39 protein-coding genes and 1 pseudogene are annotated in these 43,855 nt (G+C 40.6%); 27 read left to right on the top strand and 13 right to left on the bottom strand.

The features are described 5' to 3' along the window. Positions 1 to 203: 203 nt before the first annotated feature. The 5 genes and pseudogenes from LLW17_RS17785 (at position 204) to LLW17_RS17765 (ending at position 7,729) form a co-directional block, all read left to right on the top strand. Positions 204 to 1,145, top strand: coding sequence for a DUF3858 domain-containing protein (locus LLW17_RS17785; protein WP_228231640.1), 942 nt, complete (start codon positions 204 to 206; stop codon positions 1,143 to 1,145). Positions 1,146 to 1,171: 26 nt separating this feature from the next. Continuing rightward, a pseudogene (locus LLW17_RS17780) lies at positions 1,172 to 1,411 on the top strand (methylmalonyl-CoA mutase); the annotation flags it as partial. Between the two features lie 120 nt (positions 1,412 to 1,531). After that, positions 1,532 to 3,787 (top strand): TlpA family protein disulfide reductase, encoded by a 2,256-nt coding sequence (locus LLW17_RS17775; protein ID WP_228231639.1) that lies wholly within the window; start codon positions 1,532 to 1,534, stop codon positions 3,785 to 3,787. Between the two features lie 85 nt (positions 3,788 to 3,872). Next, on the top strand, positions 3,873 to 4,754 hold the full coding sequence (locus LLW17_RS17770) for an SDR family oxidoreductase (protein WP_228231638.1): 882 nt from the start codon (positions 3,873 to 3,875) through the stop codon (positions 4,752 to 4,754). A 134-nt stretch (positions 4,755 to 4,888) separates the two neighbouring features. Next, the gene (locus LLW17_RS17765) at positions 4,889 to 7,729 is read left to right on the top strand and encodes a M16 family metallopeptidase (protein WP_228231637.1); all 2,841 of its coding nucleotides are present in this window, start codon (positions 4,889 to 4,891) and stop codon (positions 7,727 to 7,729) included. A 71-nt stretch (positions 7,730 to 7,800) separates the two neighbouring features. On the opposite strand, the gene LLW17_RS17760 is transcribed toward LLW17_RS17765, so the two are convergent. Together LLW17_RS17760 and LLW17_RS17755 are read right to left on the bottom strand one after the other, a co-directional pair. Further along, entirely contained in the window at positions 7,801 to 8,973 is a 1,173-nt protein-coding gene (locus tag LLW17_RS17760; RefSeq protein ID WP_228231636.1) for a hypothetical protein, read from the bottom strand. Position 8,974: 1 nt separating this feature from the next. Next, positions 8,975 to 9,787, bottom strand: a complete 813-nt coding sequence (locus LLW17_RS17755; RefSeq protein ID WP_228231635.1) for a hypothetical protein — start codon at positions 9,785 to 9,787, stop codon at positions 8,975 to 8,977. 544 nt (positions 9,788 to 10,331) lie between these two features. Here LLW17_RS17755 and LLW17_RS17750 point away from each other — a divergent pair. The 9 genes from LLW17_RS17750 (at position 10,332) to LLW17_RS17710 (ending at position 17,529) form a co-directional block, all read left to right on the top strand. Further along, positions 10,332 to 11,099, top strand: coding sequence for a ParA family protein (locus LLW17_RS17750; protein WP_228231634.1), 768 nt, complete (start codon positions 10,332 to 10,334; stop codon positions 11,097 to 11,099). Positions 11,100 to 11,101: 2 nt separating this feature from the next. Then, complete coding sequence (locus LLW17_RS17745; RefSeq protein WP_228231633.1) at positions 11,102 to 12,007, top strand: ParB/RepB/Spo0J family partition protein; 906 nt, start codon at positions 11,102 to 11,104, stop codon at positions 12,005 to 12,007. After that, entirely contained in the window at positions 12,000 to 12,596 is a 597-nt protein-coding gene (locus LLW17_RS17740) for a DUF5683 domain-containing protein (protein WP_228231632.1), read from the top strand. Before LLW17_RS17745 ends, LLW17_RS17740 begins: the two co-directional genes overlap by 8 nt. Positions 12,597 to 12,598: 2 nt before the next feature. Further along, positions 12,599 to 13,294, top strand: a complete 696-nt coding sequence (gene dapB / locus LLW17_RS17735; protein ID WP_228231631.1) for a 4-hydroxy-tetrahydrodipicolinate reductase — start codon at positions 12,599 to 12,601, stop codon at positions 13,292 to 13,294. A gap of 111 nt (positions 13,295 to 13,405) precedes the next feature. Continuing rightward, positions 13,406 to 14,980 carry a signal peptidase I gene (lepB, locus tag LLW17_RS17730; RefSeq protein WP_228231630.1) on the top strand — a complete coding sequence of 525 codons (1,575 nt, stop codon included), beginning with the start codon at positions 13,406 to 13,408 and terminating at the stop codon, positions 14,978 to 14,980. A 130-nt stretch (positions 14,981 to 15,110) separates the two neighbouring features. Further along, positions 15,111 to 15,563, top strand: a complete 453-nt coding sequence (locus tag LLW17_RS17725) for an FKBP-type peptidyl-prolyl cis-trans isomerase (RefSeq protein WP_228231629.1) — start codon at positions 15,111 to 15,113, stop codon at positions 15,561 to 15,563. Positions 15,564 to 15,716: 153 nt separating this feature from the next. Further along, positions 15,717 to 16,556: an OmpA/MotB family protein gene (locus LLW17_RS17720; RefSeq protein ID WP_228231628.1), complete on the top strand. Its 840-nt coding sequence runs from the start codon at positions 15,717 to 15,719 to the stop codon at positions 16,554 to 16,556. 148 nt (positions 16,557 to 16,704) lie between these two features. Next, positions 16,705 to 17,142, top strand: coding sequence for a hypothetical protein (locus LLW17_RS17715; protein WP_228231627.1), 438 nt, complete (start codon positions 16,705 to 16,707; stop codon positions 17,140 to 17,142). A 12-nt stretch (positions 17,143 to 17,154) separates the two neighbouring features. After that, the gene (locus LLW17_RS17710; protein ID WP_228231626.1) at positions 17,155 to 17,529 is read left to right on the top strand and encodes a hypothetical protein; all 375 of its coding nucleotides are present in this window, start codon (positions 17,155 to 17,157) and stop codon (positions 17,527 to 17,529) included. A gap of 58 nt (positions 17,530 to 17,587) precedes the next feature. On the opposite strand, the gene LLW17_RS17705 is transcribed toward LLW17_RS17710, so the two are convergent. Next, entirely contained in the window at positions 17,588 to 18,331 is a 744-nt protein-coding gene (locus tag LLW17_RS17705; RefSeq protein ID WP_228231625.1) for an SDR family oxidoreductase, read from the bottom strand. Positions 18,332 to 18,437: 106 nt separating this feature from the next. Continuing rightward, positions 18,438 to 19,034, bottom strand: coding sequence for a Crp/Fnr family transcriptional regulator (locus tag LLW17_RS17700; RefSeq protein WP_228231624.1), 597 nt, complete (start codon positions 19,032 to 19,034; stop codon positions 18,438 to 18,440). Positions 19,035 to 19,163: 129 nt separating this feature from the next. Between LLW17_RS17700 and LLW17_RS17695 the strand changes: the two genes are divergently transcribed. The 3 genes from LLW17_RS17695 to LLW17_RS17685 all read left to right on the top strand — a co-directional run bounded on the left by LLW17_RS17695 (position 19,164) and on the right by LLW17_RS17685 (position 24,880). Next, positions 19,164 to 20,963 (top strand): SLC13 family permease, encoded by a 1,800-nt coding sequence (locus LLW17_RS17695; protein ID WP_228231623.1) that lies wholly within the window; start codon positions 19,164 to 19,166, stop codon positions 20,961 to 20,963. Positions 20,964 to 21,374: 411 nt separating this feature from the next. Further along, entirely contained in the window at positions 21,375 to 23,888 is a 2,514-nt protein-coding gene (locus LLW17_RS17690) for a transglycosylase domain-containing protein (protein ID WP_228231622.1), read from the top strand. A gap of 125 nt (positions 23,889 to 24,013) precedes the next feature. Then, positions 24,014 to 24,880 carry a sigma-70 family RNA polymerase sigma factor gene (locus tag LLW17_RS17685; RefSeq protein WP_073097290.1) on the top strand — a complete coding sequence of 289 codons (867 nt, stop codon included), beginning with the start codon at positions 24,014 to 24,016 and terminating at the stop codon, positions 24,878 to 24,880. Between the two features lie 69 nt (positions 24,881 to 24,949). On the opposite strand, the gene LLW17_RS17680 is transcribed toward LLW17_RS17685, so the two are convergent. The 5 genes from LLW17_RS17680 to LLW17_RS17660 form a co-directional block, all read right to left on the bottom strand. Continuing rightward, positions 24,950 to 25,534, bottom strand: a complete 585-nt coding sequence (locus LLW17_RS17680; RefSeq protein ID WP_228231621.1) for a type 1 periplasmic binding fold superfamily protein — start codon at positions 25,532 to 25,534, stop codon at positions 24,950 to 24,952. Between the two features lie 10 nt (positions 25,535 to 25,544). Continuing rightward, on the bottom strand, positions 25,545 to 27,953 hold the full coding sequence (locus tag LLW17_RS17675; protein ID WP_228231620.1) for a TonB-dependent receptor: 2,409 nt from the start codon (positions 27,951 to 27,953) through the stop codon (positions 25,545 to 25,547). A gap of 108 nt (positions 27,954 to 28,061) precedes the next feature. After that, on the bottom strand, positions 28,062 to 28,382 hold the full coding sequence (locus LLW17_RS17670; RefSeq protein ID WP_228231619.1) for a hypothetical protein: 321 nt from the start codon (positions 28,380 to 28,382) through the stop codon (positions 28,062 to 28,064). Between the two features lie 9 nt (positions 28,383 to 28,391). Then, positions 28,392 to 28,997 (bottom strand): DUF2490 domain-containing protein, encoded by a 606-nt coding sequence (locus LLW17_RS17665; RefSeq protein WP_228231618.1) that lies wholly within the window; start codon positions 28,995 to 28,997, stop codon positions 28,392 to 28,394. Between the two features lie 92 nt (positions 28,998 to 29,089). Next, complete coding sequence (locus LLW17_RS17660; RefSeq protein ID WP_228231617.1) at positions 29,090 to 30,610, bottom strand: DEAD/DEAH box helicase; 1,521 nt, start codon at positions 30,608 to 30,610, stop codon at positions 29,090 to 29,092. Between the two features lie 264 nt (positions 30,611 to 30,874). On the opposite strand from LLW17_RS17660, the gene LLW17_RS17655 reads away from it, so the two are divergent. Next, positions 30,875 to 31,255, top strand: coding sequence for a hypothetical protein (locus LLW17_RS17655; protein WP_228231616.1), 381 nt, complete (start codon positions 30,875 to 30,877; stop codon positions 31,253 to 31,255). A 148-nt stretch (positions 31,256 to 31,403) separates the two neighbouring features. On the opposite strand, the gene LLW17_RS17650 is transcribed toward LLW17_RS17655, so the two are convergent. Next, positions 31,404 to 32,123 carry an SDR family oxidoreductase gene (locus tag LLW17_RS17650; RefSeq protein WP_228231615.1) on the bottom strand — a complete coding sequence of 240 codons (720 nt, stop codon included), beginning with the start codon at positions 32,121 to 32,123 and terminating at the stop codon, positions 31,404 to 31,406. A 140-nt stretch (positions 32,124 to 32,263) separates the two neighbouring features. Between LLW17_RS17650 and LLW17_RS17645 the strand changes: the two genes are divergently transcribed. From LLW17_RS17645 to LLW17_RS17625, 5 genes are all read left to right on the top strand, one after another. After that, entirely contained in the window at positions 32,264 to 32,881 is a 618-nt protein-coding gene (locus LLW17_RS17645; protein WP_228231641.1) for a YqaA family protein, read from the top strand. A gap of 1 nt (position 32,882) precedes the next feature. Then, entirely contained in the window at positions 32,883 to 33,164 is a 282-nt protein-coding gene (locus LLW17_RS17640) for a DUF3817 domain-containing protein (protein ID WP_228231614.1), read from the top strand. Between the two features lie 83 nt (positions 33,165 to 33,247). Then, positions 33,248 to 33,856: a M15 family metallopeptidase gene (locus LLW17_RS17635; protein ID WP_228231613.1), complete on the top strand. Its 609-nt coding sequence runs from the start codon at positions 33,248 to 33,250 to the stop codon at positions 33,854 to 33,856. A gap of 204 nt (positions 33,857 to 34,060) precedes the next feature. Beyond that, on the top strand, positions 34,061 to 34,795 hold the full coding sequence (locus tag LLW17_RS17630) for a ferritin-like domain-containing protein (protein WP_228231612.1): 735 nt from the start codon (positions 34,061 to 34,063) through the stop codon (positions 34,793 to 34,795). 25 nt (positions 34,796 to 34,820) lie between these two features. Further along, positions 34,821 to 35,663 (top strand): ferritin-like domain-containing protein, encoded by an 843-nt coding sequence (locus LLW17_RS17625; RefSeq protein WP_228231611.1) that lies wholly within the window; start codon positions 34,821 to 34,823, stop codon positions 35,661 to 35,663. A gap of 71 nt (positions 35,664 to 35,734) precedes the next feature. Here LLW17_RS17625 and yajC read toward each other — a convergent pair whose 3' ends face one another. From yajC to nusB, 3 genes are all read right to left on the bottom strand, one after another. Then, positions 35,735 to 36,031, bottom strand: a complete 297-nt coding sequence (gene yajC / locus LLW17_RS17620; protein WP_228231610.1) for a preprotein translocase subunit YajC — start codon at positions 36,029 to 36,031, stop codon at positions 35,735 to 35,737. Between the two features lie 9 nt (positions 36,032 to 36,040). Continuing rightward, positions 36,041 to 36,505: a DUF1573 domain-containing protein gene (locus LLW17_RS17615; protein WP_228231609.1), complete on the bottom strand. Its 465-nt coding sequence runs from the start codon at positions 36,503 to 36,505 to the stop codon at positions 36,041 to 36,043. Between the two features lie 167 nt (positions 36,506 to 36,672). Continuing rightward, positions 36,673 to 37,620 carry a transcription antitermination factor NusB gene (gene nusB, locus LLW17_RS17610; protein ID WP_228231608.1) on the bottom strand — a complete coding sequence of 316 codons (948 nt, stop codon included), beginning with the start codon at positions 37,618 to 37,620 and terminating at the stop codon, positions 36,673 to 36,675. A gap of 366 nt (positions 37,621 to 37,986) precedes the next feature. Here nusB and LLW17_RS17605 point away from each other — a divergent pair, with 366 nt between their 5' ends. The 4 genes from LLW17_RS17605 (at position 37,987) to LLW17_RS17590 (ending at position 43,560) form a co-directional block, all read left to right on the top strand. After that, positions 37,987 to 39,744 (top strand): ABC transporter ATP-binding protein, encoded by a 1,758-nt coding sequence (locus LLW17_RS17605; RefSeq protein ID WP_228231607.1) that lies wholly within the window; start codon positions 37,987 to 37,989, stop codon positions 39,742 to 39,744. A gap of 67 nt (positions 39,745 to 39,811) precedes the next feature. Further along, positions 39,812 to 40,183, top strand: coding sequence for a PUR family DNA/RNA-binding protein (locus tag LLW17_RS17600; protein WP_228231606.1), 372 nt, complete (start codon positions 39,812 to 39,814; stop codon positions 40,181 to 40,183). Positions 40,184 to 40,358: 175 nt separating this feature from the next. After that, complete coding sequence (locus tag LLW17_RS17595; RefSeq protein ID WP_228231605.1) at positions 40,359 to 42,878, top strand: M14 family metallopeptidase; 2,520 nt, start codon at positions 40,359 to 40,361, stop codon at positions 42,876 to 42,878. Between the two features lie 217 nt (positions 42,879 to 43,095). Next, the gene (locus tag LLW17_RS17590) at positions 43,096 to 43,560 is read left to right on the top strand and encodes a hypothetical protein (RefSeq protein WP_228231604.1); all 465 of its coding nucleotides are present in this window, start codon (positions 43,096 to 43,098) and stop codon (positions 43,558 to 43,560) included. Positions 43,561 to 43,855: the final 295 nt, after the last annotated feature.

Genomic DNA, 43,855 nt, shown 5'->3' with positions numbered 1-43,855 from the left:
ATCTATACCAACAATTAAAAACGTATTTTAGTTATTACAATACAAAAAGAAGGCATCAGGGAATAGAAAACGAAATACCGCTGGTAAAGTATTTAAACAAACAACAAAAAGCAGCTTAGTCAATATAGCCGGAACTTAATTTAAGCTGAAAACTGCCCTACAAATGGGGGGATGCTCATATTGAACAAAATGTGAATGTAGTTTTGAAAATCAATCTGCCAAATCCCCTTTTTCTGGAATATTTTGGCCCCTATACATCGGTTAACGAAATTTCTCCTTTTTTAGAGGGAACTGATATCTACACCCTATCTGCATCTAAAAATAACTTAGACCGTATTGAAAAAAGTAAATTACCTACGAGCAGCTATCTTGATAATGAATCACGTAAAGAGATTACATTTTCGTTAGAGAACAACCTTTCGGAAGCTACAGTAAACATAAAATCCAGACATAAAGGTCATCAGAAAAATGATCAGTTTTACGGGAAATTAATCTATACCGATTATGTTTATGAAGACTACGAAAAGTACCAAACAGAATCGTTTATAGAGCTTTTAAGCAAAAAAACAAGGGCAGAGTATGAGCCAAAAATCGAAGCACTCAAAACTCAGCTTGAAGAAAAACGCTTAGAAGGATTACAAAAGTTAACCGAGAGCGAGTTTGGTATAGATAAAATAGAAGACTACGTCTTTGAAATACAGGAAACTGGCCGGTATGGTTTTGACTCCTACTTCTCGTATGAAGAGTCTTTTAAGGTAAAAGATGCTTTTGTTAAAAAAGCAGGTCCTAACCATATTGTAGAACTCGGAAAGCTGATAACCGATCAGATAGATCTCACGGAAAAAGACCGTGAACGCACAGAAAATATTTATATGACCTATCCCAGAAGTTATTTCTACAAAATAACTTTTAAAATTCCAGCCGGTTATGAAGTTGCAGGTCTTGAAAAATTCAATATAAATGTAGATAATACAACCGGCACATTTGTAAGTGAGGCAGTACTGAAAGGCGACGAAATAGAACTTTCCGTTAACAAAAACTACAAACACAATTACGAGCCCAATTCTAATTGGCCTTTAATGGTAGAATTTTTAGATGCTGCTAATCAATTTACTAACGAAAAAATGCTTTTAAAAAAGCTCTAGCCCGCTAAACGCTTCGCAGAAAACATTACATCCTGGGCGTTTCCTCCCTCGCGGCAGGTCATAAAACCTTAGTCCCGCAGGTGATTGAAGAACTTAAAAAACTGGATCGCGAAGATATTATGGTAATCGTGGGTGGCGTGATTCCGCGTAAGGATTATCAGTTTCTGTTTGACGCAGGTGCCGTGTCGGTTTTTGGTCCGGGATCGAAAATCAGTGAGGCGACCATTTCGATTATGGAGATTTTATTGAAGACTTTTGAAGAGTAACATCAATTTCAGCTGTAACAAATGTTTCTTTAAACGTTACATTTAAACCTATATACCTGTACCATAGTCTGGTAAGCCTCATTTTTTAACTAAGTTTATTGTTCTGTAAATTCATCAATCATGAAAATCAACAATTACAACTTAGCATTCTTACTGGTTTTTAGCCTTGCAAGTTTTTGCAATGCACAGAAGACCACACAAGTAATTGATAATCCTTCTTATGAAGTTACAACGAGCGGAATCACGCATGTAAGCCGAATAGAAAGGACTCCTGAAGAAACCCGAGTCACCATTCATTCTAAATTTATTCCCGGTTGGTGGGTCAACTTTACCAAAGACACGTATCTGAGGGATGTAGCTACCGATAAAAAGTACAGGATCAAAGAAGTGATAGGTGCTCAATTTGATGAAAAACTCTGGACACCAGAGTCTGGCGAACAATTCACAGAACTCATTTTTGAACCGCTTCCACTTTCCACTCAAAAAATCGATTATGTGGATGCTTCCAAGACTATTTTTGGAATTTCTCTTATACAAACAGATTCCCAAACTCGTAAAGAAGTACCATCAGAGGTGATGACCTGGCTGAAGCAAGAGGTAGCAAAATCTGACCCGGCATTAGAAAGTTTTGATTCTGATAGCTTTTTCAGTCGAAAAATGGGGCGTGTTGTAGGTTATATCAAAGGTTATGATCCCAGACTGGGTTTTGAAACCGGTATGATTTACATCGGTAACGAGCTTACCCGGGAAGAATATCCCACTGTAATAGAAATCGCTCCTGATGGACGATTTGAAGCCGAAATACCTTTGGTACATCCCACAGAGACCTTTTTTGTAATTTATAAGAAAAATTTTACCATTTATCTGGAACCCGGCACTACCCTGGGGCTTATAATAGATTGGGAAGAGTTTTTACTCGCAGATCGTTATCGTGACCGTCGTTACGAATTGGAAAACGTGGAATACTATGGTCCACTAGCTCAGATAAATGAAGAGTTAAGTCAATTTGATATAAACAAGGCGAAGTACAACAATAGAAAGGAATATGAAGAATATTTAAAAATGACAACTACCATTGAGCCGTTGGTATTCAAGGATTCATTAATAGCAACTTACGAAAATAATAGGGATAGATTGAACCAGTATATACTGGAAAAAAATATTTCGCCCAAGGCACAGGAACTCCTTCAGGCTGATGTTAAAATGATTACAAGTACAAATTTGCTAGATTTTGTAAGCGATAGGGCTTCTGAAAAAAGAAAAGACTCAACTCTTTTAGTTTCAAATACCGAAATTCCAGACTCGTTTTATGAAGATATGCAAGATTTATTGCTGGTTAATGATCCCGCCGCTTTAGCAACGAATCAATTTAAAATTTTAATAAACCGCCTGGAATATGCAGATCCGCTTCAGGAAGTAGACCGTAATTCTTCAAGGGCCAAATATCGTCAATCTGAAAAAACCTTGCAGGAGTACTTTGACGAAGAAGGAATTCTTTTGGAAAATAAATTTAAGGAACTTTTAAAACCACTGTCTGAAGATGAAGCTTCAAAACTAGACTCTTTAGAACGCAGACAGCTATCTGATGAGTTTAATGAAAAATACTTTGTGGAGTTACAGAATTTTAGTAAAAAATACACAGAGCCCCTCCCAAAAGATAAAGCACCAATTGAACTGGAAAAATGGAAGCAAAAAGACAGCCTGCTTGTGAATTTTTTTGGTGTTGAAAAGGGTCTGGCAAGTGATATTATTAAAGTACGAAGTTTAAAATTTCAGTTTGATTTCTGGGGAAAAGAAACTTCAGAGCTGGTCTGGACGAACCTTAAAAAAGACATAGATAACCCATTTTTAAAAGCTGAAGGACAGCGTATGTATGACCAGATCTATCCTCAAGTGTCCGATAACGAAGAGCTGGTTGATGGAGATCTACCTGCATCCGAAGTCTTTAAAGAAAATACCCTAGTACTTCCCGAAGGTAAGGGTACCACGGCCTTTCGTAAGATTACAGACAAATTTAAAGGGAAAATCCTGTTTGTTGATTTTTGGGCTACTTCTTGCGGCCCCTGCGTGGCAACCATTAAACATATGAAAGAAACCCGTAAAAAGTATAAAGACAATCCTGTTTTTGAATTTGTCTTTATCACCGATGAATCCCAGTCCCCCCAGAAAACCTATGATAAATTTATCGCTGAACAGGAGCTGGAACATGTGTATCGGGTAGATCAGAGCACCTATCACCGTTTCAGGGATATATTCAGTTTTAATGGAATTCCTCAATACATTGTTTTAGACAAAGTTGGCAATGTGGTTGATGCTGATTTTAAAATGTATGCGTTTGATTTTGAGTTACCAAAAATCCTAAAGAAGTACCAGTAGTTTAGAAAAAATAGGATTTGGTGATTGAATCGTTTGCTGAAAAATGTACATTTAAAAAAAGCAATACGAATTACACGAAACTCTTATGAATTACACCGATAAAATGCTGCGCGACGATGCGCTTAAAGGAAAAACTATTGTAGTCACCGGTGGTGGCAGTGGTCTGGGAAAATCAATGACCAAATACTTTCTGGAACTCGGAGCCAACGTGGCAATTACCTCCAGAGATCTCGATAAACTTAAAAAAACCGCTCAGGAACTTGAGGATGAGACCGGAGGCACCTGCTTTGCCGTGCAATGCGATGTACGCCACTACGATCAGGTTGAAGCGATGCGGGATGCGGTTGTAGAACGTTTTGGTAGTGTTGACGTGCTTCTAAATAATGCCGCAGGTAATTTCATTTCGCCTACCGAGCGACTCTCAGCCAATGCTTTTGATGTAATAATTGATATTGTATTAAAGGGAAGTAAAAACTGTACGCTGGCATTTGGTAAACACTGGATTGACAAGGGCGAAAAAAACAAAACCATTCTCAACATCGTGACTACCTACGCGTGGACGGGTTCAGCCTATGTAGTACCCAGCGCGACCGCAAAAGCCGGTGTACTGGCGATGACGCGCTCCCTTGCAGTAGAATGGGCGAAGTACGGCATACGCTCTAATGCGATTGCACCCGGCCCCTTCCCTACCAAAGGCGCCTGGGAACGACTGCTTCCGGGAGATCTGGCGGAAAAATTTGATCTGTCTAAAAAAGTACCGCTGCGTCGCGTAGGCGATCATCAGGAACTGGCCAATCTGGCAGCTTATCTCGTTTCTGACTTTTCAGCTTATCTCAATGGCGAAGTTGTGACCATAGACGGTGGCGAGTGGCTTGAAGGTGCGGGACAATTCAACCTCCTCAAAGACATCCCTGAAGAATTATGGGATCAGCTGGAAGCTATGGTTAAGGCTAAGCGCAAGGGCTAAATCTTTTCGAAGAAAAATTTCTTTGAAATTAAAGTCCCTTTTTATGGCTTTTAAAAAACTAAATTATTAGTTTTAAATATCCCTATATACTGCCTGTTCAGGCAACTACTTACACTAACATTAAATACGTATTAATGAAAAAGCACAATTTTTGGATTTTTGGCCTCTGTCTGTTTCTTCTGGGAACGGTACAAGCTCAAAATGTGGAGAGCAAAGCCAATTCGGCAAACATTCCGCAAGGTCAGATCCCAACAGATCCCAATGTAAAAATAGGAAAGCTCGATAACGGCCTCACCTATTACATTCGCAACAACGGCAAGCCCGAAGACAAAGTAGAACTACGTCTGGTTGTCAATGCAGGTTCCATTCTCGAAAATGATAATCAGCAGGGTCTGGCGCATTTTATGGAGCATATGAACTTTAACGGTACAACCAATTTTCAGAAAAATGAACTGGTAGATTACCTGCAAAGCATCGGTGTTAAATTTGGTGCTGACCTTAACGCCTACACCAGTTTTGACGAAACGGTATACATCTTACCCATCCCCAGTGATGATCCTGAAAAGTTGGAAAAAGGATTTCAAATTCTGGAAGATTGGGCGCACAACACGACCCTTACTGAAGAAGCCATTGACGGCGAACGCGGCGTGGTACTTGAAGAATACCGTCTGGGCTTAGGACCTGACAAGCGTATGCTTCAGGAGTATTTACCTAAAATGCTTTACGGTTCAAAATATGCCGAGCGTTTACCCATTGGTAAAAAAGAGGTTTTAGAAAACTTTGATTATGAAACCATTCGGAAGTTTTACAATGACTGGTACCGCCCCGATTTAATGGCGGTAGTCGCTGTGGGAGATCTCGATGTAGCCACTCTGGAGCAAAAAATTAAGGATCATTTCGGTAAAATTGAACCTAAGAAAAATGCTCCTAAACGTGAGGAATTTGACCTTCCCAACCACGAAGAGACGTTTGTTACCGTAGCTACCGACCCGGAAGCCCCTTTCAGCCGCGTTCAGGTGATGTACAAAGACACCTTTAAAAGTCCGGCCACAAAAACAACTCAGGATTATAAAGATTTAATAGTTCGCAGTCTGTTTTCAACCATGTTAAACAACAGACTTAATGAATTGCGTAATGAAGCCAATCCGCCCTTTATCTTTGGATACAGCTACTACGGTGGTACTTATGCCCGTGACAAAAACGCCTATCAATCTATGGCAAACACCAGTGAAACCGGTCAGCTTGACGGATTAAAGGCCCTTCTCGTAGAAAATGAGCGTGTAAAGCGTTTTGGCTTTCAGGAAGGTGAACTGGAGCGTGCTAAAAAAGAACTTTTGGCACGTATGGAAAAAACCTATAAAGACCGCGATAAGATTGAAAGCGGCCGTATTGTAGGCGAATATGTAAACAATTTTCTGGAGGAAGAGCCTATTCCCGGTATCGAATGGGAATATGATTTCTACCAAAAAGTGTTGCCAACGATTGATCTTAAAGATGTAAATGGTCTTATTCAGAATTTTATTCATCCTGACAACCGCGTAATCATACTTACAGGACCCGAAAAAGAGGGCTTAGAACCTGTACAGGAAGCTGAAGTTCTGGCTTTATTGGAAGAAGTTGAAAATTCAGAATTAATTGCTTACGTAGACGAGGCCGTGCGTAGCGAACTCCTTGAAGCCAAGCCTGAAGCCGGAGAAATTGTTTCTGAAGACGTAAATGCTGATCTGGATTTTAAAAGCTTTACCCTGAGCAATGGGGCTAAAATCACTTACAAAATCACCGATTTTAAAAATGATGAAATCCTTTTCAGCGCATATAGCTATGGCGGAACCAGTCTGTATTCCGATGAGGATTATCTGGCAACAGCTTTTGCTAATAGTGGTTTGACCCAGGCCGGAATTGGCGGTCTTTCACTCAATGATATGAATAAACTGATGAGTGGGAAAATTGTACAGGTATCTCCTTTTATCTCCTCTACTACCGAAGGTTTCAGAGGTCAGGCTGCGCCAAAGGATTTGGAAACCCTTTTTCAGGAAGTCTATCTGTATTTTACCGATCTAAATAAAGATGAGGAAGCCTACAACTCGTTTATCACCAAGCAAAAAAGCTTCTTAGGTAACCTGATGGCTAATCCTAATTTCTACTATCAAAACGAAATTGGAAAAATTCGTAACGAGGGCAATCCCAGATACAATGGCTTCCCAACTCCTGAAAAACTCGATGAAGCAGATTACGATTTGGCGTATGCCAAATATCAGGAGCGTTTTGCAGACGCAGGGGATTTCAATTTCTATTTTGTAGGCAATATTGATGAGGCTCAACTTAAAGAGTTTGCAAAAATGTACATCGGTAGCCTACCGGGTAAAAACAGTAATGAAACTTTTGAGGTATCTGATTTCAGACCGAAAGATGAGCAGCAAAAAGTGGTAGTTAACAAAGGTACAGACCCTAAGAGCCAGGTGCAGATTGTTTGGGTTGAAGAAACTACTTACGATGCAGACGAAGCTCTTGAACTGGATGCTTTAGGCGAAGTGCTAACTATTAAGCTTATCGAGCAGTTGCGTGAAGAAATAGGCGGTGTTTATGGTGTAGGTGCAAACGGCGGTATACGTAAATACCCTTACGGAAATGCAACATTCAGCATCAGTTTCCCCTGCGGACCTGATAATGTTGAAAAACTTACAGAAGCTGCACTTGCTGAAGTAGAAAAACTTAAAGAAAACGGTCCTACTGCAGAAGATCTTGCAAAAGTTAAAGAAACTTATCTTCAGGAACGTAAAGACGAGATGCAGAAAAACAGCTTCTGGCTTGCGGCCTTACAGGATAGCGATGAGGAAGATAAAGACATCGCCATGATGATGAGTTTTGAAGAACGTGTACAGGCGCTTACTGCAGAAGAACTTCAGGAAGTTGCAAACAAATATCTGGATGATAACTATTTTATGGGTGTATTAATGCCTGAAGAAACCGAGTAAACCGGTTGCTATCATTTAAAAGACTCCCTTTTATACTAAGGTATTTAAGGGAGTCTTTTTATGCCAAAATTTTACTTGATAATAGCAGACTGCTGTTGCTTTTTCGTTTTAAAAACAGAATCAAAAATGCGCTTGAGCATTTGAAAGCTTACGATGTAAAATAAAATTACGGGGAAATAACTAAAGTCAAAAGCCACCGGTTCTAACTGAATTAAATGCTTTAACACATCGAGCAAATACTCCGGAAAATGAAGCAGGGCATGCCGGTTACGCAAAAGCTGGAGCGTGATAAAATAAAGAATAAGCGCATTGTTAAACACCGAATACAGCAATAAAAAGGTTGCCTTAGGTCGCTTATCCTTTGTAAAATATGCCAATGGTGATTTTAAAAAGTCTCTCAAGGATTCATTTGCTTTTGACAGCAGATTGGGCGTATTGCTTAAATCAGACAAAAGCCAGTACCCGTCAGATCTAATAAATGGAATGAGCTGTATCAAACTGTACAAAGACAGCATAAAAACGATTTGATTAAATAAAACAACATCAGGATAAAATTGATGCAGTAAAAAGAAAAACAGCAAACACCACAACTGCATATAGACTCCGGCCAGATTACCAATTACCCGCTCAGATTTACCGGCCTGCCATAAGGCGGTGATATTTGAAAACAGTACCGGAAAAATCAAATACAGGCCTCCCCCTATCTCACCGTTTTTCCCGGTAAATTTTCTACAGGAAGCAATATGACCCAGTTCGTGAAGGATTATGGTTACCAGATACAAAGCCATTAAAGCAAATACTGAAAAACCCAGGCTTTGAAACGAAACTGTAAACAAACTGTATATCGCGAGTATTAGCAGCAGACTGAAGGTGATATAAAAAAAGCTTTGGTTAAATAAAGGCTGTAAAGGTCTCCCGAGCCGCGCTGCAAGAGCAGGTTTAAATATGACAAATTGCAGGTTAATAAACTTATGCTCTTTTTCTACCTCAGGTTCAAAACCCGCTATAAGACCCGTAAAACCGAGCCGGTTAATGATAAATTCCCAAAATTGACTTTCAGAAAACTGGTAACCATATCTGTTGTTAAAAGCATCGCAAGCTTGTGAAAGACTTTCCGATTCCTTTAGTAGTTCTAAAAGTTCTTTTGCAGGAGCCGAAATAATGTAATGCATTCCCCGGCTTTCTAAAACCCAGGAGTTCTTTTCGTAATGCGACAGGGAATAGCTTTCTTTTAAGACCGACATATTAGTTACTTACCTCGTCAATAATATTTTGGTTGTGTTTCAGCATTTGAAACATCGAATCAATCCATAAAACTAACTCGTCTAGCTGAAGTTCTCGGGCGAGTTCCTGAGCCTGTCTAAATTGAGCTTCTGCAAAGTCGTTGCACTCCCGGGCAATACCCGACATATAAAATACACGCTCTTCAAAGCGTTCCAGGTTGTTTGGGTTTTCAATTTGGTTTTCCTCAATGTAAATTCGAGTACGGCTGATGCAATAGGTCAATTGTCCTGAAATGGTATCGCGATTAAAATCTTCCATATCGTCAAGCATCTGCATACCGTAAAACAAAGGAGTAAGCAACTGCTCGAGCCGCTCCTGAGTTACCTGAGAATCAAAAAGCAAAATCAAGCCTCCGGAAGGTACAAATGCGGGTGCGTGTTTGGCCAAAGCATAAGATTTAAAGCTGTTTAGGTCGTGAACAAACGCATTTGCACTACGCTGTTTTTCAACAACCAAACCGGAATAATAGGTGCTCATGTATTTTTCCATCAAAGACCAAAACTCAGAACTCGATCCAAAAAGACCCGTTAGAATTTGTAGTGAGCGGGTGTTCCTAAGATTTGCTTTAACCAGTTTATAATCAGCAGGATTTGAAGAAGTCTCAAAGTCAAGCTCGCCATCTATTAGGGCATCTATGGTAAATGTATAATAGGTATAATAATCAACAGCATTCTTAAAATCGCTGAAGGTTTCAGTGTTCCTGATATCACATAAAGGGCTTATGAAATCAAGAAGGCGAGTAAAAAAATAGGTAGAGATTGTTTTTTGAGACATATATAAAAATGTAAAAAGTTCAAATTAAAAATTTAATTTGAACTTTTAGTTTTAAATGCACCTTACGGTGCCACCCAACCAGTATATATTCTAGGTTGGTGTACCGCCACATGGTGGAGGAGGTGGTGGTGGTGGTGCGCAAGGATCACAAGAACTGTGTGTTTTGGCACATCCATAGTCGTGTGTGTAGTAGAACGTAAACTCTTTACGCTCCTCCAACTTCTCAAAAGAGAAATCTTCCAGCTTTAGTTTGGTTTGGCTCATAATAATTAGTTTTTGATATGATTAACACTAATGAAAGTACAGGTTATAAAAACATCAAAAAAATAAAATCGATTAAACCCCTATATATCAGACGTGAGTGACAAGCTAAAAAGCCGTCTCTTATTATTCAAAACAATGCTTTGCGTTTGTAAACCAGTGAATATTAAATCCTTTCGATTCTTTAAAACGAGAAGTCGTTTGTCAACCTCTACTGTTAACAAAAAGCATTTTATATGCGGGTTATATATTGTATTTTCGCCTAATAATTCTCACAAAACCTATGGGTAAAATAATTGCAATTGCAAACCAAAAAGGGGGCGTTGGTAAAACAACCACTTCCGTAAACCTGGCAGCCTCACTGGGTGTTCTTGAAAAGAAAGTGCTCCTAATTGATGCTGATCCGCAGGCGAATGCCACTTCCGGCCTAGGTATTGACGTAGAATCTGTGGAGTTGGGCACATACCAGTTGCTCGAACACTCAAGCTCAGCTGAAGAAACGATTATAAAAACCGAATCTCCTAACCTGGATCTCATTCCGGCTCATATTGATCTGGTTGCTATTGAAATCGAATTGGTAGAAATGGAGCAGCGAGAGTATATGTTGCGTAAAGCCATTCGCCACTTAAAAGATCAATACGATTATATCTTGATCGACTGTGCCCCTTCTCTGGGTCTTTTAACGCTTAATGCGCTAACAGCCTCAGATTCTGTTATCATTCCTATACAATGTGAGTATTTTGCGCTGGAGGGTCTGGGTAAATTGCTCAACACCATTAAAAGCGTTCAGAAAATTCACAACAACAGCCTTGATATAGAGGGACTATTACTTACCATGTTTGATTCCCGACTGAGATTGTCTAATCAGGTAGTTGAAGAGGTTCAAAAGCATTTTGACGAAATGGTTTTTGAAACCATAATACAGCGTAACGTGCGTTTAAGTGAGGCGCCCAGTTATGGAGAAAGCATAATAAACTACGATGCGGGCAGCAAAGGTGCTGCAAATTACTTAAGTTTAGCCCAGGAGATAATTACAAAAAATGACGCGTAAGCATGGCTAAAGCAATGAAAAAACAAGCTCTGGGTCGTGGTCTTTCAGCCTTGTTGAAAGATCCTGACAACGACATCAAGTCGGCTGGAGATAAAGGAGCAGATAAGGTAGTAGGCAATATTGTCGAGTTAGAGCTTGATCAGATTGAAGTTAACCCGTTTCAACCCCGTAGCAGTTTTAACGAAGATGCTCTTAAGGAGCTGGCTTCCTCAATTCGTGAATTGGGAGTTATTCAGCCTATTACTGTGCGTAAAATTGAATTCGGTAAATACCAGCTGGTATCGGGAGAGCGTCGTTTTAGAGCTTCAAAACTGGTAGGCCTTGAGACCATCCCTGCTTACATACGCATTGCCAACGACCAGGAATCACTTGAGATGGCTCTGGTTGAAAACATTCAGCGGGAAGATCTCGATCCTATTGAAATCGCATTATCCTACGAGCGGCTTATTGAAGAAATAAACCTTACTCAGGAGCAAATGAGCGAGCGCGTAGGTAAAAACCGCTCAACAATTGCCAATTACCTGCGTCTTTTAAAGCTTGATCCCATCATTCAAACCGGGATGCGCGACGGATTTTTATCTATGGGACACGGCCGGGCGCTTATAAATATTGACAGTACATCAGACCAGCTTGATATCTACGAAAAGATCATTGAGAATGCCTTATCTGTGCGGGCCACAGAGGCTTTGGTAAAAAATTATAAAGAAGGTAAGGGCATTAAAACTGCACCAAAATCTAAAGCACCTAAAGTACCGGACTTTATCGAGGATGGTAAAAAAGAGTTTGCTTCCTATTTTGGGGCTAAAGTTGATGTAAAAGTTGCTGCTAAAGGCAATGGAAAACTCATTATACCGTTCTCTTCTGAAGAAGACTTTAAACGTCTTAAAAAATTAATCTCCGGTGCCTAAACTGTTTCCGCTTATCATAGGTCTTTTTCTGACCGGTACTTTTTATGCTCAGGTTTCTGACGGGCAGGAAGAAGCACCTACAGTCAAGGCGGAAGAAATAGACGAAACCTTTCAGGAATATGATGCCTTAAAACCCTCCCGGGCTGCTTTTTACGCAGCTGTACTTCCGGGACTGGGCCAGGCCTACAATGGTGATTACTGGAAAATACCTCTGGTTTACGGGGCTATTGGTACCGGTGTTGGTATCGCCATTTATAATCACGATTTATTTCAAACGTATCGAACGGCCTATAAAGACCGCATAGCCGGTCGTATTGATGAATTTACCGAAATTGATGAAGAAGGCAATATCAATCAGATTTTTACCGAAGATCAATTAATACGGGCTCAGGATTTTTACCGTAGAAACAAAGAGCTTTCCATCCTCATTACAGCAGGGATTTATGTTCTTCAAATTCTGGAAGCAAACGTTGATGCTCACCTGTCTCAATACGATATCGAAGATCGCTTGAGCTTTTCACCCTATATACAACGCGACGATATTGATTTTTCCAATACGTTTGGGATGCGTATTATATACACCTTTTAGTTATGAAAATTGCACTCTTAGGCTATGGCCGAATGGGAAAAACCATAGAAAAACTTGCGACAGACCGCGGTCATCAGATCGTGAAAACCATAGATCAGGACGATGATTATGACTTTAACGGCGCAGATGTTGCCATAGATTTTAGTATTCCTGATGCTGCCGTAAATAACATTTCGGCCTGCCTGGAAGCCGGGATTCCGGTTGTTTCGGGCACTACGGGCTGGCTCGATCATTATGATGAAATGGTTTCGCTTTGCGAAAACAAAAAAGGCGCATTTATTTATGCATCTAATTTTAGCGTGGGAGTCAACATCTTTTTTGAGCTAAATAAACAATTGGCGCAAATGATGAAAAACCTTCAGGAATATGACGTTTCAATGACCGAGGTTCATCACATACACAAACTGGATGCGCCCAGCGGTACCGCTATCACTCTGGCCGAAGGAATTCTCGATCATTCGGATAAAAAAGATTGGGTTTTAGACGAAAAAGAGACCGGTAAATTGACGATTACGGCTAAACGCGAGGGTGAAGTGCCCGGCACCCACATCATCAATTACCGAAGCGAAGTAGATGAGATCACAATAGAGCATAAGGCACACAGCCGCAATGGTTTTGCTTTGGGAGCCATAATCGCCGCCGAATGGCTAAAGGATAAAACCGGAGTTTACAGTATGAAAGATGTTTTGGGTTTATAAAACGCAGAGCTTTTTTCACTTTAATACAATGTAACAGAACAACTGTTTAATTGACTTACTCAAAAATGGCCGCTGCCATTTTTTATAGTCGACTTTTAAAAATAAAGACCTATGACACTAATGCAATGGTTTATTTTTTTCCTGCTGGTACAGGTTATTCACTTTTTGGGAACTTGGAAATTATATAAAAAAGCCGGCAGACAGGCCTGGGAAGCTCTCATACCCGTTTATAATGCGGTCATTTTAATGAAAATTATAGGTCGCCCCTGGTGGTGGACGATTCTTCTTTTTATTCCTATCGTAAACCTTATTATGTTTCCGGTTATATGGGTTGAAACGGCACGCAGTTTTGGTAAAAACACGACTACCGATACCCTTCTGGCCATAGTTACACTTGGTTTTTATTTATTCTACATCAACTACGCCGCAGACGTAAGTTATAAAGAAGCTCGCTCTTTAGTCCCTAAAAGTGCATCGGGAGAATGGATAAGCTCCATTCTTTTTGCGGTCGTAGCAGCAACTATTGTGCATACCTATGTTATGCAGCCCTTTACCATTCCTACGGGATCTTTAGAACGTACCCTGCTTATTGGAGATTTTTTGTTTGTGAGTAAATTCCACTACGGTGCCCGTACTCCAATGACTACGGTAAGTTTCCCAATGGTGCACGATACCATACCGGGATTGGGCATCAAATCCTATTTAGACAAACCCCAACTCCCCTATTTCAGATTACCTGGATTTCAGGATGTGGAGCGCAGTGATATTGTTGTTTTCAGCTGGCCGGTAGATACTGTAAACGCATTTTACGGCCTTGATGATGGCAAATACTATCATAAGCCCATAGATAAAAAGTCAAATTACGTCAAGCGTGCAGTAGGCTTGCCGGGTGACAGCCTTAAGGTTGTAGACGGTAAGGTGTTTGTAAATAATAAACCGCTCGGGTTACCAGACCGTGCTCAATTGCAATACGCATACACCGGTGTTTCAAAAAGCGGAGGTTTTAATGCATCAAACCTGTATAATGAATACAAAATAAAAAGTTTACAGTTTGTTCAGGGCAAGCAGTTTTTTATCTCAGAACTTTCTGAAGAAAACGCAGAACGCTTTAAAAATCATCCTAATGTTGAATCGCTGGAGCGTTATGTAACACCTCAGGGTGAAAAAGAAGCCTCTATCTTTCCCAAGGGATCTGCAAGTCTGGGTAACGTAGATCAGATCGCACCCGTTTATATTCCTAAAAAAGGTACGTCTACTGCAATTACCCCCGAAAATATTCCACTTTATAAGCGTCTTATTGAGGTTTATGAGGGTGAAGAAATGGGAGAGCCTCGGAAAATTACCGTAAGCGGCAATCAGGTAATGCTTGATGGCCAGCCTATTACCTCCTACACGTTTAAACAGGATTACTACTGGATGATGGGCGATAATCGCCACAATAGTGAGGACAGTCGTTTTTGGGGCTTTGTTCCTGAAAACCATATCGTAGGTAAGCCGGTATTTATCTGGTTTAGCTGGGATAGTAATGGCAAGGGAATTACGGAGAAAATTCGCTGGGAACGTCTGTTTACTACAGTAGGCGGCGATGGCAAACCGGTATCTTATTTCCTCTACTTTGTAATTGCGCTAATTGCTTACCTGGTTATTTCCAAAATTGTTAAAAACAAGCGCGCAGCGAAGTCCTAATAGTTCAAGAAATCGCATCTAAAAGCATCAATTCCTCAGGTTTTGATGCTTTTTGTTTTTAGACCCCTAAAAATTCAGATTTTAACACTTTTGCTTAGGTATTACACAGCCTGTTTTTTAGCTTGTTCCTATGGAAACACAGGAAAAAAACACAAAACGTAAAGTAAAAAATAACGATACCGTAAAGGTACACTACACCGGAAAGCTTACTAATGGTCAAATATTTGACAGTTCAGTAGACAAGCAACCCCTTGAATTTCAATTAGGACAGGGTATGATTATCCCGGGCTTTGAGCAGGGATTGATCGACATGACCGAAAAAGAGAAAAAAACGGTTACTATCCCTGAAGCTGAAGCCTATGGCGAAGTACGAAAAGAACTTTTTCAGGAAGTACCCAAAAGTGACCTGCCTTCAGAAATTGATCCTCAGGTAGGAATGGGCTTAATGGCTAAAAATCCCGACGGTACAGAACGTCAACTTCGTGTAGCCGAAGTGCGTAGCGAAAGTATCGTGATTGATGCCAATCACCCGCTGGCAGGTCAGGATCTGGTATTTGATCTGGAGCTTGTAGAAATAAAATAATTAGTTCAACATAAGCTGTTAACCAGCTTTAAATCAGGAATCCTGACATTTATCGAATGGCAGGATTTCTTTTTTTAACAGAAAAATAAGAACTTCAGGGCACTATTGGCCATTTTTCAAGGTTATAGAAACTTAACTATAATTTTTTGAAAAATGAAAACTTTAAACACCGTTGCGGCCCTGGGCGTAACCATACTTACCGTTTCTTGTGTATCTAAAAAGAAATACACCGAATTACAAAGCCAGTATGACAATACCCGGGTAACACTTACCAAAACTCAGGTTGAAAAGGAAGAGCTGGAAGCCAGGTACAACGCTATCGAAAATCGTGTAGCAGATTACAACACCAAAATCAACTCGCTTAGAGATGAGAATTATCAAAAATTAGACCTGGTTGAAAATCTGGCTGTAATGTCTGAAGCTTCAAAAGCCAAAATGCGTGAAACGCTTAAGAATGCAGACCAGCAGGAGTTAGCCCAAGCGCGTTCTTTAGAAGACTCTATGAACCTCGCAATCTCTTATAATCTGAAAAAGAATCTGGACGAAAACGTCACTGCAGATGATGATATTCAGGTTGACATTGATGAGACTGTGGTTATGATTAACGTGTCTGATAAATTGCTTTTTAACAGCGGAAGCTATCGCGTAAGCAAAAAAGCAGATGATCTTTTAAAGCGCCTTGCCGATGTTATCAATTCTGAACCTGCCATTGAAGTAATGGTTGAAGGGCATACCGATGACCAAACTGTAAAACCGGGGGCTTACATCAAGGATAACTGGGAATTAAGTGTACAACGTTCTACAGCAATCATTCGTGAGCTGCAGGATAAATATGATGTTGATCCGGCAAAATTAATAGCTGCGGGGCGTAGTAGTTACTTACCGCTTGTTGACAATGCTACCAAAGAAGACCGCGCAAAAAACCGAAGAACCCGAATAGTAATTCTGCCTAATCTGGATAAATTCTTATCACTGGTTAGCAGTACAGACTAACTTTTAACCCCTAATTACTTCTAAAAAGCTGCCTACCGGCAGCTTTTTTTATTTCAGGTGATTTAAAAGTCTGATAAACTGACCTATAGACCACATTTTTTTTTTTGAGTTTTTTAAAATAAATCTTTCTTTAGCTAACTTTAGGGGTATGAGAGTACGGGATACACCACTTATACACCATGTTCTGGAAGAGCATAAGCTGCCGTTTGGGGTATTCTATTTCTTTGATAGTTTTATCATATCAGAAATTGCAGAAGGTGTTTTGTTTGATTGGGAAAAAGCCTTTACAGTAATCAATTTAGGTATACAATTCTACGGAACTGAAACCAATCACCTCAACTACATATCTAACAGAATCAACGACTATTCGATCAAACCTCAGGATTGGCTCAAGTTTTTAAAAATGGGCAAGACTTTTAAATTATTTGCAGCTGTTACCTACAGAGAAAAGTCTATGCTTAATCTGGTCATTGAACGTTTTTTTTATAAAGATGCTATTCTATCCTTTGATAGCCTGCTGGAAGCGGTTAATTTTATACGCGAGCAGGAAGAACTCGTGCCGCTTCAGAATTTTGATGAATTGTAAACTTCAGCCGTTATGCATATACTTTATGAACTGGCCCTTATTTGTGCCGGAATCCTTCTGGCAATCGCCACACTGGATAAATGGGATGGTGATGCTCAGGTTTTCACAAAAATCGCAAACGCTTTACGCCCCTTTGCTGCAGTTATAGGTGGAATTTGTCTGATTTTGGGAATCTGGTATTTGCTAAAACCCTTTTGTTTTTTCAGGGATCTGGTAAGCATTTTAGCTGGCCTTACCCTGCTCGGCGGAAAGCTTGAGAACCAACCCGGCCTGCATAACTTCTTTAATAAAACCGCTTCAGTGCTCAATCCTTATAGGGCGATCATTGGTCTTACAGCACTCATTCTGGGAATATTGAGCCTTTTAAATTTTAGTTTTATTTGCTAAAACAAAAAAGCTTCACCGAAAATCGATGAAGCTTTGATTATTATAATTAGAAAAGATCTTATAATTCCTGAGTTGTAGGTCTTATTAAAATCTCATTCACGCTGCTATGTTCCGGTTGTGATAAGGCATAGTAAATAGAGTTGGCGATATCCTGAGCCTGAAGTGGAGTAAGGTCTTCAAACTGAGACATCATATCCTGTACATCTTCATCAGTAATCGTATTGGTCAGCTCTGTAGCAACAAAACCGGGTTCGATTGCTGTTACCTTTGTATTGTATTTGGGTCCCATTTCCTGACGAATACCTTCACTTAGGGCACGCACCGCATATTTTGTAGCGCAATAGACGGCTCCTGCGGGCATTACTTTTCGCCCTGCAACAGATGATATATTAATGATGTGTCCATTTTTGGTTTCTTTCATATCGGGCACTACGCTGGCAACCCCATTCAAAACACCTTTAATATTCACATCTACCATCTTGTCCCATTCATCCGTTTTTAGGTTTTCAACAAATGATAGTGGCATTAATCCGGCATTATTGACCAGTACATTCACTTTTCCGAATGTCTTATGTGTTTCGGTCATTACTTTTTTCCAGTCTTCCTTACTGGTAACGTCAGCAGTTACAACAAGTGCCTTACCACCCTCCTTTTCAATTAAATCTTTAAGTTCTTGAAGACGTTCTGTACGTCGTGCTGTAATCACAACATTAGCGCCTGCAGCGGCAAGGGTTTTAGCTGTTGCTTCGCCTATTCCACTTGAAGCACCGGTTACTATAATGGTTTTATTTGATAAACTCATATTATTAATTTTTTGGTTCAGGTAAAATTAACTAACAGCCATAGGCAATTTATTCACCTATGTGAGCGTAACCTGTTAAGCCTGCATTAAAACCTGTTAAGCAGTGTTAAGTTGAAATATCGGGACCCGAAGTCTGGATCTCTTTGCGAATGCGACTTAGTGATTGAGGCTGAATACCCAGGTAACTGGCGATTTGATAGTTGGGTACCCGTCTTTCAATATTGGAATAGGTTTGACAAAAATCCAGATAGCGCTCTTTACTGTTTTTATCAAGACCGCTCTGAATGCGGTTTTTTAAACTAAGAAAAGCTTTAGTGACCTTGATACGGAAAAAACGTTCAAATTTGGGTACCCGTTCATAAAACTCCTCCAGATGCTGCCTGTGCAGCCCCAATACCACGGTATCCTCTATACACCGCACGTTTAAAACCGCCGGAGTATTGTTATAAAACGCAGAAAAATCACTGATCCACCAATCTTCTATAGCAAATTGAAGCACAGAGCGATCCCCGGTTTCTGAGGCATAGTAGGCCTGTGCACAACCTTCAAGAACGTAATACTCTTTTGTAACGGCATCCCCCTGTCTGATTATAAACTCGTCCTTTTTAAATTTCTCAAGCGAGAGGATACTTACAAACTCTTCAAATTCGCTATCGGTAAGGGAAACAATTGCTTCTATATGACTACGGAGTGCAGAATACATTAAACTAAACTTATAGAAAATTAAAGATAAACTTATTGCAGCTCACTTCAATTTTAGATTACAGGTTTAAGTTTAATTTAGGAATAGCGCTTTAAGTTTCAACATACTTTTATAAAAAAGATTGAATCTATGGATCTGGCGATTATTGAAGTATTTATCATACTGGGATTAACTATTGTATTTTTTGTCACCGAACTCTTCCCGGTTGATAAAATCGCCATTTTTATTATCGTTGCTCTGGTTTTACTGGGTTTGGTCTCTCCCGAAGAAGGTATAAGCGGCTTCTCCAATACCGCAACCATTACCGTGCTGGCACTTATGATTCTGGCCATAGCCCTTGAGGATAACGGCGTAATTGCCTGGCTTGCCCAGGGCCTGCAGAAACTCAGCATTCTCCCTATGATCCTGCTGATTCCGGTATTTATGTTTATAACCGCAGGTATTTCGGCATTTATAAGTACTACCGCAGTGGTTATTGTGTTTATCAAAATTATATTTCAATTGTCTGAACGCTTCGGAATCCCTTCCGGGAAATTACTACTCCCGGTATCTTTTGCCGGTATTCTGGGCGGAAGCTGCACATTAATGGGTACTTCTACAAACCTCATTGTAAATTCTATTGCACAAAACAGAGGCGTTGAAAAACTTGCTTTTTTTGAGTTTGCCTGGCTCGGAGGTATTTTTCTGCTTATCGGAATTATCGTCGTCAGTATTGCATCACGCTTTCTCCCGAAAGGTAATGCTTCAGAAAACCTGGAAACAGCTTATAAGCTCGACGAACTCATCACTACACTGAGCATTACAAAAGATTCAAAACTCATAGGCAAATCTATCGATAAGTCCTCCCTGCTCAACAATCCTAATGTTACCTTATTAAAATTGGTTCGAAATGGAATAGTGACCAATGCACCGGGCAAGTACATCACTCTTGCGGAAGGGGATAAACTGGTTTTGATGGCCGATCTGGAAACTATAGGGCGCATATCAAATGAAGAAGGAATTTCGGAACGTAAAACCGGACTAACCGACTCAGAAACTAAAGAATCTGATGATACAGGCATTCAACTGGTCGAAGTACTTGTACTGCCCGGATCTTCACTTATAGGAAATTCTCTTTCCAGTATAAAACGCTACAAGCTTGAAGGGGCTTTGCCGGTGGCTATTAAAAAACGAAAAAACATCCGCAACACTACCGAAAGACTCATTCGAAAGGATCTGGATCAAATCCGCATCAAATCAGGTGATCGTATTTTGCTGGAAATCACTCAGGCGGAAATTCAAAATCTCGAGCGCGTGGAAGGTATAGCTGTTCTTAAAACGCACGAATCGCTTCAAAATACAGATGTAAAACGGAAATACATTACCGCAGCAATCCTCATTACCGTTATTGGCCTTGCGGCTTCGGGCTTGTTGAGCATTTTGGCGAGTTCGCTCACGGGAATTGCTTTGCTATTGCTGACAAACAGCCTGCAAATGGATAAAATTTATCATAAAGTAGACTGGCAAATTTTCTTCCTGCTTGCCGGTATGATTCCATTGGGAGTTGCCATGACAAACAGCGGCGCCGATGTCTGGTTATCTGAAAAATTACTGCTGTTTTTTGAAGGCAAAAATCACCTCTTTATTTTGGGTGCATTATTTAGCATAACGATGATTTTGAGCGGTTCAATATCCAATAATGCTACCGCGGTGATTATGACCCCAATTGCCATCACTGTTGCATCTGGTCTTGATCTTTCTGCGAAACCATTTATTCTTGCGGTCTTATTTGCGGCCAGCTTTAGTTTCTTTACACCCGTGGGCTACCAGACCAATACGCTGATATATAATCTGGGTATTTATAAGTTTAAACATTTTCTTATAGTAGGCGGCTTGCTTTCGCTAATACTGTGTGTAGTGGCAACATTCCTGCTTTCGGGCTTACTTTAAGTAGACTTTCAACACAAACTTATGCGGCATCAAAGGAAACAAAGCCAGAATTCTAGGCGCTCTTCGGAGTTTTATATCCTTTGGCGGTGCCAAAAAAAAAGCAGCTATCTAAAAGAATCAGATAACCGCTCGTTTGTGATTGATGAATGTGGCTTTTAAATTCGGTTTTTTCACCATCGGTACATTCCCCATTTAAAAGGAACAAGCCCACTGTCTTGTATACTTTCCGCTGCCTCGGCAGCCGTTAGTCTAATTTTAAACCTGAATAGAAAAGAACGTTTTTGATTGATGTTATATAAATAAGACGGGACAGAAGTTTTTTTGTTACAGTGCTTATAAAATATTTTTCGTGTTAAACTAATGTAAACCCCCATAGCTATCTTTCTGTAGAACTGTTACCTTTGTATTTTTATGAGAAATCCCTTGAAAAACAAGCCCAACACTTCTTTAAAACACAAGGCATTTAAGCTTTTTATCAAAACTTTAAAGTACGTTGAAATTGGGTTTCGTTTTGCCGCCCTTAAATTTCATACGGCTATTAAACGCAAGTGGGTGCGCTATCCGCTAATGGCAATTGGATCTCTATTTTTTTTGTTCTCCCTTTTCTTTTTAAGTATTTATCTGGGATTGTGGGGGAAACTTCCAACCAAATACGAACTTACTCATCTGGAGCAAGCCCTGGCCACTCAATTAGTGGATCGCAATGGCGAAAACATTGGCAATTATTACATTTTTGATCGAAGACCTATAGGCTTTGACGAGATTCCCGTACATCTTAAAAACGCACTGATTGCTACTGAAGATGCCCGGTTTTATAAGCACGACGGAGTTGATAAACTAAGCCTGATGCGTGTTTTCTTCAAAACCCTGCTTATGCGTGATGAATCTTCCGGAGGAGGAAGTACCCTTACGCAGCAGCTGGTCAAGAATATTTACGGCCGTCCTGATAGTGGGACTATGGGGCTTGTTATTTCCAAATTTAAAGAGTTTATAGTGGCTCAGCGTATAGAGCAGGTCTATACTAAAGAAGAAATTATAAACCTATATCTTAACACGGTACCCTTTCCTGATAACACCTATGGAATTGAAAGCGCCAGCCAAAAGTTTTTTAATAAAAGCACAGAGCTCCTTACACTTAACGAAGCCGCAATACTAGTAGGATCTCTTAAAGCCAATAACAGTTACAACCCCCGTGTACATCCGGAACGGGCTAAAAAAAGAAGGGATGTCGTTATCAATCAAATGTTGCGTTACAAATACCTGAAGCCTCAGGACACAATTGGTATGGAGCGTGATACTATCGTTCTTAGTTATCAGGAACGCAGCGATCTGGGCATCGCTCCTTACTTTAGAGAACTTATACGAAAAGAAGCCCGCGAACTCCTTAAAAACTATTCTAAGGAAGATGGCAGCTCGTACGATCTGTACAAAGATGGGCTTACCATTCACACCACCCTCGATAAAAAAATGCAGCAATATGCAGAAGCTTCAATGCGCGAACATATGGCAGCGCTGCAAACGCAATATGAAAAAGCCTACGGAAATTACGCCCCGTGGAATCAAAAATCAATACTTCAGCCCTCTTTAGAACGACTGCCGTATTACCAAAAACTTATTAAAGACAGTATTAGCGGGCAGGCTCTGGAAGATTCTCTGAATGTAAAAAAAGAACGCACCATTTTTGACTGGAACACCGACGAACGCAGACAGCTCATGTCGGTACGCGACAGCCTTTCTCATTATCTTTCCCTTCTCAATTGCGGTTTTATAGCCATGGATCCTCAAACCGGCGGTATACTGGCTTACGTAGGAGGTATCGATTTTCAAAATTTTAAATACGATCACGTAAGTCAAAGTGAGCGTATGGTGGGGTCTACCTTTAAACCCTTTGTGTACACCACTGCCCTTGAACAACAAATGGACCCCTGTACTTATTACGATGGTGCCAAACAGGTATATCATTTTAACGAGAAAGTCTGGTCGCCGTCAAATTCAGGTGGTGAGGGGGAAGATCTCAAGTATTCCTTAAAAGGGGCTTTGAGCAACTCTATAAATACGGTTGCCGTTAAAGTGTTACTCGATGTAGGTATTGGTAAGGTGATTTCGCAGGCCAGACGTATGGGGATAGAATCAAAATTACCCTATGTTCCTTCATTGGCATTAGGTACAGCACAGATAAAAATGCGCGATTTGGCTTCTGCCTATACTTCATTTGTAAATCAGGGTAAGCCCGCAAAACCGTATTATATCACAAAAATTGTAGATCGCAGTGGCCGGGTCATAGCAAAATTTGAACCTCAAATCGCTGAAAAACCGGTGATGCGCAGCAGTACCAGACAGACAATGATCGAAATGATGAAAGCTACTGTAAGTGAAGGTACAGCTACCCGACTAAGGTACACGTATAAGCTCAAAAATGACATTGCCGGAAAGACCGGGACCACTCAGGATAATAAAGATGGCTGGTTTGTGGGGATTACACCAACAATTGTTGCCGTAACCTGGGTAGGTAATGATGATTATCGTATTGGCTTTAGCAGTACAGGTCTGGGCGCAGGTGCAAATTCGGCTTTGCCTATTTATGCTAAATGGATGCAAAGACTTAATGCCGATACCACCTATGCTTCTTTGACCTCACAGCGATTTAGAAGTCCGTCTCAGGAAGTTGCCAGCTCATTAAATTGCCCGCCTGTAGTGCGTGACAGTACAAGTTCTGGAGTTCAATCATTTTTTGAGTCCATTTTTAACGGTCAGGAAGAAGAGTCTGTAGAAGAGGTTTACCTGGATGATCGGGGGAAAATATTAAAAACCGTAGAGCAGGTTGTTGAGCCTGATCCTGAAGTTCAGGAAGAAGAAGAGGAAGGCAACAATGGGGGCTTCTTTTCGTTCTTAAAACGGAAGAAAAAGAAAAAAGACGATCAATAACCCCGTAATTAAGCAATTTCCGGGCAATCAAATGTTAAATTACTATTAAAGATGGTTAATTAATTTGATTTGATAGATATCCATGTTATAATACATTCTAATTACTTTAAAAAACAAATTTATATATGAGACAACTCAAAATCACCAAGCAGGTAACCAATCGGGAATCAAAATCTTTAAACACGTATTTACAGGATGTAAGCAAACTCGATATGATTACCGCTGATGAGGAGGTCGAGTTGGCACAACGTATTCGTGAAGGCGATCAGGTTGCTTTAGAACGATTGACGAAGGCTAATTTGCGTTTTGTGGTTTCTGTTGCAAAACAGTATCAAAATCAAGGCTTAAAATTGCCCGATTTGATTAACGAAGGTAACGTAGGTCTTGTAAAAGCCGCTAAGCGTTTTGATGAAACCCGTGGTTTTAAATTCATTTCCTATGCTGTATGGTGGATTCGCCAATCTATTTTACAGGCGATTTCAGAGCATTCCAGAACCGTGCGTTTACCACTTAACAAGATTGGTACAATAAGTAAGATCAACAAAGCTTTTTCTTATTTAGAGCAAAGTTTAGAGCGTCCGCCATCTGCAGATGAGATTGCAAAAGAACTTGATATGACCGTTGCCAAGGTAAAACTGGCAATGAAGAATTCAGGTCGTAATCTATCGATGGATGCACCGTTTAAAGAAGGTGAAAATGACTCTAACCTGTATGATGTATTGAAGTCTGGTGAGTCTCCAAATCCGGATGCAGATTTAATGCAGGAATCTTTGGGTACCGAGATTGAGCGTGCTCTAGAAACCCTGTCACCTCGTGAGTCTGACGTTATTAAATTAAACTACGGTCTGGGTGGTGAGCAGCCGCACACCCTTCAGGAAATTGGTGAGATGTTTGATTTAAGCCGTGAACGCGTACGTCAGATCCGTGAAAAAGGAATTCGCAGATTACGCCACACCTCAAGAAGTAAAGTGCTAAAAACCTATTTAGGTTAAAATAATTACCTGGTAAATAAAAAAATGCCCTGCTTTCGCAGGGCATTTTTTATGCTTCAAAGTTGACTATTATTCAATAGTCAGGTCAAAGGTTTGAGCAACATCGGTTTCCCCTCCTGCGTTACTTAAATTACCCTCACTTACACCCTCAGCATCTTTATTAGGCTCGTGACGTAATGTAACTGTAAACTGCCCGGTAGATGCAGCCCCGGCTTGCATAGTAAAAGAAAGCCCCACAGGATTTGTACTACCATTAGTTAAATAATCATTTTCTTCATCAGCATAAACAGCCGCAGCATCTAATCCTCCGGTAACCTGATAGAAAAACTGATGCTCATCTGCTTCTTCCTCGATCTCTTCATTAATTACTTCTGCAGGAGAAACAGTCTCATTTTGAAGAACAATACTTCCTGAATACTGCATCCCAGCCTGCAGATTACCCGAGACCGTTCTTACAGGAGCATCGGGGCCATCCCCATCTAAATCTCTTGAAGTTAATGTTACCGTGCTTCCGGTCTGAGGCACAAGAGTTACCGTTACCGTAGTTATTACTTCTTCTTCGTTTATTAATTCAGGTGTTCCCTCATCGTCTGAACAGCTTGAGAAACTGATTAGTGCTAAAAGTAAAAGGCTTGAGATTTTTAAATTTTTCATGATTTGATATTTAATAATTAAGTTTTATTTGAATTTTAAAATTTCGTCCCAAATCATCAGCGAAATAGCGCTGACGATTCAGGTAATCGCGATAGGCCGTATTAAAAATATTATCTACAAAGAGGCCTAGAGTCAGTGTAGATTTATTAAGCACCTTAAATTCTGCTGAAGATGCCAGGTTAAATAAACTGTATGCTTCGGGAGATTCACTTACACGTACATTTTCGGTCACTTCAGATCCCGAATCGTTGATATAGGTTACCTCAAAATCAGTATCGGGAAATCGCGTTTGTTTAAAAACACTTTGATTCCGTAAGGAAACATTTAGATTATTCCATTCCGCTTTGCGAAAGGAAAAAGTGGTGTTCACATTAGGCGCCGGCATATCAATTAAGGGTCTGTCACGATCCAAATCCTGCCCGTTTACATAAGCAAATGCGGTTTTTAGATCAAACTGATCATTAAAATAATAGGCTGCCTGAAGATCTACGCCAAATAACCGCGCATCCACCTGAGAATACTCGTAAACAGGAAATGCACCGCGATTGGTGTACTGAAGCCCTGTTGGCTCAAGAATTATAAAATCGTTGATCTGATTGTAATAGGGATTAATCCCAAAGCTGAACCCTCCGGTCTGACCATTTAATTCAAGACTGGTTTTATAGGATTGCTCCTGTTTGATACGCAGATCTCCCAATTCGATAATCGCAGCTGAATGGTGCAGGCCGTCACTAAATAATTCTGCAGGATTTGGAGCCCGTGAAGCAGAGCTGAAATTGAGTTTCAAATCCCAGTTGTTTACAAACTGATACCTACCTCCCAGCGTTCCTGAAAAGTTATGGTAATCAAATACCGGATTTATCAGCAATTGGTTGTCAAAACGCTCAACGATTAAATCTGAAAAATCGGCATCATAATCGCGATCTTCCCAGCTGCTGTTCAGATAGTATTTTTGAGCGTCAATCTCATTGAAATCATACCTGAAACCACCATCTATTTTAATGCTGCTATTGATGTCATACGAAGCTGTTGCATAGGCTCCAAGAGTATACATCTCATAATCAGGTATCAGACGTCTAATGTCTGTTTCCGGATTCGGGAAGTTTTCCTGATAGGAAGCTTCAACCCCAAAATCTGCCTTAAAATCAGACCGCGCGTCATAAGCAAAATTACTTTGCAGCGTATGCGTGGTCAGCTTTAGATCAAGACTGGGTTTATCGCGGTTTTCTCCCCTTCTGATGTCATACTCTAATCGGTTGTTTTGCTGAAACGAATAATCAAGTGTAAGCTTTCCGGCTTTCTCAAAGCGCTTAAAAACACTTAGTTTGGCCAGATGATGCCTTACATCCTGTTTTGGTGCATTGATATCGTAGGTAAAATCCCTTATGACATCAGGCTCTCCGCTATTGATCGCTCGTATAAGGTCACTCACATTACCAATATGACTGGCCCTAAGGATACCTATTTCAGCATCATACATACTGTAATAAGCGTCAAAACCATAGGTGAACTTATCTAGCCCCACACCTACCGAAAAATCATTTTCAGAAACTCCGGTATTCGATAAAACATAATCTGGTGCTTCACGATCGCCCGAACGCTTTCGGGTACCCTGACCCTGAAGGTAAAAGCCGTTTTTATAAGCTTTCATCAGGGTTGTAGTAATACCGTAGCCACGGCCATTGGAGGCACCACTAAGAATTGTTTTTCCATACAGGGTGTCCTTGGCCGGCGCCTTGGGGGATTCGGTTAAAATCACCCCTCCTACCGCATCGCCACCGTAGCGCAGGGCACTCGCTCCTTTTACAACAGTTACGTTTGCAGCAGTATTTAGATCCAGGTTTGGAGCGTGCTCTACCCCCCACTCCTGATCTTCCATACGCGTACCGTTATTGATTATCAATACACGGCTGCTGTGCAATCCCTGAATAACCGGCTTTACGACCGTACTCCCGGTATTAAGTGACGAAACACCGGGTATTTCACGCAGTGCATCTCCCAAACTGGCGTTGCTATAGCCCTCCAGATCTTCGGTCTGCAGTACCTGAGCAGCACTGGATGAAGAGCCCTTTGTTGTGTTTTGCCCCTTTACGGTAACGGCGTTTAGCTCTTCGGTATGGTGCTCGAGTTTAAAATCGCGCTTTACATTACCATTTAGCTCAATTGTAAAATCGGCAACCTCACACTCCGGATGCGTGATCGTAATGACATAGGTACCTTCGCAAAGACCGTTAAGTACGTATTTCCCATCAAAATCTGTCAGGGCATATTTTTGATATCCATTTATACTTAAAGTAGCATTGGGTAACACCTGGCCATCGTGAAAATCGCGTACCACACCGCTAATGCTGTATTGGCATTCCTGCGCCTGCATAGCTATACTAAATAGGCTTGCAAGCACTAAAGTGAAAAATTTCATAGTGAATCTATATTTCAGTTCATCCGAAAGGAGAACTGATTTTCAGTTTATAAAATCAACCCATTCTATTGCCAAAAAAACAATAGGATAAAGGTTGCAAAGCTTATATTAAACTGATGCAGACGGGGGTGCTTTATTAAGAGATTTCCCGGTAAGAACGGGAATAGTTTGAATAGTTGTGTAGAAAAAAGTCTTTTGAATTCGGGTAATGACAACTACCGGAGACTGCACCCCATCATAGGCCTGTGGCAAATAAAAATCAGTCTGATTTTTCTGTTTCTGGCTTAAAAGACATAATTCACAATGATGGTTGTTTAAATCATCCTTATCGTGAACGTATTTGTGTAAATCGGCAACTTTAAAAGCAAAAACAGCCAGTACCAAAAAGATACTGAGCAGCAGTTGTATGTTTTTACTTTTAAAAATCATTAACTATCGTTAAAAAGTTTGAATCAAACTTACTATAAGCTGGCCTTTGGTTTGGGTATTTGTTATTTCACGCATATAACCCAATTCTGTAGTAATACCAGGTGTAAATTTATAACCTGTACCGCCAAAAAACCAAAGCCTGTCAAATAAATTTGGTGTAACTGCCGTCTTTTTTCCATTTATGAAAACTTCACCGACAGTCCACAAATAAAAGGTTTTTGGGGCAATTTCCTTGGCGTTTAACGCAATTTTTGCATTTAGCATATAGCGATAACGCATTCTAAAATCCTGATTTTCGATAATACGCTCCTCAAATCGTATGCGGTGTAGAAAATACAATCTGGATGCCATCTTTTGATTCCAAATCACATCCTGATACGGTCTGTGCTCGTAAAATGTCTCTTCATTTTCCCCAAAAAAGCCGGAAGTAAAATAAGAATAACCGGCAAGCAGCTTTAAAGGTGTGTCCTTGGGTTTATAAAACAAGCCTGCTCTTAAAATGGATTGCTGAAAATCGCCGGCAACTTCAAAATTACGAAGCTGTACATCCCCCATTAGTCCAAACTGAGAGTCTTTAAAGTTTGTTGTAAAAAAATAACCATACCAGGCCCCCAAGTGGAGTTTCCTTCCTGAGCTTGTAATTTGCCTGTTATTATTAAACTTAAAATGGCAAAAAATAGAAAAAAGCCTTTATTCAAAATTGAAAATTATTGCGCAGGAACATTGGCATACATCTGACTCAGTTTTAAACGTAGCTTTCGCATATAATCTTCCTCGAGCCAGTCTTTATAGTTTTTGGTGTTCTTCATAATACAGTAAGAATACTGTCTGATACGGTATTGTATTTCTTCCTTAAGTTCCCGCGCAAGAATACGCGCATCAAAAATGTCTTCGGTATTCTCAAAAACAATTTGAGCATGCTGATTTATAGATCGTTCTAAAGCTTCCTTAGATTTTAGACCTTTGGCAAAAACTTCCTCGTATTCCTTTTTGATATCAAAATCAATATTGGTGCTGTTGCTGAATTGTGCCCGAAGCTCAGGTGGCATAACGTATTCAAAATTACGCTCGATTTCCTCGTCACTTATCAGGTTTTCCAGATAAAAATCAGGATACAGGAAGATATCATTCCAGTCCATCGGCGCATCCCAAAGTCCGAAACGTGCCATGTTATTCCCCAGATCAATGACCTGAAAACTCTTCTTGTCCGGTAAAATACGTGAACCCCGACCTATCATTTGAAAATACAGCGTGAGTGAACGTGTTGCCCGGTTTAGAATTATGGTTTCGACGGTAGGTTCATCAAAACCGGTAGTAAGAATACTTACCGAAGTAAGTATGGCATCGGGTGTGTTTTTAAACCATTTTAAGATCGCCTTCCGCTCTTTATTGGTATGCGTATTGTCTAAATGACGCACGTCGTAGCCGGCTTCTCTAAAGGTTTCGTACACATATCTGGAGGTATTGATCCCATTATTAAAGATCAGCGTTTTGGTGCCTTTAGCACGCTCCTCGTAAGCACTCAGCAGCTTCTCCTGCATACTGTGATTGGTATACAGTATTTCTGAAGATTTCACGGTGTAATCCCCGTTAATCCCTACCTGCAGCGTTTTAAGCCCCACATCATAAGAATGCACGTGAGCTTTAGCTAAAAATCCTTTCTCAATTAATGAACCTATACTCTCACCAATAATAAGCTTGCGGTAGTTGTCTTTCATAGGCAACTTCACATTAGAACTCAGCGGAGTAGCCGTAACACCAAGTATAAAGGCATCCTTAAAATAACTGAAGAGTTTTCTAAACGAATTGTAATGCGCTTCATCTATAATGACCAGCCCTACATCATCAATATCTATCTTCTCATCCTGAAGCCGGTTGTTAAGCGTCTCTACCATCGCCACATAACACATATAATCTTCGTGACCCTCAAGGTTTTTAACCTTGGAGTTAATGATCATATTTGGCACATTGAAGGTTTTGAGCATTTTTGAGGTCTGTGAGGACAACTCAATACGATGGGTAAGAATCACGACCTTCTTTTGCTTCTGCTCTATATATCTGCGTACTATTTCAGAAAAAATAACCGTTTTACCGCCGCCCGTGGGTAGCTGGTAAAGCAGATTAAAATCATCGGCCTCTTCTTCCATACAGGAAAAAATCCGGTCGAGATCATTTAACTGGTATTTGTATAATTCTTTTCCGCTATTTGAATCCTGCTCTTGCGCCATACTGCTTTTTTGTAGCTCTGTGTAATTATGAATTTTGCAAAAATAAGGGATTTAAAGGGCTTATCGTAAGATTCTGCGTGGAATTACCAATTTGGCAATAAAGTCTCTTTATTCTGAAAAATCTACAAAGTCTCAAAGTCTAATCAAAAGACCTTATAGTCCAGATCCTAAGCTTCCGCACATATTAAAAAAAAATGCCCGTTTGAATTTGAAAAAAAAAGCTTCAAACCGTTACCTTTGTTTTCTAAATAAAACCCATCAATTTTGAAGAACCCGAAAGCACAAAAACTTATAAATAAGCTCATAGAAGAAGTTGAGTTGAACGGCATCATTACCAATACGATCGTTGCCGACCTAAAGGATCTGAGACCTTTCGCTGTTGAAGAAAAGCGTCCCCTGTTAGCTAAAACCATACGTTTAACCTTTGAGCATATTGAAGAATACCAAACCTTTGATATCCCAATCCCTGAAGAGGAACCCATTGAGGGCTATGAAGAACTGCTTGAGGATCAGGAAAATCAATCAACACCTGAAGAAAGCCTGCTCTACTTACTCAACCTTATTGCTGAACCTGAAAATAAAGCAAACAGACTTGATTTAAGGGCTTACGTTGAAGCGCTACAGGAATATGCTGAAGAAAACTAAATTCTCTTCAGCCTTATAGAAATAAAAAGGACCGTCTGATAAACAGACGGTCTTTTTGTTTGATACTAATTTACCTGATAAGCTATATAATTTTCTAAAAGTACAGTGTACCCTGAAGGTAATGGGCCAAATCAGGCATTACAGTAGTTTAATTCTTTGGTGGTTTTGAAGGTCGCACCTCGATTTTACTTGGCAGGGTACGCGGATTCATTTTGAGCAGATCTACAATAAGCTCACCAATGTCTTCACTTTGTATCTTCCACGCATCCTCTTTTGAAGGTTCGTTACCATTAAAATGGGTAGCTACAGAACCCGGCATTATTGTAGAAACCTTAATATCGTCCTGTCTCAGATCGAGCATAACGGCCTGCGTAAATCCGGTAACCCCAAATTTACTGGCATTATACGCCGCTCCTCCAGCAAAGAAATTGGTACCTGCCAGACTCGAAATGGTGAAAATATAACCTTTAGATTTCTTCAGTTCGGTTAATGCGGCTTTTACGCTGTAAAAAACACCGGTAAGATTTGTATCTATGGTTTCTTGCCATTGGTCTACGGTCATATCCGAAATTCCGGCAAAATGGCCCAATCCTGCGTTGGCAACCAGTACATCCAGCTGGCCGAACTCTTTTAGAACCGTATCAACTGCCTGAAACTGACTGTCCATTTTACGCACATCAGCTTTCACACCAATGGCCTTACCTTTTCCTTTTTTGTTTAATTCGGTAGCAGCTTTTTCAGCAGAAGTGAGATTGCGACTGGTTATTGCCACATTCATTCCCAGTTCTAATAGGGCCTCTGCGATGCCTCTACCTATTCCTTTGGTTCCCCCGGTTATGAGGGCAACCTTATCTTTAAATTTATCCATATGTTAAAATTAAGGGTATTACCGCGGATGTTAAAACCCGAACTTTTAAAGTTTTCCCAATTCTTTCTGTTTTGATACAGATTGTAGTGCACATCTTTGTAAGCCGCGAAAGCATAGGATATATTTGCAAAAAAATTACCATGTCCCAACAGCGCAAAACCGAAAAAAAATCACGCTTAAAGCTGCTGCACCAATATTATAAGTATACCGGTTTTTACAGCTTTCTCGCAGGAAGTCTCAAAAAGGCTATTACTCCGTTGCTGGTTTTTGTCGCAATCCTTCTGGGCATTCATTATTTTGTTATTGACATCAATGACCTGCTGATTAAAATGACTAATACCTTCCCTCCTTTTTGGGTGCTTACGGTATTTTTTATTTCAGAAAGTATTCTTGGACTCATACCACCCGAAATTTTTATTGCGTGGAGCGATAAAATGCCCGATCCCATTCTTTACCTGTCTCTTATAGCCGTGCTTTCCTATGCCGGTGGTATCGTAAGTTATTTTACCGGAAGAGCCGCAACCCGCATACCTGCTGTTCACGATTACCTGGAGGTTAAGATGGCAAAGCATCTTAAAAATGCACGTAAATGGGGAGGATTTTTAATTATTGTAGGCGCAACACTGCCCGTACCCTTTGCAGTAAGCAGTCTGGCTGCCGGTATGATCAAATACCCGTTTACGAGTTACTTACTATTTGGTTTGCTGCGTTTTGTTCGCTTTGCAGTGTACGGTGCTGCTATTTTTAATATGGTCTAAAATGATACAATCTTTTAAATGGATCGCAATTCTGGAGGGTATATCCTTCCTCCTCATACTTTTTGTAACCATGCCGCTTAAATATATTTTTGATGAGGGACAGCCCAATCAAATCATAGGTATGGCCCACGGCTTTTTATTTCTTGCTTACGTGGTTATGGCTTTTCTGGTCAAATCTGAATTAAAGTGGAATACTAAAACCCTATTGATCGTTTTGGCGTGTTCTATAATCCCTTTCGGTACGTTCTGGATGGAACGCAAATATCTTGAGCCTTCTAAATAACCTCTTCCTTTTTTGTATTTTCAAACCTAATTAGCTGTATTGAAATACGGCGTAAAGACTTTAGTTCTCAAATAATACCAGACATGAAATACCTTACTCTCATTTTTATATGCGGTGTTTTTTTCGCTAATGCGCAAAGCGAAAAGGCTCCACTGGTAAAGTTAGATACTCTTAAAGACGGCTTTACCTACGACATCAGGTATGCAAGCACCAACAATTTTCTGAAAGAAGCATTTTACGATTGTGCTGCCTGTTATTTGAGACCGGAAGTTGCAGCGGCACTCAAGGAAGCCAATCACTATTTCTGCGAAAAGGGCTATCGCATTGTACTTTTTGACTGCTACCGGCCGGTAAGTGCGCAAAAAAAGATGTGGGCGGTATACCCAAATGCGCAGTATGTTGCCAATCCCTATACCACCGGTTCTGTACATAATCGCGGTGCAGCAGTTGACATCAGCTTAGAAAAATTAGACGGCACTCCGGTAGATATGGGTACAGATCACGATTTCTTCGGCCGTGAGGCGCATATTGATAATACCGATTTACCTAAAAAAGTGCTCGAAAACCGAAAATTGCTTCAGGAAGGTATGATACGTTTTGGTTTTGAAACCATACGTACCGAATGGTGGCATTTCAATTACAAAAAGAATTATAGTTTTGAAATCATCAATTTTGATTTTGAATGCGAATAGGCTTGTAATCAACAATTAACGCGTCTAAGCCCTGATTTTAAAGCTCCTGTCTTTTCCTCTTTTCTTTAAATTATTTTCAAAAAAGCTCGTTTAACATTGTAAAAAAATTATCCACGAAGCCAATATACTGTTAAAATCTTAATTTAAAAATCCGCAACCCGCTTTCTCCCGTATGTATTAGCAGATAACCAAAAACTAAACATTATGGGAAAGAAAAAATCAATCGACGCCACAGCACAAAGTGTGGCTAGAAATCGCAGAAACTTTTTAAAAGTGAGCGGCCTCGCCCTCGCCGGAACCGGTCTTTTACTTGCTTCCTGCGACAATGATGACGACGGGATGAAACAGTTGGGCGGCGTTTTTGATCTGGGATCAGGAGATACCGGCGTACTCAACTACGCTTTCGCCCTGGAACAATTGGAAGCTGCATTTTATACCAATGTACTGGATGGGTCTTACTGGGCCGGTGCAAATGCCGAAGAAAAAGCCATCCTTGAAGATTTATACAATCACGAAGTCAATCACAGAGACTGGTTTAAGGCAGCAATTGATGCAATTGTGACCAACTCGTCTCAGCGCTTACCTGCTAATCTTGAATTTGATTTCAGCAGTGTAGACTTCAGTAGCCGAATTTCAGTTCTTCAAACTGCACAGGCATTAGAAGATACTGGTGTAGGTGCCTACAACGGGGCCGGTATTTATATAAAAACACCCGCATACCTTACTCTTGCCGGCAAAATTGTTTCTGTCGAAGCCCGGCACGCAGCCGCTATTCGCTCGCTTATTAATGGAGATTCAGACTTTAAGGCGTTTGCCGGAGATGATATTGTTACTGAAGATACCGGTCTGGATGTGGCATACACACCTGCCAAAGTATTTGAAAATGCAGGACCGTTTATCAAAACTCCGTTTACATACTCAGACCCAATGGGATCGTAAGTACTAACCTTTAAAGAAAATCATCATGAATATCATAAAATTTTTAGACGAATTCACAACTGAAAAACTACAGGCTCCTATGTCATCCAGACGCGAGATGTTTGGCCAACTGGGAAACATTAGTAAAAAAGCAGCGATGCTCGCCGTTCCATTTGGTCTGGCTACCGCCGGTAATAAAGCTCAGGCTCAGGAGGTAGGCGATGTCCCCGCAATATTTAATCTGGCACTTACTTTAGAATATCTGGAAGCCGAGTTTTATATGAAAGCGCTTGAAAGCGGTGTGCTAAGCAGTAATGCCAAAGCACGTGCAATTTACGAGCAAATCTCACAACACGAAGATGCCCACGTAGCCTTTTTAAAACAGGCCTTAGGCAGTGCCGCGATAGATAAACCTACCTTCGATTTTACAGCGGGTGGAAATTTTGATCCTTTTATGGAAGATACGTCAACATCTGTTGATACCGCCTATACACAACTCCTTATTTTGGCTCAGGCTTTTGAAGACACGGGCGTTCGGGCGTATAAAGGTCAGGCCGCAAATCTTATTGGTCAGGGTAACCTGCTTACTGCAGCTCTACAAATACACTCGGTTGAAGCGCGCCATGCTTCTGAAATCAGAAGACTTAGAGGCCTAGAAGGATGGATTACCCGTAACATTACAGGAATACCCGATTTAGGTGTTCAGGCGGCAAATGAAGGAGTAGCTTTAGTATATGAAGGCGAACAGAATACAACCCAAGGTGGAATTGACGTAACCACGCTGGGATCTGGTAATCCTTTCTCTTTAGATGCTTCCACCCAGGCTTATGACGAGCCTATGAATGGAGAAACTGCTTCAACAATAGCAAGCCTGTTTATAGTAAGTTAATACTGGTCGCTGATCGTAATAAAAAAACCCGATGTTTTAAGACATCGGGTTTTTTAGTTTATTGAAAATTCTTATTTCTTCTCCTTTTCTGTCTTTTCAGGCTCATTGAGCTTTTTAGAAAGCTCTAATGACAGGGCAGAACGCTCAAAACGCATCTTCCCGGCGCCTGCATCAAGCAAAACGCTATCATCATTAAGCTCCAAAATTTTACCGTGCAGACCGCTTTTAGTAATCACACGATCTCCACGTTTTAAGGCTTCAGAAAACTTCTTTTCTTCCTTTTGACGCTTCATTTGTGGGCGAATCATAAACAGATACACCACAGCAATCATCAAAAGAATAGGTAAAAAACTGGTTATTTGTTCCATTGTAGGGGATTATCCTTGTGCTGCAGGTCCTTCAGTAGGCTGCACAAAAGCGGTTATTTTTACAGTTTCAGTACCTTTTTCAGTATTCGATTTAACAGTTACAACCTTAGTAACTGCATTAAGGCCACTACCGTTATATTTTACCAAAAGTTCTCCGGTCTCACCAGGCTGAACGGGTTCTTCAGGAAAACTAGGTACTGTACAACCACAGGTGCTCGTAGCATCTACGATAACTAAAGGAGCTTTCCCGGTGTTTTTAAATTTGAATACGTGTTCCACTTCGGTACCTCTGGCGATATTACCAAAATCATAAGCCGTTTCTTCAAATTCTAAAATCGGAAAAACCGTTGCATTCTCATCGCGAGTTGCAGCCATTTCTACGTTTTCACCTTTAACTTTATCAGACGCATTGTCTTTACAGCCTGTAAATGCCATTGCAGCAACTATACCTGCAATAAAAAATACTTTTTTCATATTCATCAAATTTTTAAAAGTTCAAAAATACAATTTTATTGGCAACGCCAAAGGTATAACACCTTCAAGCTTTGCTTAAAACTAAATTTCAAACAACGCCCCGGGTTTGACCCCAAGTAGCTGTTTTAATGGAGATTCTATAATCCCCTCTCAAATCTGTGCAAAAGCTATTCCATAAGACCACGACCGGCCTTATTTAAACGGCCTTCCTTTTTATATTTTTTGACCAAACGGTCTAAAACCCCGTTTACAAAAATGCTGCTCTTGGGGGTTGAATATTCTTTAGAAAGCTCGAGGTATTCATTTATGGTTACTTTAACCGGTATTGACGGAAAACGCAAGAATTCACAAAGAGCCATCTTGATAAGTATTTTATCTAAAACCGCAATACGATCCTGATCCCAGTTTGGTGTATTCCCTAAAATTTCAGATTCAAATTCGGCATCGTTATGAGCGGTTCTTCTCAATAAATCACGGGCAAACTCCTGATCTTCATCGTCTTTATACAATTTGGGAAGGATGGTGCTTTCCGGTGAGTTGGGTTTCAATTTACCCAAACGCTTTACCAGTGTGGTATTTACAACCGGTAAATCATCGAGCCAGGTAATGCGGTAATCCTCCAGGTAATCGTAGAGCTTATCGTTTGGTGCAACAAATTCGGTAAACATATCGATCACAAACTGGCGGTCTTCTTTGAAACCGGTTTCAGCCTGCATCATATACTGCTCATACAGATCACTCTTAACGACTTCATCATAGATGAGCACGACATACTCGTTATCCAAACGCCAGTTTTTCAGCTTGGCTTTTTTGAGACTTTTGGCCAAAGTCTCATTTTCAGCGAGACGCACAAGAACCTCATTATTTACAAAACGTAAATTGGGATTGCGGTCTTCTTCTGTTGCGAGAATTTTTTGCTGGGAACGCTCGAGCATATCCTTTGCGTGAGCGTGAATTTCGGTTAGTAAATCTACGAGAACCAGATACAGGTCATACATCTGGGCAGTACTGGCATTGAGAAACTTTTCTTCTTTTTGTAAATCGGGCTGTTCGGCCTGACTTAAAGCATAAAGCGCCTGCATTACCTTAATGCGAATGTGCCTCCTGTTGAGCATAGCGTTAATGAACTTAAAGTGTTAATACCCGAAGGTATTTTAGAGCTTGGTTTGGCGAGCGGCCTTGATGATCCTGATTATCCTTTACGAAAATTAGACCCGGGGCCGAACGCTCAAAAACGCTGCAAAAATACATGATCTCTAAAAGTTCTGAGCCCAAAAACTGCTTTTTTATCTTAAAAATACCTGCGGGGCTTTTCTAAGCTGAATCGCGTATCTTTGTCGGCCGTCTTGAGCCTTCAATTTTCTGTCAGGACCACCAATTACAACTCGTTATGACAACCCATAATGGGTATTAGAAAACTAAAAATGCTTAACCATAAAATTAAGGCATTGATTATCTGCGGATAACAAAATTTTAAACAGATGAAGGAATTACAGCATCTCAATAAATATTTTAAAAAGTACAAATGGAAGCTCATTTTGGGGTTCTTCATCGTACTGGTTGCGCGCATATTTGCCATTCTTACGCCTAAGTTTAGTGGTGATATGATCAACCTGGTAGAGAATTATATGAGCGATGGCGGGGAGATTAGCGAATTACGGCATGATCTCCTTATGACCCTGCTTCTGCTTCTGGGAGCTGCGCTGCTTTCGGCCTTCTTCACCTTCTTAATGCGGCAGATGTTTATTGTAGTTTCCCGTTATATGGAAGCCGATCTTAAAAACGAGGTTTACGAGCAGTATCAAAACCTTTCGCTCAATTTTTACAAGAAAAACCGCACCGGCGACCTTATGAACCGCATTAGCGAAGACGTAAGCAAAGTACGAATGTATCTGGGACCGGCCATTATGTATGGGGTAACCACTTTTATACTTTTTGCGACGGTTGTTCCCTATATGTTTTACACCGCTCCCGAACTTACGCTTTATGTCATTATCCCCCTGCCCGTACTCTCGGTCGCGATTTATCAATTAAGCAAGCTTATACACAAACGCAGCACGATCGTGCAGGAGTACCTCTCGCATCTGAGCACCTTTACTCAGGAATCGTTTAGCGGGATTGGCGTTATAAAGGCATACGGGATTGAAAAACAAACCGCTGAGGGATTTGAAAAACTCAGCATTACCAGCAGGGATAAAAACCTCGATTTGGCAAAAGTGCAGGCCTTTTTCTTTCCGCTTATGATTGCTTTGATAGGCGTGAGTAACCTGCTCGTGATTTATATAGGCGGAAAAAAATACATTGACGGCAGCATTCCCGATCTGGGCGTGATTGTCGAATTTTTGATCTATGTAAATATGCTCACCTGGCCGGTTGCTTCTGTAGGTTGGATTACCTCTCTGGTACAGCAGGCCGAAGCTTCCCAAAAACGGATCAACGAGTTTTTAAATGAGGTACCCGATATTAAGAACCATACCCAGGCTCACACTCCCGTAACCGGAAAGATTACATTTAAGAACGTGAGTTTTACCTACGAAGACACAAACATTACAGCTCTTAAAGACATATCATTTGAGGTTAACAAAGGAGAAACTCTTGCGATTATAGGTAAAACCGGTTCCGGAAAATCTACCATTTTAGAACTTATAGGCCGTTTATACGACACTACAAGCGGCACTATACTCATTGATGAAACCCCCATAGCCGATCTTAACCTGAAAGACCTGAGAAGCAGCATTGGTTATGTACCTCAGGAAGCCTTTCTTTTTAGCGACAGCATCAAGGAAAACATCAAATTTGGTAAGAAAGACGCGACCGATGCAGAGGTGACTCAGGCTGCCAAAAACGCTTCGGTACACGACAATATCATTGACTTTTCTAAGGGCTATGATACGGTCCTGGGTGAACGCGGCATCACGTTAAGCGGTGGCCAAAAACAACGGGTATCTATCGCAAGGGCGATTATTAAAGATCCGCAGATCCTGCTCTTTGACGATAGTCTTTCAGCCGTAGATACGGAGACTGAAGAAGAAATTCTGGAGAATATTAAACGCATAGCGGCAACTAAAACCACCGTACTGGTAAGCCACCGTATTTCTTCGGCTAAAAACGCAGACAGGATAATTATCCTTGAAGATGGAGAGATCATTCAGCGTGGTACACACGAGGAGCTGGTGAATCAGGAAGGTTACTATCAGGAGCTGTATCGCAAGCAGCTGGAGGAAAAAGAAATGGAATAATTTTTTGTACACCATTTAATTTTTTTCCATTTTTGACAGCGTAATGCATATTAATTAAACCAAGAATATGAGCAATACTGAAATGAGGGGGAATGACGAGATATTCTCTAAAGTGTTAAGAGCAGGGCGCCGCACCTATTTTTTTGACGTACGTTCTACCCGTGCAGGAGATTATTACCTAACTATAACCGAAAGCAAGAAGTTTACCAATGATGATGGATCCTTTCATTACAAAAAACACAAAATCTACCTGTATAAAGAAGATTTTGAAGGGTTTTCTGAAATCCTGAACGAAATGACCGGTTATATTCTTGATGAAAAAGGAGAAGAGGTCATTAGCGAGCGTCACCAGAGTGATTATACCAAAGATGACGATGCTGAGCTGGTTGCTGAAAAACCTGCCAAAGCTTTCACCGATGTAAGCTTTGAAGATATTTAAAAAATTACGTCCAGTTATTAAAGCCGCAACTACTTCGGCTTTTTTTATGCTCAAAATTCAGTTTTAATAAAAGAGCATCAGCGGGTAATGCTGTGGGTAGGGTATCTGCACATAAATCAATATCTTTAAAATCGAAGCATTTAATCAAAAGCATACAAGCTGCAAGTTCCCTATTATGAAACACCTTTTCGTTATTTTTCTCTGTATTGGATTTACCCTTTCTGCACAAAACACCACATCAAAACTTTCGCTCGATTATTACCTGCCTGATCAGGTTACCTACAATCCCGAAATACCAAAACCGCAGGACCTTTTGGGTTATATGCCCGGGGAATGGCACGTAAGCCATGACCAGCTCATCGGCTACATGCAGCGACTGGCTGAAGCCTCACCGCGTATACGTATTGAGCGTCGTGGCAGTACTTTTGAAGGTCGCCCTATCTTGTTGCTTACCATCACTTCGCCCCAAAATCAGCAAAATTTAGACGAAATACGCGAGCGTCACGCAGCATTAACCGAAGAAGGCGGCGCCAATTTAGACACTTCAACTATGCCGGTTGTGGTATACCAGGGCATGAGTATTCACGGCAATGAAGCCAGTGGTTCTAATGCCGGTCTGCTGGCAGCCTATTACCTTGCAGCAGCCGAAGGTCCCGAAATTGAATCCCTGCTTAATGATGTGGTTATTCTTTTTGACCCGTCGTTTAATCCCGATGGTTTACAGCGCTTCTCCTACTGGGCCAATACCAATAAAAACCAAACCATAACTGCCGATCCTCAGGACCGAGAGTATGACGAGATCTGGCCCGGCGGCCGTACCAATCACTATTGGTTTGACCTGAACCGCGACTGGTTACCGGCAGAATTACCTGAATCGCAGGCGCGTATAGAAACCTTTCACCAGTGGCATCCCAACATTTTGACCGATCATCACGAGATGGGCAGCAGTTCGTCTTTTTTCTTCCAACCCGGAATCCCAAGTCGTACACATCCCCTCACTCCTGCCCTTAATCAGGAGTTAACCGCAGAAATAGGAACCTATCACGCAAAAGCTTTTGACAAAATTGGTTCGCTGTATTATACCGAAGAAGATTATGATGATTTTTACTACGGAAAAGGATCTACCTTCCCCGACATTAACGGAAGCATAGGTATTCTCTTTGAACAGGCCAGTTCACGGGGCCACCTTCAGGAAACTGAAAACGGACTGCTGAGCTTTCCATTTACCATTCGCAATCAGTTTACCGCCTTTTTATCTACACTTGAGGCAGCAAAGGCTATGCGAACCAAACTGCTCAATTACCAGCGTGATTTTTACGCCAATTCAAGAGCTGAGCGCGGTAAGGATGCCTATATCTTTGGCAGTACAAACGATCCTGCACGTGCCGCGCATTTGGCCAAATTGCTCAAAAGACACCATATCGAAGTATATAAACCGGCACGGGAATATGAAGCTGACGGAAAAAAATTTGGTACAAACAGCAGCTATTTAGTACCCAAAACGCAAAAGCACAGCCGCTTGCTAAAAGCCATGTTTGAAACCCGTACCACGTTTCAGGACAGTTTATTTTACGATATTTCGGCGTGGAGTTTTCCTCTGGCATTTAACCTCGATTTTAGTGACACTGCTCATGCCGGTCTTCTCGGCGAAAAACTGGATAGCATCACATTGCCTCAACCGCTTACCCTGCGGCAAAGCAATTATGCCTATTTAATCCCGTGGGGAGATTATTACGCCCCAAAAGCTTTAAACGCCATACTCAATAAAGATATTCGGGTTAAAATGGCCATGCAGCCCTTTACGCTTAATGGAAAAACCTATGATTACGGGACTTTAATGATCCCCGTGCAGAATCAAAAGCTGAATGCCGAAGCATTGCAAAGTTTCTTAGATGGAGTGGCCAAAAACGCACACGTAAAAATGGATGCCGTCTCAACCGGATCTACACAGGGTATTGATTTGGGAAGCCGGCAGTTTGAATCCTTAGAAAAGCAACACATCGCGCTTTTAGTGGGTGAAGGCATCAGTTTGTACGATGCCGGCGAGATCTGGCATTTGCTCGATACGCGTTTTGACATTTCGATCACCAAGTTAGACACCCGCAATTTCAGCCGGTCAGATCTTAACCGGTATACAACAATCATTATGCCCTCAAGCTGGGGTAGCGCTCTTACAGACGAAGATGCCGAAAAACTGAAAAGCTGGGTTCGTGAAGGAGGTACGCTTATCGGTTTTAAAAATGCCGCAAAATGGATGAAACGTCAGGGACTAGTCGATTTTACAGAAGTAGAAACCGAAAATCCTGCGACCAACATCAGCTTTGAGCAACGCAGTGATTTTAACGGCGCACAGGTTATAGGTGGTGCCATTTTTAAAGCCAAACTGGACCGCTCCCATCCTATTGCGTTTGGTTATGACCGGGGTGAAATAAATCTTTTTAGAGATACTACCCTGTTTATCGAAGCCGATGAAACCAGTTATAAAAATCCCGTTTTATATACCGAAGAACCCTTGGCCAGCGGTTACATTAGCGATATCAACCTTGAAGCCTTAAAAAGTACTCGCCCCTTTGTACATCAAAGCCTGGGCAGAGGTGATGTGCTTGTGTTTACAGACAACACCAACTTTAGAGCGTTCTGGTACGGTACCAGCAAGTTATTTATGAACGCCATTTTCTTTGCCGGAGCGATGTAGGGTAACGGTTTGCGGTTTGCGGTTTGCGGTTTGCGGTTTGCGGCAAAATATTTTGAAAATCTGGAATTCCGTATAAAACCTATAAATCGAAAGGGTATATTTACGAGAACGTAATCGTATAGTATACGCTTACAAACGTTTGTAAATGAATTATAAAACAGGTATAACACAACCAGTTGTGTTATACGTACGTTGTAAAACATTAAAGAAAAACTGTATGAAATCAATATTGACAATCTTCTTAATAATACTTTTAGGAACTTCAACTTTCGCTCAAAATCAGAATTCGAGAATGAGCATAATGAAAGCTGAAAAACCAATTTTGATAATAAACGACAGTATAATTGGAAGTATTGATTTGTTGAACAAAATATCCTCTGACAAAATTGAGGAAATGAATGTTTTTAAAGAAAGAAAATTAAGTTCTAATTGCTTATTTATTGAAAATGAAAAAAGTGCAGGAATTATAATTGCGAATATCAATCACGAATTTAAACTCAAATCTCAAAAAGAATTGAATCTATTTTTTGGACTTAATGAGGAAAATAATATTTATGTTAACGGATATTTAATTGAAAATAAAAATCAGAATATCTCATCTGAAAGCATTGTCGGAATTGAATTAATAAAAGCTGACAATTTTAGACTAAAAAAACCTGTTTTGAATATAGAAATTGAATAATAACGTTTTACAACAATGCATAACCGCAATTACGGCGGATTCGACTACGTCCGAATCCACTCGGAATTGCTAACGTCTGTGCTAAACCGAAAATTATTAACTTTAAATCCGTAACTGACGGTTATACGAGACCGTTGTGCAACATAGAAATAAAAAATTGGAGGAAATTGAGCATCCCCCAAAAATTAGGACAGTAATTTAAGTTCCAAAATAACTTTAAATTTACTGTTTTATGACACGAAGAAAATTCACACCCAAGTTCAAGACCAAAGTGGTTTTAGAAGCTCTCAAAGAG

Source organism: Leeuwenhoekiella parthenopeia (genome assembly GCF_020782115.1).
GTDB classification, from domain to species: Bacteria; Bacteroidota; Bacteroidia; order Flavobacteriales; family Flavobacteriaceae; genus Leeuwenhoekiella; species Leeuwenhoekiella parthenopeia.
This window is presented reverse-complemented; position numbering and strand designations above follow the sequence as displayed.

Coding starts and splice junctions, on each gene's coding strand:
- LLW17_RS17775 (WP_228231639.1), top strand. CDS start 1,532: ATGAAAATCAACAATTACAACTTAGCATTCTTACTGGTTTTTAGCCTT.
- LLW17_RS17770 (WP_228231638.1), top strand. CDS start 3,873: ATGAATTACACCGATAAAATGCTGCGCGACGATGCGCTTAAAGGAAAA.
- LLW17_RS17765 (WP_228231637.1), top strand. CDS start 4,889: ATGAAAAAGCACAATTTTTGGATTTTTGGCCTCTGTCTGTTTCTTCTG.
- LLW17_RS17760 (WP_228231636.1), bottom strand. CDS start 8,973: ATGTCGGTCTTAAAAGAAAGCTATTCCCTGTCGCATTACGAAAAGAAC.
- LLW17_RS17755 (WP_228231635.1), bottom strand. CDS start 9,787: ATGTCTCAAAAAACAATCTCTACCTATTTTTTTACTCGCCTTCTTGAT.
- LLW17_RS17750 (WP_228231634.1), top strand. CDS start 10,332: ATGGGTAAAATAATTGCAATTGCAAACCAAAAAGGGGGCGTTGGTAAA.
- LLW17_RS17745 (WP_228231633.1), top strand. CDS start 11,102: ATGGCTAAAGCAATGAAAAAACAAGCTCTGGGTCGTGGTCTTTCAGCC.
- dapB (WP_228231631.1), top strand. CDS start 12,599: ATGAAAATTGCACTCTTAGGCTATGGCCGAATGGGAAAAACCATAGAA.
- lepB (WP_228231630.1), top strand. CDS start 13,406: ATGACACTAATGCAATGGTTTATTTTTTTCCTGCTGGTACAGGTTATT.
- LLW17_RS17725 (WP_228231629.1), top strand. CDS start 15,111: ATGGAAACACAGGAAAAAAACACAAAACGTAAAGTAAAAAATAACGAT.
- LLW17_RS17720 (WP_228231628.1), top strand. CDS start 15,717: ATGAAAACTTTAAACACCGTTGCGGCCCTGGGCGTAACCATACTTACC.
- LLW17_RS17715 (WP_228231627.1), top strand. CDS start 16,705: ATGAGAGTACGGGATACACCACTTATACACCATGTTCTGGAAGAGCAT.
- LLW17_RS17710 (WP_228231626.1), top strand. CDS start 17,155: ATGCATATACTTTATGAACTGGCCCTTATTTGTGCCGGAATCCTTCTG.
- LLW17_RS17705 (WP_228231625.1), bottom strand. CDS start 18,331: ATGAGTTTATCAAATAAAACCATTATAGTAACCGGTGCTTCAAGTGGA.
- LLW17_RS17700 (WP_228231624.1), bottom strand. CDS start 19,034: ATGTATTCTGCACTCCGTAGTCATATAGAAGCAATTGTTTCCCTTACC.
- LLW17_RS17695 (WP_228231623.1), top strand. CDS start 19,164: ATGGATCTGGCGATTATTGAAGTATTTATCATACTGGGATTAACTATT.
- LLW17_RS17690 (WP_228231622.1), top strand. CDS start 21,375: ATGAGAAATCCCTTGAAAAACAAGCCCAACACTTCTTTAAAACACAAG.
- LLW17_RS17685 (WP_073097290.1), top strand. CDS start 24,014: ATGAGACAACTCAAAATCACCAAGCAGGTAACCAATCGGGAATCAAAA.
- LLW17_RS17680 (WP_228231621.1), bottom strand. CDS start 25,534: ATGAAAAATTTAAAAATCTCAAGCCTTTTACTTTTAGCACTAATCAGT.
- LLW17_RS17675 (WP_228231620.1), bottom strand. CDS start 27,953: ATGAAATTTTTCACTTTAGTGCTTGCAAGCCTATTTAGTATAGCTATG.
- LLW17_RS17670 (WP_228231619.1), bottom strand. CDS start 28,382: ATGATTTTTAAAAGTAAAAACATACAACTGCTGCTCAGTATCTTTTTG.
- LLW17_RS17660 (WP_228231617.1), bottom strand. CDS start 30,610: ATGGCGCAAGAGCAGGATTCAAATAGCGGAAAAGAATTATACAAATAC.
- LLW17_RS17650 (WP_228231615.1), bottom strand. CDS start 32,123: ATGGATAAATTTAAAGATAAGGTTGCCCTCATAACCGGGGGAACCAAA.
- LLW17_RS17645 (WP_228231641.1), top strand. CDS start 32,264: ATGTCCCAACAGCGCAAAACCGAAAAAAAATCACGCTTAAAGCTGCTG.
- LLW17_RS17640 (WP_228231614.1), top strand. CDS start 32,883: ATGATACAATCTTTTAAATGGATCGCAATTCTGGAGGGTATATCCTTC.
- LLW17_RS17635 (WP_228231613.1), top strand. CDS start 33,248: ATGAAATACCTTACTCTCATTTTTATATGCGGTGTTTTTTTCGCTAAT.
- LLW17_RS17630 (WP_228231612.1), top strand. CDS start 34,061: ATGGGAAAGAAAAAATCAATCGACGCCACAGCACAAAGTGTGGCTAGA.
- LLW17_RS17625 (WP_228231611.1), top strand. CDS start 34,821: ATGAATATCATAAAATTTTTAGACGAATTCACAACTGAAAAACTACAG.
- yajC (WP_228231610.1), bottom strand. CDS start 36,031: ATGGAACAAATAACCAGTTTTTTACCTATTCTTTTGATGATTGCTGTG.
- LLW17_RS17615 (WP_228231609.1), bottom strand. CDS start 36,505: ATGAAAAAAGTATTTTTTATTGCAGGTATAGTTGCTGCAATGGCATTT.
- nusB (WP_228231608.1), bottom strand. CDS start 37,620: ATGCTCAACAGGAGGCACATTCGCATTAAGGTAATGCAGGCGCTTTAT.
- LLW17_RS17605 (WP_228231607.1), top strand. CDS start 37,987: ATGAAGGAATTACAGCATCTCAATAAATATTTTAAAAAGTACAAATGG.
- LLW17_RS17600 (WP_228231606.1), top strand. CDS start 39,812: ATGAGCAATACTGAAATGAGGGGGAATGACGAGATATTCTCTAAAGTG.
- LLW17_RS17595 (WP_228231605.1), top strand. CDS start 40,359: ATGAAACACCTTTTCGTTATTTTTCTCTGTATTGGATTTACCCTTTCT.
- LLW17_RS17590 (WP_228231604.1), top strand. CDS start 43,096: ATGAAATCAATATTGACAATCTTCTTAATAATACTTTTAGGAACTTCA.